64 protein-coding genes and 2 pseudogenes (2 of these 66 cut by a window edge) are annotated in these 57530 nt (G+C 41.3%); 16 read left to right on the top strand and 50 right to left on the bottom strand.

The features are described from left to right. From M2353_RS04350 to fabL, 10 genes and pseudogenes are all read right to left on the bottom strand, one after another. A protein-coding gene (locus tag M2353_RS04350; protein ID WP_008341942.1) for an ABC transporter permease crosses the window boundary here: on the bottom strand, positions 1–343 show its 5' end (the start). It extends 554 nt beyond the left edge of the window; only the first 343 of its 897 coding nucleotides appear in the window; its start codon is at positions 341–343; its stop codon lies off the left edge, out of view. 18 nt (positions 344–361) lie between these two features. After that, positions 362–1363 carry an ABC transporter permease gene (locus M2353_RS04345; protein WP_017358852.1) on the bottom strand — a complete coding sequence of 334 codons (1002 nt, stop codon included), beginning with the start codon at positions 1361–1363 and terminating at the stop codon, positions 362–364. A gap of 61 nt (positions 1364–1424) precedes the next feature. Further along, positions 1425–3011: an ABC transporter substrate-binding protein gene (locus M2353_RS04340; RefSeq protein ID WP_268390969.1), complete on the bottom strand. Its 1587-nt coding sequence runs from the start codon at positions 3009–3011 to the stop codon at positions 1425–1427. Next, a complete protein-coding gene (locus tag M2353_RS04335; RefSeq protein ID WP_284725022.1) occupies positions 2986–3963 on the bottom strand; it encodes an ABC transporter ATP-binding protein in 978 nt (325 codons plus the stop codon). Before M2353_RS04335 ends, M2353_RS04340 begins: the two co-directional genes overlap by 26 nt. Continuing rightward, a complete protein-coding gene (locus M2353_RS04330; protein ID WP_284725021.1) occupies positions 3932–4954 on the bottom strand; it encodes an ABC transporter ATP-binding protein in 1023 nt (340 codons plus the stop codon). The genes M2353_RS04335 and M2353_RS04330 overlap by 32 nt, the downstream gene beginning before the upstream one ends. Before the next feature lie 112 nt (positions 4955–5066). After that, positions 5067–6809: an ABC transporter ATP-binding protein gene (locus tag M2353_RS04325; RefSeq protein ID WP_008341950.1), complete on the bottom strand. Its 1743-nt coding sequence runs from the start codon at positions 6807–6809 to the stop codon at positions 5067–5069. A 95-nt stretch (positions 6810–6904) separates the two neighbouring features. Beyond that, positions 6905–7435 carry a nucleoside tri-diphosphate phosphatase gene (gene ntdP, locus M2353_RS04320; RefSeq protein WP_008341956.1) on the bottom strand — a complete coding sequence of 177 codons (531 nt, stop codon included), beginning with the start codon at positions 7433–7435 and terminating at the stop codon, positions 6905–6907. A gap of 147 nt (positions 7436–7582) precedes the next feature. Further along, on the bottom strand, positions 7583–7843 hold the full coding sequence (locus M2353_RS04315) for a YgaB family protein (RefSeq protein ID WP_073415697.1): 261 nt from the start codon (positions 7841–7843) through the stop codon (positions 7583–7585). A gap of 174 nt (positions 7844–8017) precedes the next feature. Further along, positions 8018–8167 (bottom strand): annotated as a pseudogene (locus tag M2353_RS04310) (gamma-type small acid-soluble spore protein); the annotation flags it as partial. Between the two features lie 75 nt (positions 8168–8242). After that, positions 8243–8995, bottom strand: coding sequence for an enoyl-[acyl-carrier-protein] reductase FabL (fabL, locus tag M2353_RS04305; RefSeq protein WP_007496726.1), 753 nt, complete (start codon positions 8993–8995; stop codon positions 8243–8245). Between the two features lie 81 nt (positions 8996–9076). On the opposite strand from fabL, the gene M2353_RS04300 reads away from it, so the two are divergent. Beyond that, positions 9077–9301, top strand: a complete 225-nt coding sequence (locus M2353_RS04300; RefSeq protein WP_008341962.1) for a hypothetical protein — start codon at positions 9077–9079, stop codon at positions 9299–9301. On the opposite strand, the gene mutY is transcribed toward M2353_RS04300, so the two are convergent. Further along, positions 9288–10388 carry an A/G-specific adenine glycosylase gene (gene mutY / locus M2353_RS04295; protein ID WP_284725020.1) on the bottom strand — a complete coding sequence of 367 codons (1101 nt, stop codon included), beginning with the start codon at positions 10386–10388 and terminating at the stop codon, positions 9288–9290. The two genes, M2353_RS04300 and mutY, sit on opposite strands and share 14 nt — an antisense overlap. Before the next feature lie 191 nt (positions 10389–10579). On the opposite strand from mutY, the gene M2353_RS04290 reads away from it, so the two are divergent. Then, a complete protein-coding gene (locus tag M2353_RS04290; RefSeq protein WP_008341965.1) occupies positions 10580–11560 on the top strand; it encodes a metal-dependent hydrolase in 981 nt (326 codons plus the stop codon). Positions 11561–12506: 946 nt separating this feature from the next. On the opposite strand, the gene cmr6 is transcribed toward M2353_RS04290, so the two are convergent. The 9 genes and pseudogenes from cmr6 to M2353_RS04245 form a co-directional block, all read right to left on the bottom strand. Next, entirely contained in the window at positions 12507–13283 is a 777-nt protein-coding gene (gene cmr6 / locus M2353_RS04285; protein WP_284725019.1) for a type III-B CRISPR module RAMP protein Cmr6, read from the bottom strand. After that, positions 13280–13648, bottom strand: coding sequence for a type III-B CRISPR module-associated protein Cmr5 (gene cmr5, locus M2353_RS04280; protein WP_041090765.1), 369 nt, complete (start codon positions 13646–13648; stop codon positions 13280–13282). The genes cmr6 and cmr5 overlap by 4 nt, the downstream gene beginning before the upstream one ends. Further along, positions 13645–14514 carry a type III-B CRISPR module RAMP protein Cmr4 gene (gene cmr4 / locus M2353_RS04275; RefSeq protein WP_284725018.1) on the bottom strand — a complete coding sequence of 290 codons (870 nt, stop codon included), beginning with the start codon at positions 14512–14514 and terminating at the stop codon, positions 13645–13647. Before cmr4 ends, cmr5 begins: the two co-directional genes overlap by 4 nt. A gap of 13 nt (positions 14515–14527) precedes the next feature. Then, entirely contained in the window at positions 14528–15760 is a 1233-nt protein-coding gene (gene cmr3, locus M2353_RS04270) for a type III-B CRISPR module-associated protein Cmr3 (RefSeq protein ID WP_284725017.1), read from the bottom strand. Then, entirely contained in the window at positions 15753–17564 is a 1812-nt protein-coding gene (gene cas10 / locus M2353_RS04265; RefSeq protein WP_284725016.1) for a type III-B CRISPR-associated protein Cas10/Cmr2, read from the bottom strand. The genes cmr3 and cas10 overlap by 8 nt, the downstream gene beginning before the upstream one ends. Beyond that, positions 17534–18841: a type III-B CRISPR module RAMP protein Cmr1 gene (cmr1, locus tag M2353_RS04260; protein WP_284725015.1), complete on the bottom strand. Its 1308-nt coding sequence runs from the start codon at positions 18839–18841 to the stop codon at positions 17534–17536. Before cmr1 ends, cas10 begins: the two co-directional genes overlap by 31 nt. Before the next feature lie 15 nt (positions 18842–18856). Then, on the bottom strand, positions 18857–19738 hold the full coding sequence (locus M2353_RS04255; RefSeq protein WP_284725014.1) for a DUF6602 domain-containing protein: 882 nt from the start codon (positions 19736–19738) through the stop codon (positions 18857–18859). Positions 19739–20260: 522 nt separating this feature from the next. Further along, positions 20261–20482 (bottom strand): sigma-O factor regulator RsoA, encoded by a 222-nt coding sequence (gene rsoA / locus M2353_RS04250; protein ID WP_268356833.1) that lies wholly within the window; start codon positions 20480–20482, stop codon positions 20261–20263. Further along, positions 20430–21031, bottom strand: a pseudogene (locus M2353_RS04245) (sigma-70 family RNA polymerase sigma factor). Before M2353_RS04245 ends, rsoA begins: the two are co-directional and overlap by 53 nt. 166 nt (positions 21032–21197) lie before the next feature. Between M2353_RS04245 and M2353_RS04240 the strand changes: the two are divergent. From M2353_RS04240 to M2353_RS04230, 3 genes are all read left to right on the top strand, one after another. Next, a complete protein-coding gene (locus M2353_RS04240) occupies positions 21198–21362 on the top strand; it encodes a YvrJ family protein (RefSeq protein ID WP_073415715.1) in 165 nt (54 codons plus the stop codon). 94 nt (positions 21363–21456) lie between these two features. Further along, positions 21457–22620: an oxalate decarboxylase family bicupin gene (locus tag M2353_RS04235; protein WP_008341972.1), complete on the top strand. Its 1164-nt coding sequence runs from the start codon at positions 21457–21459 to the stop codon at positions 22618–22620. A gap of 66 nt (positions 22621–22686) precedes the next feature. Beyond that, positions 22687–23109: a regulatory YrvL family protein gene (locus M2353_RS04230; RefSeq protein ID WP_284725013.1), complete on the top strand. Its 423-nt coding sequence runs from the start codon at positions 22687–22689 to the stop codon at positions 23107–23109. 2 nt (positions 23110–23111) lie between these two features. Here M2353_RS04230 and M2353_RS04225 read toward each other — a convergent pair whose 3' ends face one another. The 4 genes from M2353_RS04225 to M2353_RS04210 form a co-directional block, all read right to left on the bottom strand. After that, positions 23112–23585 (bottom strand): DinB family protein, encoded by a 474-nt coding sequence (locus tag M2353_RS04225; protein WP_039167943.1) that lies wholly within the window; start codon positions 23583–23585, stop codon positions 23112–23114. A gap of 61 nt (positions 23586–23646) precedes the next feature. After that, positions 23647–26241, bottom strand: a complete 2595-nt coding sequence (locus M2353_RS04220; RefSeq protein WP_284725012.1) for a YfhO family protein — start codon at positions 26239–26241, stop codon at positions 23647–23649. An 87-nt stretch (positions 26242–26328) separates the two neighbouring features. Further along, a complete protein-coding gene (locus tag M2353_RS04215) occupies positions 26329–27312 on the bottom strand; it encodes a glycosyltransferase family 2 protein (protein WP_008341983.1) in 984 nt (327 codons plus the stop codon). 301 nt (positions 27313–27613) lie between these two features. Next, positions 27614–27886, bottom strand: a complete 273-nt coding sequence (locus M2353_RS04210; protein WP_017366871.1) for a YfhJ family protein — start codon at positions 27884–27886, stop codon at positions 27614–27616. A gap of 116 nt (positions 27887–28002) precedes the next feature. Between M2353_RS04210 and M2353_RS04205 the strand changes: the two genes are divergently transcribed. Both M2353_RS04205 and M2353_RS04200 read left to right on the top strand, forming a co-directional pair. Then, positions 28003–28152: a small, acid-soluble spore protein K gene (locus tag M2353_RS04205; RefSeq protein ID WP_003217849.1), complete on the top strand. Its 150-nt coding sequence runs from the start codon at positions 28003–28005 to the stop codon at positions 28150–28152. Between the two features lie 25 nt (positions 28153–28177). Then, a complete protein-coding gene (locus M2353_RS04200; protein ID WP_003217811.1) occupies positions 28178–28351 on the top strand; it encodes a YpzG family protein in 174 nt (57 codons plus the stop codon). A 23-nt stretch (positions 28352–28374) separates the two neighbouring features. Here M2353_RS04200 and M2353_RS04195 read toward each other — a convergent pair whose 3' ends face one another. Then, entirely contained in the window at positions 28375–28689 is a 315-nt protein-coding gene (locus M2353_RS04195) for a YfhH family protein (RefSeq protein WP_008341991.1), read from the bottom strand. Positions 28690–28692: 3 nt separating this feature from the next. Continuing rightward, a complete protein-coding gene (gene recX / locus M2353_RS04190; RefSeq protein WP_017358838.1) occupies positions 28693–29484 on the bottom strand; it encodes a recombination regulator RecX in 792 nt (263 codons plus the stop codon). 95 nt (positions 29485–29579) lie between these two features. Here recX and M2353_RS04185 point away from each other — a divergent pair, with 95 nt between their 5' ends. From M2353_RS04185 to M2353_RS04175, 3 genes are all read left to right on the top strand, one after another. Next, positions 29580–30476, top strand: coding sequence for a TIGR01777 family oxidoreductase (locus tag M2353_RS04185; RefSeq protein WP_047947011.1), 897 nt, complete (start codon positions 29580–29582; stop codon positions 30474–30476). A 52-nt stretch (positions 30477–30528) separates the two neighbouring features. Next, complete coding sequence (locus M2353_RS04180) at positions 30529–30639, top strand: YfhE family protein (RefSeq protein WP_017358836.1); 111 nt, start codon at positions 30529–30531, stop codon at positions 30637–30639. A gap of 61 nt (positions 30640–30700) precedes the next feature. Further along, on the top strand, positions 30701–30856 hold the full coding sequence (locus tag M2353_RS04175; protein ID WP_008341997.1) for a YfhD family protein: 156 nt from the start codon (positions 30701–30703) through the stop codon (positions 30854–30856). 34 nt (positions 30857–30890) lie between these two features. Here the strand turns inward: M2353_RS04175 and M2353_RS04170 are convergent, their stop codons facing one another. Next, complete coding sequence (locus M2353_RS04170) at positions 30891–31478, bottom strand: nitroreductase family protein (RefSeq protein WP_024720283.1); 588 nt, start codon at positions 31476–31478, stop codon at positions 30891–30893. Between the two features lie 270 nt (positions 31479–31748). Between M2353_RS04170 and M2353_RS04165 the strand changes: the two genes are divergently transcribed. Further along, on the top strand, positions 31749–33005 hold the full coding sequence (locus M2353_RS04165; RefSeq protein ID WP_284725011.1) for a helix-turn-helix domain-containing protein: 1257 nt from the start codon (positions 31749–31751) through the stop codon (positions 33003–33005). A gap of 35 nt (positions 33006–33040) precedes the next feature. Here the strand turns inward: M2353_RS04165 and M2353_RS04160 are convergent, their stop codons facing one another. The 3 genes from M2353_RS04160 to mprF all read right to left on the bottom strand — a co-directional run bounded on the left by M2353_RS04160 (position 33041) and on the right by mprF (position 37059). Further along, positions 33041–33508: a thiol-disulfide oxidoreductase DCC family protein gene (locus M2353_RS04160; RefSeq protein WP_024720282.1), complete on the bottom strand. Its 468-nt coding sequence runs from the start codon at positions 33506–33508 to the stop codon at positions 33041–33043. A 338-nt stretch (positions 33509–33846) separates the two neighbouring features. Further along, positions 33847–34395, bottom strand: a complete 549-nt coding sequence (locus M2353_RS04155; protein ID WP_008341670.1) for a thioredoxin family protein — start codon at positions 34393–34395, stop codon at positions 33847–33849. A 93-nt stretch (positions 34396–34488) separates the two neighbouring features. After that, positions 34489–37059: a bifunctional lysylphosphatidylglycerol flippase/synthetase MprF gene (gene mprF / locus M2353_RS04150; protein WP_144680196.1), complete on the bottom strand. Its 2571-nt coding sequence runs from the start codon at positions 37057–37059 to the stop codon at positions 34489–34491. Positions 37060–37227: 168 nt separating this feature from the next. Here mprF and M2353_RS04145 point away from each other — a divergent pair, with 168 nt between their 5' ends. Beyond that, complete coding sequence (locus M2353_RS04145) at positions 37228–37707, top strand: MarR family transcriptional regulator (RefSeq protein ID WP_008341672.1); 480 nt, start codon at positions 37228–37230, stop codon at positions 37705–37707. A 17-nt stretch (positions 37708–37724) separates the two neighbouring features. On the opposite strand, the gene M2353_RS04140 is transcribed toward M2353_RS04145, so the two are convergent. The 6 genes from M2353_RS04140 to M2353_RS04115 form a co-directional block, all read right to left on the bottom strand. Beyond that, positions 37725–38009, bottom strand: a complete 285-nt coding sequence (locus M2353_RS04140) for a hypothetical protein (RefSeq protein WP_041506577.1) — start codon at positions 38007–38009, stop codon at positions 37725–37727. A 12-nt stretch (positions 38010–38021) separates the two neighbouring features. Beyond that, positions 38022–38549, bottom strand: coding sequence for a YfiT family bacillithiol transferase (locus M2353_RS04135; RefSeq protein WP_041506578.1), 528 nt, complete (start codon positions 38547–38549; stop codon positions 38022–38024). A gap of 13 nt (positions 38550–38562) precedes the next feature. Further along, positions 38563–39570 (bottom strand): zinc-binding alcohol dehydrogenase family protein, encoded by a 1008-nt coding sequence (locus M2353_RS04130; protein WP_024720279.1) that lies wholly within the window; start codon positions 39568–39570, stop codon positions 38563–38565. 89 nt (positions 39571–39659) lie between these two features. After that, on the bottom strand, positions 39660–40157 hold the full coding sequence (locus M2353_RS04125; protein ID WP_284725010.1) for a hypothetical protein: 498 nt from the start codon (positions 40155–40157) through the stop codon (positions 39660–39662). Between the two features lie 99 nt (positions 40158–40256). After that, on the bottom strand, positions 40257–41015 hold the full coding sequence (locus tag M2353_RS04120; RefSeq protein ID WP_284725009.1) for an anti-sigma factor: 759 nt from the start codon (positions 41013–41015) through the stop codon (positions 40257–40259). Then, entirely contained in the window at positions 41012–41578 is a 567-nt protein-coding gene (locus M2353_RS04115; RefSeq protein WP_284725008.1) for an RNA polymerase sigma factor, read from the bottom strand. Before M2353_RS04115 ends, M2353_RS04120 begins: the two co-directional genes overlap by 4 nt. Positions 41579–41932: 354 nt before the next feature. On the opposite strand from M2353_RS04115, the gene M2353_RS04110 reads away from it, so the two are divergent. Then, entirely contained in the window at positions 41933–42259 is a 327-nt protein-coding gene (locus M2353_RS04110) for a YnfA family protein (RefSeq protein ID WP_017358827.1), read from the top strand. 236 nt (positions 42260–42495) lie between these two features. Here the strand turns inward: M2353_RS04110 and M2353_RS04105 are convergent, their stop codons facing one another. The 7 genes from M2353_RS04105 to M2353_RS04075 all read right to left on the bottom strand — a co-directional run bounded on the left by M2353_RS04105 (position 42496) and on the right by M2353_RS04075 (position 50088). Then, a complete protein-coding gene (locus M2353_RS04105; RefSeq protein ID WP_282746746.1) occupies positions 42496–44211 on the bottom strand; it encodes an ABC transporter ATP-binding protein in 1716 nt (571 codons plus the stop codon). 12 nt (positions 44212–44223) lie between these two features. Then, positions 44224–45150: an ABC transporter substrate-binding protein gene (locus tag M2353_RS04100; RefSeq protein WP_024720274.1), complete on the bottom strand. Its 927-nt coding sequence runs from the start codon at positions 45148–45150 to the stop codon at positions 44224–44226. Positions 45151–45320: 170 nt separating this feature from the next. Continuing rightward, a complete protein-coding gene (locus tag M2353_RS04095) occupies positions 45321–46865 on the bottom strand; it encodes a helix-turn-helix domain-containing protein (RefSeq protein ID WP_284725007.1) in 1545 nt (514 codons plus the stop codon). A gap of 76 nt (positions 46866–46941) precedes the next feature. Further along, positions 46942–47982 (bottom strand): NAD(P)/FAD-dependent oxidoreductase, encoded by a 1041-nt coding sequence (locus M2353_RS04090; protein WP_024720272.1) that lies wholly within the window; start codon positions 47980–47982, stop codon positions 46942–46944. A gap of 316 nt (positions 47983–48298) precedes the next feature. Beyond that, positions 48299–48928 carry a rhamnogalacturonan acetylesterase gene (locus M2353_RS04085; RefSeq protein ID WP_008341695.1) on the bottom strand — a complete coding sequence of 210 codons (630 nt, stop codon included), beginning with the start codon at positions 48926–48928 and terminating at the stop codon, positions 48299–48301. 129 nt (positions 48929–49057) lie between these two features. Continuing rightward, positions 49058–49543 (bottom strand): DUF6884 domain-containing protein, encoded by a 486-nt coding sequence (locus M2353_RS04080; protein ID WP_008341697.1) that lies wholly within the window; start codon positions 49541–49543, stop codon positions 49058–49060. Continuing rightward, the gene (locus tag M2353_RS04075) at positions 49540–50088 is read right to left on the bottom strand and encodes a VanZ family protein (protein ID WP_065460038.1); all 549 of its coding nucleotides are present in this window, start codon (positions 50086–50088) and stop codon (positions 49540–49542) included. The genes M2353_RS04080 and M2353_RS04075 overlap by 4 nt, the downstream gene beginning before the upstream one ends. Before the next feature lie 164 nt (positions 50089–50252). Between M2353_RS04075 and M2353_RS04070 the strand changes: the two genes are divergently transcribed. The 3 genes from M2353_RS04070 to M2353_RS04060 all read left to right on the top strand — a co-directional run bounded on the left by M2353_RS04070 (position 50253) and on the right by M2353_RS04060 (position 51571). After that, positions 50253–50831: a TetR/AcrR family transcriptional regulator gene (locus M2353_RS04070; protein ID WP_008341700.1), complete on the top strand. Its 579-nt coding sequence runs from the start codon at positions 50253–50255 to the stop codon at positions 50829–50831. 80 nt (positions 50832–50911) lie between these two features. Then, a complete protein-coding gene (locus M2353_RS04065; protein ID WP_017358819.1) occupies positions 50912–51256 on the top strand; it encodes a DMT family transporter in 345 nt (114 codons plus the stop codon). Beyond that, a complete protein-coding gene (locus M2353_RS04060; protein ID WP_050827065.1) occupies positions 51257–51571 on the top strand; it encodes a DMT family transporter in 315 nt (104 codons plus the stop codon). It abuts the gene before it with no gap. A gap of 54 nt (positions 51572–51625) precedes the next feature. Here the strand turns inward: M2353_RS04060 and M2353_RS04055 are convergent, their stop codons facing one another. The 7 genes from M2353_RS04055 to M2353_RS04025 form a co-directional block, all read right to left on the bottom strand. Beyond that, positions 51626–51913, bottom strand: a complete 288-nt coding sequence (locus M2353_RS04055; RefSeq protein ID WP_284725006.1) for a hypothetical protein — start codon at positions 51911–51913, stop codon at positions 51626–51628. A gap of 118 nt (positions 51914–52031) precedes the next feature. Next, positions 52032–52589 carry a class A sortase gene (locus tag M2353_RS04050; RefSeq protein ID WP_284725005.1) on the bottom strand — a complete coding sequence of 186 codons (558 nt, stop codon included), beginning with the start codon at positions 52587–52589 and terminating at the stop codon, positions 52032–52034. A gap of 129 nt (positions 52590–52718) precedes the next feature. Further along, positions 52719–53777 (bottom strand): WxLIP family cell surface protein, encoded by a 1059-nt coding sequence (locus M2353_RS04045; RefSeq protein WP_284725004.1) that lies wholly within the window; start codon positions 53775–53777, stop codon positions 52719–52721. Between the two features lie 50 nt (positions 53778–53827). Next, the gene (locus M2353_RS04040) at positions 53828–54577 is read right to left on the bottom strand and encodes a WxL domain-containing protein (protein ID WP_284725003.1); all 750 of its coding nucleotides are present in this window, start codon (positions 54575–54577) and stop codon (positions 53828–53830) included. A gap of 18 nt (positions 54578–54595) precedes the next feature. Next, positions 54596–55357 carry a WxL domain-containing protein gene (locus tag M2353_RS04035; RefSeq protein ID WP_284725002.1) on the bottom strand — a complete coding sequence of 254 codons (762 nt, stop codon included), beginning with the start codon at positions 55355–55357 and terminating at the stop codon, positions 54596–54598. Then, positions 55338–55739: an EF2685/EF0750 family sortase-dependent surface protein gene (locus M2353_RS04030; RefSeq protein WP_284725001.1), complete on the bottom strand. Its 402-nt coding sequence runs from the start codon at positions 55737–55739 to the stop codon at positions 55338–55340. Before M2353_RS04030 ends, M2353_RS04035 begins: the two co-directional genes overlap by 20 nt. Then, positions 55732–57530, bottom strand: the 3' portion of a protein-coding gene (locus M2353_RS04025) for an isopeptide-forming domain-containing fimbrial protein (RefSeq protein WP_284725000.1). The gene runs 1180 nt beyond the window's last position; 1799 of the gene's 2979 nt are visible here — the last part of the coding sequence; its start codon lies off the right edge, out of view; its stop codon occupies positions 55732–55734. Before M2353_RS04025 ends, M2353_RS04030 begins: the two co-directional genes overlap by 8 nt.

Here is a 57530-nt window from a genome sequence, read left to right as displayed (position 1 = left end):
GCAATGTCCCTAAAATAACCGACCCGAGAACGGAGAAGAAACCCACCCATAATGAAATCCGAGCTCCATGCACGACTCTAGAAAATATGTCTCTCCCGAAATCATCCGTACCAAACCAATGTGCAGCCGAAGGGGCACTAAATCGTTCGCCTAGTGACTGCTCGTTGATTCCATAAGGAGCAATGAGCGGTGCAAAGATTGCTAGAATCAGAAATAAAAAGACAATCACAGTGCCAATGACCGCTAGCTTGTGCTGAAAGAACAGTTTCATCGATTCAAGAATCAGTGATTGAGAGCGTTCTTCCTTTTGTTCAGGTGCTTGAAGCTCTTTTTGCGCTTCCATGTCGTCACTCTCCCTTCTCTAGTATTTAATCCTCGGATCAATGACTGCATACAAGATATCCACAATGAAATTGATCAGCACAAATATGAGCGCAACAACAAGAATGCCAGTTTGAATGACAGGATAATCACGATAGCTAATGGCATCGTAAATATACCGCCCAATTCCCGGCCAAGCAAAGATCGTTTCTGTTAAAATAGCTCCGCCTAGCAAGAGACCTGTTTGAAGACCAATAATCGTTAAAATCGGAATGAGCGCATTTTTTAGCCCATGCTGATAAATGATGAAAAATGAACGTACCCCTTTTGCTTTTGCTGTTCGAATAAAATCTGAATGAAGAACTTCTAGCATACTTGCCCTCGTAATCCTTGCAATAATCGCAGCAGGAATCGTTGCGAGAGCGGTACTTGGTAAAATTAAATGCTTGATGCTGTCAAAGAATTGATCAAATCGTCCTTGCAAAATCGTGTCCAGCGTATGGATATAGGTGATCGACTCTACCGGATTTCTTACGTTTTCTCGTCCTGTAGTCGGCAAAATACCTAATTCAATCGAGAATAGCCACTGTCCCATTAAGCCTAACCAGAAAATCGGCATGGACACCCCAATGAGAGCAATAAACATGGCCACATAATCAAAGAAAGAATGTTTAAACCAAGCACTAATGATTCCGGCATTCACACCGACAATAATCGCCAGCAACATAGCGAAGAAAGTCAATTCTAATGTAGCGAATAAGTAAGGCTTCATTTCCTGGGCAATAGCCGCTCCTGTTCGTATGGAAGTCCCTAGATCGCCTTTTAAAAGCCCCAGCATGTAGTGACCATATTGTACGTACCACGGCTGGTCTAAACCAAGCTGAATCGTCAATTGCTCTACTGCTTCTTTCGTTGCCCGCTGTCCTAAGATGACCTGCGCCGGATTTCCAGGGATAAACCGAATAATAGAAAATACAACTAAGGTCATTCCGATCAGTACTGGAATGAGCATTCCTGCTCGCTTCATACAATAAGCAAACAAACAGCTTTCACCGCCTTTTCATTGTTTGGATAAGGGAGATCGAACGATCTCCCTTATTTGCTTATTCGAAATATACGTCAGTCAATGCTTCGGAACCAGTCGGATGCGGCTGGTAGCCTTTTAAATCTTTAGATGCGGCGAGCATTGGAATTGAATGGACTAATGGAATCCAAGGTGCTTCATCATGAATGATTTCTTGAGCTTCTTGATATAATTCATTTCGCTTCTTTTGATCCGTATCGGTCTGCGCTTCAATGAGGATGTCATGCATTTTATCGTTTTGGAAGAATGTATAGTTGTTACCGCCAATACTGTCTTTATCCAATAGTGTGTAGATGAAATTATCAGGATCGCCATTGTCCCCTGTCCATCCTAATAAGAACACATCTGCTTCGCCTTTACTTGCTTTATCTAAATAAGTCGCCCAATCATATGTGACGATTTCGGCTTTGACACCAACTTTTTCAAAGTTTGACTGAATGACTTCAGCTACCTTCATCCCGTCTGGCATATATGGACGCGGCACAGGCATTGCCCAAAGCTTGATGCGAAAACCGTCAGGGAAGCCTGCCTCTTTCAATAGTTCTTTTGCTTTTTCCGGATCATATGGATATGGCTCAATCTCGTCATTGTAGCCTTCTAATGACGGAGGAAGTGGATTTTTTGCTGGTTCAGCAAGACCTCCATAAAACGACTCGATGATTGATTCTTTATCAACTGCATAATTGAGCGCCTGACGAACCAACTTGTTATCAAGCGGCTTTCTAGTCACTGTCAGCCCGATATAACCTACGTTCATGGATGGTCTTTCAATCAGCTGGAGCGCTTTGTCTGTTTTAATGCCATCTAAATCGGACGGATTGACGCCATCCATTAAGTCGATTTCGCCTGTTTTAAGCGCATTTAAACGAGCAGAGTTTTCAGGAATAGAGCGGAAGATGATTTGTTTCAGTTTTGGTTTATCTTTTTGCCAGTAATCTTCGTTCTTTTCTAAAACAATACGGTCGTTCTGCTTCCATTCTTTAAACTTAAATGGTCCTGTGCCAACTGGGTTTTCTCTAAATGAATCACCGCTTTTTTCAACTGCAGCAGGACTAGCGATACCAAATGGTGACATGGCAATGTTTTTCAGAAATGTTGCTTGCGGGCGTTTGAGTTGAAATTCAATTTCATGCTCTCCTTTGACGATGATGTCTTTAATGACATGCCCTTTATCTTTTTTATAGCCGCCAAACATGCCGTAGTAAGGAAATTTTTCGGCATCTCCATTCATCCAGCGGTCAAAGTTGAATTTCACTGCTTCTGCATTAAAGTCTGTGCCATCGTGAAATTTCACACCTTCTCTTAAGTAGAACGTGTACGATTTTCCGTCCTTCGCAACATCCCATTCTGTTGCGAGGCCCGGATGGATGGTCGTGTCTTTTTCACCGTAATTCAAAAGCTTTTCAAACATATTCTCTGTGACCTTGAAGGTTTCGCCTTCTGTTGTTGTAATCGGATCAAGTGACGTAGAGTCTCCTCCTCTACCGAATACGAGAGTGTCTTTTGTGGCTTTTTCTTCTGATGTTGATGAAGATGCACAGCCACCTAAAAATAACGCAAGTGCCAGCACAAAAATGAAACTACTGAATAACCATGTCTTCTTCATTGTGTTCCTCCTTTTGATATAAATAGCACGCAGCTGCATGACCTGTTTCCTCCTCATACAAAGGCGGAACAGCTTGCAAGCATTGCGCCCACCTTTTTGGACATCTTTTATAGAAAGGACAGCCATCTTCTGACACCAGGGTGGATTCTTCCGCTGACACATCCTGCGTTTCCAGCACGTGATCCATATGTGGAATGGATTTCAGAAGAAGCGATGTATAAGGATGAAGCGGCTTGTGAAATACGTCCTCCGCAGGACCCATTTCTACAATACGGCCAGCGTACATCACTGCAATTCGGTCGCTCATATACTTGACAACGCCTAGATCGTGAGAAATAAACAAGTACGTCAGAGAAAGCGTCTTTTGCAATTCGAGCATTAAATTCAATATTTGCGCTTGAACCGATACATCTAAAGCGGAAACTGGCTCATCGGCAATCACAAGACTTGGATGAGTAATCAGCGCCCTAGCAATTCCAATACGCTGCCTCTGACCGCCGCTGAATTGGTGCGCATAACGGTCTCCATAGGATGGGTCAAACCCAACAATGTGCAGCATCTCCTTTACCCGCTTTTGTCTTTCTGCTTTTGTTCCATGTTTATGAACAATGAGCGGTTCTTCTAAAATGTCTTTGATTTTCATTCGTGGATTTAAGGAAGCGTATGGATCTTGGAAAATCATTTGAATGTCTTTTCTGAAGGAACGCATGTCTCGTTCTTTCAGAAGCGTCACTTCTTTTCCTTTCATTTGGATTGAGCCAGAAGTCGGTTCGATTAATCTCATTAAACTTTTGCCAAGGGTTGATTTCCCGCAGCCAGATTCGCCCACAATGCCGAGCGTCTCCCCTTCTTTCACGTGAAAGGACACTTGATTTAAAGCCAAAGTCGTCTGTTTGTGTTTAGAAAAAAATGCCGATGTGTCATAACGCTTCTTCAGTTGATTCACTTGCAACAGTGGGTGATTCAGTGTCTTCTCCTCCTTCCATTAGAAAACATGCGACGCGGTGATTGTGTGAAATGGATTGTAAAGATGGGTCTTTTTCAAGACATTGCGTCATTTGATATGGACAGCGTGGTGCAAATTGACAGCCGGACCGAATAGCTCCTGGCTTAGGTACATGACCCGCAATAGACATGAGTTTTTCTTTTTTCTCTTTAAATGATGGAACAGAGGCGAAAAGACCTTTCGTGTAGGGATGGAGAGGTTTTTGGAAAATACGGTCAACGGTTCCTTCTTCTACGATTCGACCGGCATACATAATCATGACACGCTGGCATATTTGCCGCACGACGCCTAAATCATGAGTAATAAATAAAATAGCGGTGTCCATCTCTTCATTTAACTTTTTGAGCAAACGAAGAATTTGTGCTTGGATGGTGACATCAAGTGCAGTCGTTGGTTCATCTGCAATCATGAGCTTTGGGTGACACAGCATCGCCATCGCAATCATCACACGCTGACGCATGCCGCCCGATAGTTCATGTGGATATTTTTTGAGTAATGACGCTGCTTGTTTCAGGCCTACCGTTTGAAGCAAATCTACTGCCTTCACTTTTGCTTCTTTTTGGCTGATAGCCTGATGTGTGAAAAGGGCTTCTGTCATTTGCTTGCCGATGGTCATGAGTGGATTGAGAGAAGTCATGGGTTCCTGGAAAATCATTGAGATGTCATTCCCTCTGACCTCTCGCCATTGTTTCTCCGAAAGTGACAGCAGGTTTTGACCTTCAAATTGTATGTGACCTGTTGTTTCTGTTTGGTGATTCAGCCCCATTAAAGACATCGATGTGATGCTTTTCCCGCAGCCAGATTCGCCCACAATACCTAAGGTTTCTCCTTTTTGAATAGAGAATGAGATGTCATGGACGATCGGCACTCTCTGCTTTTTTTGCTGAAAAGCAATAGACAGCTGTTTGACATCTAGCAATACTTCTTGTTCTTTCACATCTTCACCACCCCGTCATACTTTTTAAAATTGTATTGAGACAAGCTGGGAAATATGTCATGTTTTTGACAAGCATAAAAAAGCCTATCCGCTAGAATCGGATAGGCTTCTACTAATTTAATGTTTGAATGGTAAATAGATGGCGATAGTGGCTGTCTCGGTTCATTAATTCTTCATGTGTTCCTTTTTCCACAATCTCGCCTTGTTCCATGACCACAATGAGGTCCGCATGTGTAATCGTTGATAAACGGTGCGCAACAATAAAAGTTGTGCGATCTTTTGCCAGCTTTTGCATCGCTTCTTGGATGTAATGTTCACTTTCTAAATCAAGTGCAGACGTTGCTTCGTCTAAAATAAGCAGCGGTGGATTTTTAAGAAATACCCTCGCAATTGAAATTCTTTGTTTTTGACCGCCTGACAGCTTTACGCCACGTTCTCCTACCTTTGTGTCATATCCTTCAGGAAGAGACATGATGAACTCATGGGCATTAGCCGCTTTGGCCGCCGACACAATTTTCTCAAAGGATGCTTCTGGGTCTCCCACAGCGATATTTTCTTTAATGGTGTCACTGAATAAGAATGTATCTTGGAGGACCATCCCGACTTGATTCCGGAGGCTTCTTGCCTTGTACTCTTTAATATCAATGCCGTCAATTTCGAGTGATCCGCTTGTGACATCATAAAATCTTGGAATTAAGCTGACGAGTGTCGACTTCCCTCCGCCGCTCATTCCTACAAGCGCAACGGTTTGACCTTTTTCTACTTTCAAGGAGATATTGTGTAAAATCTCTTCCTGTGTATGTTCGTAACGGAACGACACATCTTTAAATTCTACCTCTCCTTTTAAGTGATTGGCTTCTTTTGCATTCGGCTTGTCTGTTACTTCATACGGTTCATCAATAAACTCAAAAATACGATCCATTGATGCTACTGACTGAGTTAAAGTCGTCGATGAGTTAATGAGACGGCGAATCGGGTTGTACATCCGGTCAATGTAGCCAACAAAGGCAATCATTGTCCCAATTGAAAGCGACCCGTTAATGACGGTATAGCCAGCAAAAGCAATGATGAGCAGCGGCGCAATGTCTGTGATCGTATTGACGACAGCGAATGTTTTGGCATTCCAATTCGTATGATTGATCGCTTTGTTTAAGAAATTTTTATTTTCATCGTGAAAATTCTCTTGTTCGTATTCTTCAATCGCAAAGCTGCGAATGACAGGCATTCCTTGTACTCGCTCATGCAGGTGCCCTTGCACCTCAGCCAGTGCCTGCGACCGCTCTTTTGTCAGCTTGCGAAGCCGTCCGTAAAAATACTTCACTGCTAACGCATACAGCGGAAAAATAATGACAGACACAATGGTGAGTTTAAGATCCAGTGTACACATAATGGCTATCACAATCAGGACGGTCATCAAATCAAGCCAAATGTTCATAAGCCCTGTGATGACAAATTCCTTTGTTTGCTCCACATCGTTGATGACCCTTGAAATAATTTCCCCTGTTCTCGTGTTGGCGTAATAACGAAGGCTTAACTTTTGAATGTGCGAGAAAAGCTTTTCCCGAATATCAAATAATACTTTACTGCCTGTCCACTGCGCATAGTATTGTCTGTAGTACTCAACAGGCGGTCTCATCACTAAAAATAATACAAGCATGATTCCCATAATAATAAAGAGAGTGGATGTTTTTTCTTCAGCCGATCCAGAGCCTTGAATCACATCATCAATGACATACTTTAAAAGCAGAGGCAATGTTAAGGGGATCGAGAACTTAATCATTCCGATCACCATTGTCAATGCAATCTGTTTTTTATACGGTGTTACAAAAGCCATGTAACGTTTTATGACCCCCATGTAAATCTCCTTCCCAATCTATCAGTGCCTCTTATCCGTACGCAATCAAAAACCTGTTGGCTTTGAAAAGCCAAACAGGTTTTAGCTGCTGTTACTTATTTTGTATAACGCAAAAAACGTTCATACCACATATCCACAAATTCTGGAGCAAACGGTCCCTTCCGCTGGTGAATCCAATGCAGTAATGTATTTAGATGCTCTCGTAAGATACTATCGATTTCTTTTGGATAATTCATCTGCCTCTTATGATCTGCATATTCATCCTCATCCAAAATATTATACGTCATGTCTGGAAAGACTTTGACATCTAAGTCGTAATCAATATACTTAATCGCCTCTTCATCTGTCGCAAAAGGAGAGCTGATGTTGCAGTAATAATACACCCCATCATCTCGAAGCATCCCAATGACATTAAACCATTGTTTTGCATGAAAATAGCAAATAGCCGGTTCTCTTGTCATCCATGTACGGCCATCGGATTCAGTCACCATTGTTCGATCGTTTGCACCAATGATACACAATTCCGTTGCTTTCAGAATGGTGGTTTCATTCCAAATCCTGTGGATCAAGCCATTATGTTTATAGCTTTGAATTTGGATGGTTTCTCCTTCCTTGGGATAGCCCATATTTTCTCCCCTACTTTCTATAACAAACAAACCTAACAGTCCAAAGACCTAATTTCCCAACTAAACATGTCTCTATTATATTATACCGTTACATCATTAAAAAATGAAATGAAAAAGCCATTCAACCCAATTGAACGGCACACTCTTTTACATGACGGTTGAGCTCTTCTCCATTTGTTTATACGAATTGATAACTTGTTCAGTCTGTTTTGTAAATAGTGTTTGGACTTTTTGCAGTTCCTCTCGTTTCTGTTTGATTTGATCACGAAGCTTATGCCGCTCTTCCTTTTTTTCACCTTGCAGCAATCGTTTTTCTGTCTCTAAGTACAGATCGAGTTCTCCTTGTACATCGAGCAGCTGATCCATAAGCTGCATTTGTTCTCTGACTAGCTGGTCGAAATCAGACATCTAACTCCTCCCTTTCATTCGTATCGACTTTTTGTATCTATACCATTTCTTGAAAGAAGGAAGAAGTCCTTTGACTGTTTATGTAGAGGTTTTACAGGTTTTGTCGGATAGTGATGACAGGCAAAAAGAAAAGCACTTCATTCGTAGATGAAGTGCTTCCCTTTGTTTCAGTGATTAGCTGTTTTGTTGTTTGTTTTGCTCAGCTTTTTGGTTGTATTTTTTTACGTGCTGTGCGTCAGTCTCGCTAGCAAATTCAGTGCCATATTGACCGCCTTGTGCAGCAGCTTGGTTTTGTTTTTTCACTTGTTGTGCGTTTGTTTTGTTTTGTTGTTTATCCATCATTATCACCTCCACGCACATTAATTTGTGCAGAAGGTGTACATCTTATTCATGATTTTTTTAAACAAGCAAAGAACGTCCGCCATCGACGATAATCGTCTGTCCTCTAATCATATCTGCTTTGCCTGATACAAGGAATTCTACACTGTCGACCATGTCTTTAATTTCCACCATACGGCCTGCTGGTGTATTTTTCTTAGCGTCTTCTAATAGCTCTTCACGATTTGGGAAGTGCTTGAGTGCATCTGTATCAATGGCGCCGCCTGATACGGCATTCACGACGATATTTTTTTGTGACAGCTCAACGGACAGGTAGCGTGTCAAAGCTTCTAGTGCTGCTTTAGATACACCGACCACCGTGTAGTTTTCAAGGTAGCGGATAGAGCCTAGTGAGCTAATGCTGACGATATGTCCGCCGCCGTTTTTCTCCATTAATTTGGCTGCTTCTTGTCCGCAGAATAACAAGGCTTTCGCATTGATATTCATGGTCCAGTCCCAATGATTTTCTTCAAGATCCATGATTGGGCGCTGAACGCCAGATGCCGCATTGTTCACAAATACGTCTAAACGGCCAAACGTTTCGTCAATTTGCTGGAACATGTCTTTGATTTTCTCTGGCTGACCAACGTTGGCTTTGACAACTAATGTTTTAACACCCATCGCTTCAATTTCTTCAGCTGTTTCAAGTGCTGCTTTTTTGCTTCTTGCATAGTTAATGACAATGTCATATCCTTTTTCAGCCAGGCGAAGGGCTACTTCTTTCCCGACACCTCTACTGCTGCCTGTAATTAGTGCACATTTACGCTTGTTCATTATGGTTCATCTCCTGATTTGTATAGTTTTCGTCCATTCGCTTCACACTAATAGGAAAGTTCCTATTAGGAGGTTACATTCATGTATGTCGGACGCGATTTAAGCCAGCTTGGCATGATGTCAAAGGATCAATGGAAAGATACTGAGCTTGCTTTTTTTCATCATGCTTTCCAACAAATTTTACCTTATTTAAACGAAGAAGGGCAATCTAAGTATCGAGAAATCATTTCTGAAATTGAAAACCGCGGGGGTCTGCACCGAAATGAAGCCGATTATACCCATGGTACAACGGTTAAGTATGACTAGGCTGTTCAAGTGCCATCTTCCATATTTTTTGATGTGAGACTGGCAAAGCATATGCCTCAAATTCTTCTGTTGTGACTTTTTTCAGCATCGTGTCATCAGATACAGAGGTCACACGTCCAAAGAAAACAGAAATATTCCAGATGAGGTGGGTAAATACATGTTGAATGGTGCCTTCTAAATCACCAAGTTCTGCTTGTACACCCGCTTCCTCTTTTAAGAAATCAATCAGCTGCTCTTTTTCCGTTTTTCTTCCCTTCATTGTTTCCATGTTTGGGAACTCCCATAAATTCGCAAGCAGACCTGTACTTGGACGCTTATGAATATAGAGGTGGCCTGCATCATCAAATAACACCACGGCTGCCATTGATTTCGCAGTCGGCTTTTTCTTTTTACTTTTCACCGGCAGCTCATGCTGAACGCCTTCCTCCAGTGCTGAGCAATGCATGTTTACAGGACAAATGAGGCATGCAGGAGAGGTTGGGGTGCAAATAAGTGCACCTAGCTCCATTAGCCCTTGATTGAATTCTGACGGCTTTTCCCGGGAAATGAGCTGATCAACCGCAAATTCGAAAATGTTTCTCGTTTTTGGTTTTGCAATATCATCCCATATGGACAAGATACGGGAAATGACCCTCATCACGTTGCCGTCTACCGCAGGGTATGGCTTGTTATAAGCGATACTCAGCACTGCGCCGCTCGTATACGGACCTACACCTTTCAGCTTTGAAAATTGTTCTTTCGTATCAGGGACAACGCCCTCGTAGGATTCATATACTTCTTTCACAGCAGCCTGTAAATTACGCACTCTTGAGTAGTAGCCCAGACCTTCCCATGCTTTCATGACTTTTTCTTCATCAGCTAAAGCAAGATCCTTCACCGTCGGGAATTGCTCCATAAACCGATTGAAGTACGGAATGACCGTATCCACTCTCGTTTGCTGAAGCATCACTTCTGATACCCAGACGCGGTATGGATCTTGATTTTCACGCCATGGAAGTGTTCGTTGTTCTTTTTCATACCAATCGATTAAATCATGCTGAAAACCCGCAATATCTTTGCGGTCCAGCTTTTCTTGAATGTCTTTCATCTCTATACTCCTTCTTATCGAACCGAGAGCTAACGTTCTGAAAAGAACCTTATTTGTTGTATACTGTTTGTAGATACGTTAACATGTTACATTAAATCGGGATAAAGCAAAAGTGATTTTGCACATAGTCTTGATGAGAAACGTATACTTTGTATGATTGTTCCTAAGCATGACAACTAGGAGGTAATCAATTGGACACTGGTACTCATGTAGTAATGGGCATTTCTCTTGGGGGACTTGCGCTTTTAGATCCAGCCGTCAGCGCAGATCCACACATGGCACACGCCGTGATGATCGCGACCATCGCCGGCTCCCAAGCACCAGACATTGATACTGTGCTAAAACTAAAAAATAATGCAGTTTATATAAGAAATCACCGGGGATTTACTCATTCCATTCCGGCTGTACTGTTTTGGTCATTGCTAATTCCTGCTGTGATTTTCCCATTTGTGCCGGGGGCGAATTTACTTCACCTTTGGTTATGGACACTATTAGCCGTCGTGCTTCATGTGTTTGTCGATATATTCAATGCATACGGCACACAGGCCATTCGTCCATTTTCAAAGAAATGGGTAGCGCTTGGGATCATTAACACGTTTGATCCGTTTATCTTTTTTACCCATCTTGTCGCCATTGTCGTTTGGGCGATTGGCGGGCATCCCGGCTATACGTTTATTACGCTGTATGCCGTGATTTTCTGTTATTATATCGTCAGGGTCATCATGCAGCTTCAGATTAAACGTCAGCTGCGTGCACGATTCGATGAAATTGAAGACATTATTATTTCGCCTACAATGAAGTTCAGACAATGGCGCATTGCCGTGAAATGTAAATCCTCTTTCCATGTTGGACGCAGTATGAATGGTGAGATCATCATTTTAGACACCTTTAACCGTGTGCCGGTCCCTGATACAGAGATTATGAAAATTGCCAAGCAAGACGAAAACATTTCAGCCTTTCTCTCCTTCTCCCCTGTCTACCGGTGGGAAGTGGATAAATACAAGGACCATTATGAGGTACGGTTCATTGATTTGCGCTACCGCAGCAAAGGTCACTATCCTTTCGTCGCGATCTGCCATATCGACATGGACCACCAAATCAAAAATTCCTATACCGGCTGGATTTTCAGTGAAGAAAAACTGCAAAAAAAATTAAGACTCGGCTCTGTGTGAGCGAGTCTTTTTTTGTTGTGTAGGGCTTGAATTATTCATATGTGTAGATTTTGAACTGGATAGTACTTGAATTTGTATAAAACGCAGAAACTGTGATCTATGCACTCATGGAGAGTGCGACAAAATACAATGTGTTTGCGAGCCTTGTCATCGCTATTTCAATCCACGCACTCATGTAGAGTGCGACTGCGATTTTCGCCCTAATTATAACATTTTTTAGGAAATGATCGTCAAAACCCTTAAGTTTCTATATAGAACTTTGTTTTCACTCCTAAAAAATATACATTTTTTCTCATTTTTGTCGAATGAAACGGTGCGAATGTTCCAGGGATTTTATGTTCACCTCACATTCGCACCGACTTTTTCTAGTCTGAAATCTATTTGAATCTTGATAATCATATTTATTATTTCAGCAACAACTTTGAATTTAATTAAATACATGACTACTGAGAGGCAGAGTTATGTTTTTCACAATTATTAATCTACACACTCATGTAGAGTGCGACGCATGAAAAGAAAAAGCACCCTGTTGCCATTTGAATTTCAATCCACGCACTCATAAAGAGTGCGACCTTCCCATCCAGATGCTAAGTATCTGTTTGAAGAATTTCAATCCACACACTCATGGAGAGTGCGACGTTGAAGGGGAGGGACAAGCTGTGAAGATCATGATTTCAATCCACGCACTCATGTAGAGTGCGACCCGGCTGGTCAGGCGTTAGTAAGCCGGAAACCGAAATTTCAATCCACGCACTCATGGAGAGTGCGACTGCAATTTCCGCCCTAATTATAACATTTTTTAGGGAATGATCGTCAAAACCCTTAAGTTTCTATATAGGAATTAAGTTTTCACCCCTGAAAAATATACATTTTTTCTCATTTTTGTCGAATGAAACGGTGCGAATGTTCCAGGGATTTTATGTTCACCTCACATTCGCACCAAGTTTCATGAAATGTCGTCGTCCATTTTAAGTCTTCCATAACCTGCATTTGTTTTAGCACCGATTCCTTCGTGTTCTAAAGCGCCTAGTAAGATGGTTTTGGCGAGTTCGAGCCATTCCGCTTCTTCTGGTAGATTCTTTTTTGTTTTCAATAGAAGTTGAAAGCGGCCGTTGACCACCGTTAAGAAATGGATCGGTGTTGGTGAGTCATCGTCTCGAGGGGCTGGAACACTTCCCCCTTTTTTCATCTTATCTAGCTTGACGCTGTTGTAGTCTGAATGATGTGGTGTCATCACATCCACTTTGAATGCTTCTCCTACCGTCTCAGGCATCATGAGCGCATCATGAAATTCAATCATGCCAGCACGGTCGTTTGTTCCAAACAATGTGTTGTAATCACTACCACCTTGTTTTAGTTCTGGAAACTTTTCACCTAATACAGAGTGGGCATAATGAGAGGCTACGCCTTTTAAAGCTGTTCCTGGTAAATAAGGAACGCCGTATATCGGGTGTAATAACAATCCCGTTTCAAGTACACCCTCTCCTCCATGTCCAATGACTAACGGCGATATGGATTTGACTAAGCATGTGGGGTTCGTATCGGTATAATATCGTTCCACAAATATTTCATACAATAAGCGATTTTTCCCCCATTGTTTTCGATGTAGACTCAATACGTTTTCATAAAAGGATTGCTTCTTCGAGCTGTCATTTATAACGTTCGACAATGTAGAACCATTAATCTCCCATTTGCTTTTGTTTAAGGTTAATGACAGATTCATTGGATGTCCTCCACATTTTCCGCCCCTTGTTCCACCTTTAAAATAGATTCCGCATATCTTTTTAACCAAACAGATGCACTTAAAGCTTGTCTTGATTTGATTAAGTAATCTCGATTGGAAGCTGACCAATCTCCTTGTATATCTAGTGTTTCTTTTATATCCTGAACGAATTGTTGATAAGCATTTCCTTTTTTTGATTTTGCTTCAAAAAATGTAATAGTGAGCCTTAATCCATTTGTTAAGATCATTGAGGCGAATCTGTGACAGAGTTGTCCATATTGATTTGAGAAATTCTCCTCATTCGTTTTGGCATTCATCACATGTTGATACGCTTTCTCAGCATAATGATGTTGAATGAGTTTCATGAGCCCTCCCCTCCTGTCATGCGCCAGGATACTCTTCCTTTACCTACGTTTGTGTTTCCACCTAATTGAAGATGCATCTGTTTTTCTAGTTGATTTAAAAGTTGATGTCTAACAGATAAATCATTGCTTCCATCGACACGATCACACCACATGAGCCCATAAAATATGGCTTCTGCTGGTACATACTCTTCATACCAGAGAGCTCCTTTACTAACTGTTTGGGTTTCATGATCAATTCTAATACGAGGTGTCACTTCAGAATTCATGGTGACAATGTATTGAAAAACGTCATCACTTACAATCACAAATCGTTCTATCCAAAGAGTTTGTGATTGTTTATCGTCGAATAAAAGTTTGGCCATCTGTTCAGCAAAATCGGTTAGTTGTTGAGATTTTTTTGCAGCCCCTTGAAATTCACCTAGATATAATTCGTCATTCTCTACTAATTTAGAATTCATGGTGACTAGCGTGCTTGATTCTTCTATGAGATCAGGGATATCCAGCGATACGCCTAATGCTTTTGCATCGCGGGCTAATCTTTTCAATATGAGTGGACTTGCCACATATCCAAATGTACCGTATCTACTCGCCACCGGGAATGAAAATAACCGGCCATCTGTCATGACGACTGCTCCTGCACTTCCATCTTGATCTCCTTGTGTACCAAATACTTTTTGTACGAATGTGTCTTGTCCTTTCGCGCGATAATGTTCACGCTGCACGCCTTTGATACTGCTTCCAGGTATAATTGGCCATTCTGTGACTTTTTCTCGTTGAATGGGCATATCAATCACGCCAACTCCTTCACCCGCTCCAATATGGAGGGGGGATAAACAATGTATCCAAAACCAACGGCTTGCTTCCATCGTCTCACTCCTCTTATTCATTCGGTTTCCATGTTCCCCAAAGTGCTAACCCGCAGCCATCTTCACGATCAAACGCTTCTTTGCGCCGGTTACGATCGGACACTGATTGAAGCCACATTTTTTCGGCTAGTTCTGCTGGATCTCCTTCTTCTACTGTAAAGAAGTAAACGCTACCTGCGGGGACTAAGCGGCGTATTGCTTTTTCACGCCCTTTGTCTTTATTTGCTAAGCTCCATCCAGAGATTGGCTGCCAATGTGGAACAGAGGCCCAAACCAATTTGAGTCGTACATTTGTATCAAATAGTGGTTTTGACATGAGCTGTTCATCCAGCCATCCGGGCTGCCATCCTTTACTGAAATAAGCGGGTGTCGCCAATATCATGCGAACATACGGCTTGTTTTTGAGCGATTCTTTAATAGCATCCGGACATGTCCAATCTTGTTGGTATACATGTGGCCGGTCTTCTATATGAGCCAGCCGCCGTTCACCACCGATTGGGTGAATCCCTGAGAAAGGCTTTAATGCTTCTGACTCTTCAGTAGATAAATCTATTCCTGCCTCCAGTTTAAAGTCATCTGGGAATAAGAGCGATTCTGTTGAAAATAGATGCTGATCTTTTGCCTTTTTACTGCCAGTTTCCACCTCAATTTGTGTTCGTTCCTGACGCTGTAATGCTGGAATAAATGCAGGTGGTGTTTCCTTTTTGAAAGAATGATTTTCCTTCTGCATGTGTTGGTATTCAGTCAAGGCTTCCTTCACCTGACTCTCATCCACTGCGTCTGTCAGCCAGTTCACCATCCACTTTAGTGATACAAAAGCAGGCGGCGATTTCATTTTTTTACGAGCACCAGCTCCAATTGGCGGCCATAATGCCTCACTAAAACGGCCTGTTTTTCCTGTACCAAAAAAGCCCTGGCCTTTCGACATCATTCGCTTCGGTCTCACTTGATACATGCCATACTCATCATCGAATAACTCAAGGTCATGAGGCATTGGCACATATAAATGATCATGCCAGCGATATAAAGGACCTCGAACAAGAGATTTTGAATAATAAGAAAGTGGCGTCGTGTGTTTGATTGATTGTCGTTTCTTCGCTAGAGCTGTACGAAGTGTTCCTGCGACCACACTAGGGGGAACATCGTTTAATGAACGCGCCCGTATACCCGGTACACTTTGAAATGGGCGTGCATCACGAATAAGCAGCGGATCAAGCGGTTGAATGTAAAACCATCTTTCAGGCATGTCCACTTACCTCCTCCAGTTGAAGAGTAATGATCATACATTCAGCGATTGTATGTAATTCTTCTAATGTATTCTTCTTCGGTATATACTTCGTAATCAATTGATCGATCCACTCTTTCGTTTCTTGCTCTGTTTTTGCTTCCGTTTTCTTTTTGAATGCAAGACGTCTTATCTCTAGTGGAATGAGTTCATCTAAAATTTCCGGCTGTTTTCTAAAAGAAGACTGTTCGTATGTTTGATACAACTCTCGTAAGCCATATGCAAAGCCATTCGTGAAATAAGACTGTTTTAACCACGCCGTCATCTCTTGGATAGAGGCCACTGGATCTATTTGAAATGAGACTGAGATATTCATTGTGTCTCCTCCGCCTCGCTTTTGGAAATGAATCGCTAATGAATTTCGCTCTTGTTTTGCATATTGTTCAGCCTGACGTGCCATGCTCCTTACTTCTTCGAGAGGCTCAAGCATATGAACGATGGCGATTCCAATTGAAATCGAAGGAGGTGTCTCACTATGTTGATGAGCATTCATCGTTGAAACAAATTCACTTTGTAATTTCCCAGCTGCTTCTAAGCATTTGTGAACCGGTACATAAGCCATGACATCATCTCCACCGCCGTAGATCAATGTACCTTCACATTTGGAAATAATCCCACGAGCCTTTGAAGCAAAAGTTGAGAGCGTTTTAGAAAATGCAATATGGCTTTCTACATGCTGTATATTTCGTAGTTGGCTGCCCATCTTATCTCCATCCGCCATGAGAAAGGCATAGTAAGGTGAAGGTGCTGGTGGTTTAACCGGCTGGCCATGATGCTTGCTGTATTCACCTTTGAAATATTTTTCAAGCAGCTGTGTGATATCATTTTTCGCTTCTGTTCGTGTGGTCCCGATAAGTCCACATTGTTCAAGATAATCTTCTATTCTTCTTTCATAAAAAAGCGATGCCTCACTCCAATCAATAGGAGCTACTTTTAGATTCATATTCTCAAGATATGTTTCTACATCTTTCACATATTGTATGGCTGCTTGCTTCATCTGTTCATTTTGGTCCAACATATTTTGATAGGGAGCAAAAGCTTTATCACATACAGATGGAAATGTCATACTCGGATGCTTATGTAAGGACAATCGTTTGATCACTGAAATCGCATCTAATGATTCATGTTCACCAATTCCCCATTTCGCTAGTTGCGCCACTTGCTGTGGTGTTTTTTTCTTTTGGAAAACAGACTCTCGTCCACCGTCAAGTGATGATTTTGGTTCACCGAATAACGCCCCTGGCTCATTTTGTTTAAAATCTCTTAAAGTCTTCCTTGCCGCCATTAAACCTTCGATTTCTTGAAGAGCCATATGATATGGACTTGCCGACGCATTTGCCGCTTCCTCTTGAGTTTGCATCTCAGTCCACACAGCATAAAATTCTATTAAATCATCTACTTGTCGATTCCATGTGCCTATTTGAATATAAGGATCAACTATTTCTCTAACAAAGTCTGCGTATTCCTTCCATTTGTCATATATTGCTTTTTTCACTTGTCTTGCAACGGATGAAGACTGTTCGTTTGAGATTTCCCCCAATATTTTATTTGGTGCGTTGTTTGGTTCTTCAGAGGATTCGTTGAACACAGGGAAAATAAGCGTTCCACCCAGTTCCTGAAATTTCTTCGCACCTGCTTTACTTAATTCAGATAGAAGAAAAGAGCCAAACCATAAATCACGCGTCCGCCTTGCTTGCGCAATAAATTCTTGAACAGGCCCTATCGAAAATAGCATTAATGTTTGTTTTTGTAATTCTTCTGACAAAATGTTTGCACCTCCTTGCTATGTAAAAAGGCTTGAATCGCCGATGAGTGCGTACGGCCACTCTCGTCTTGTAATGGGTTGTTTGAGTAGGTGGCTGTTGGGTAGATACTTTGTTCATCTGTCACATTGGGCAAAGGCTTTCCGTACCCTAAAAGCGATAACGCTTCGATCTTTGGTTGCTGCAACACCATCACCATGCCCACCGATTCCTTTTGATTAATAGCTAACGGTTTTAAGATGAGTGGTGAAGCCAAACGATCCTTTCCTTTAGGTTGGAGCGTTACAGGATCTGGATCTTTCCCACTATCTTTAGGAGCAAATCGGAACTGAATAGGCAAACCAAATTGAGCTCTAGGAAATGCTTGATATTGAAATGGTTTCTCTTTTGGATAAGGGATGTGATGACCTGATTTAGCCTTACCTGTTAACAGACGAATAGTATCTGCTTCCGGCCAGCAACTTCTTCCCCTTTTTTTGTACGGGTTTGATCTTCTTCGAAATGTTTCATATGTCTGAATGACGGATTGCCAGCATGAGATCATAGATGATGGAAATGCCTGTACTTTGAATTCACGACTAAGCGTCGGCCATTCTCGACTTGATGCTGGCAATTGAATGTCATATTCTAAAAGCTTTTGCTCAAACCATTTTTCCAATTGGCTTTTTGTCCTCTTGTTGTATGGTGAAAATTGCTTGCAATATAAACTGCCACACCCACGTCTCGTTCTTGACCCAATTCCACCGAAGTTGATCCAAGCCCATAATGCTGCTTCAACTTCTTTTTTGATTAATTCAAAATCGGTTGTTTTTTTAGATAACCGGATATTTAAAGAAAATTGCGCCTTCATGAGGTATGGTGTTTTATCTTTCATATTTGAAAGAACATACCGTGGAAAAGGATGATTTTTCTTTTTAAAAAATACTTTTGAATTTCTTTTCACTTCGTCTTTTTCATAATGCGTTACCACTTGAATCTGGCTCGCTTGTTCTGTATGACCAAATATCTCTGCTTCTCTTTTAGATAATTCATTCGCATTTTTGCAGGCAGCTCCTCGAGTTGCACGCCACCAGAAACGAAGATGTCCACGAATCGCACTTTCTCGAATGGGTCTGTCTTGATCAATTGAGTTTGATTTGGGCCCTCCCCCAAACATTGGCGTAACCAAATGAATAGTGAGCGGCTCTTTAAAAAGTCTTTGGTCTTCATGAATTTTTGTGTCAATCGCATGTTTCACATCATGCCAATTCGTTTTGGGTTTACTAGATTCACTTGTCATGTCGCTCTCCTTTCTTCACTTTGGTATCTGTTTCTGAAACAGCTTGGCATATGCATAGTGAGGGAAAAACATGGGATTATTGATGAGCATCAGCAATTGATTTAATTGGAAGTTTAGCGTTAACAGCTCATTGTGATCAATACGTAATTCACTGAGTTTGTTCAAAATCACTTTGTCTTCACTATCATCTTCATTATTTTCTTTCTTTTCTTCATCCTCTTGTTCCCTAGACCTTTCTGGATCATAACAATTTAATTCATTAGCCCACCATCCTAGGTGTTTATCTTCATTAGGAGCTCTTAAATGAAATACACTCTTTTGTTTCATAAGTATAAAGTCAAATGCTTTGTCTAATTTTTCAAACATCCCTGAAGATGAGTTTGCTGTTTGCCTTTTTAAATTACTTGCTAAAATTAAAATAGGACGTGTTCGTTTCTGTGTATCATTTTCAACCATGACAACCCCTTGGGCGGCCATCCTAGCTATTCCTTTTGTTTTCGGTACTAATTTTTTTATATTGTCAGACCAAACTTTTAAATTATCAACATCGAAATTTGAACTTTTACATTCTATAGCAACCGCAACCGCCTCAATCGGTATAAACTTCAACGAATTGTGTTGGAACACATACGGCGTATACTGCTCATCAAAAACGGCAATATCGACTTCGTTAGAATGATTTCCTTCTGAGTCAATAATGATGACACCTTGTGCTAATGAATATTTTTTAGGAATGATTTTCCGAAAAAACTCCAACCACATCACTTCTCTAGAATCTCCTGTCAGCCCGCCATGATTAGAAGCAAAGTCGACTTCTTCGGATATCATGCTGTTTAATCTTTGATAATTCTCTAAGATCAGCTGCTCAACTTTACCGGTTCGCTCCGTTTCACCCAAACCAATTCCTCCTTCACCACATTACGAATGGATAAAATTTGAATCTAAATGACTACTTTTCATTTCGACTTATTTTGAGATTTTTTAAGGTTTATTTAGGAAAAAGAAGAAGAAAAAAACATGACTGCAAGGAGTCATGTTTTCACTGTACAAATGAACAGTATATTTGATGGCTATTTGAAAGAGGATGTTGTAAGAAGATGATCTTTAAGGTAGTCATAACCGTTTAAGACACAATCATTGAAAACCATGCGCACCTCATATATGGGTGCGACAAGAAAAGTAGTAACAAAAGGAGCGTGACCAAGTATTTCAATCCACGCACTCATGTAGAGTGCGACTGCGATTTCTGCCCTAATTGTAACATTTTTTAGGAAATGATAGGTAAAATCCTCAACTTTCAATAAAGAATTTTGTTTTCTTCTTCATGAAATATACATTTTTACCCAGTTTTGTCGAATAAAAAGGTGCGAATGTCCCAGGGATTTGATGTTCACCTGACATTCGCACCATCAGTTCCTCTTACAACTTCGTCATATATTCCACAATAAACTCCCAAAAGCCAGGTCCTTCTTGGTAAATCAGCCGGTCTATTTTTTCGATGAGTTTGATATAGAGTTCTTGTTCGAGGTCTTCTCTTTCTTGATATGCCGTGTTTTGTAGTTTCTTTTTGATCATGGGTGTGAAGGTTTCAATGAGTTCTTCCATTTCTCCATTGGTCATTTTGTCTTCGTTCACGGACATTTCTCCCTGTTTCTTCTTTTAGTTTGTTGAGCGCTTTTTTGTGGATGTTTGAGATGTTTTGTCTTGATTCGCCCAGCCGGTCGGCTATTTCCTTCATCGTTTGGCCTTCGACATAAATATGGGTTAGAACCATTTTTTGTTTTTCTGTGAGCTGCTGATAGGCCTTGTACAATCTTGGGTCTTGCAGGTGCTCCCCTAAGTCTTGTTGGTTAAAGAGCACAGCTTCATACGTATCTGTTTGAACAGGGTCTTTCACTTCTTGCGTATCAGGATGATCGAGTATGAGCGGAAAACGATGCTGCTTTTTTTCACTCGTTTGTCAAAGTCGACTGAAAAGATGCGGATCATTGTGGAAATATACTTGATGATGCGGATTTTTTGATAAAACTGCTTGAACTCGGAATCTAGTTTTTTCGCATTTTCCTCGTTTGGCTCTTCCATGACTTGCCGGAGCAGCTGCTGGTTTTTAGGATTGCTTAAAAATTGCTGAATGAGCGGGTGATCAATTATTTCCTTCCATTTTGCTTTCAATAACAGCCGATAATCCATGTGCATCCTCCCCTTTGTTCTCTCTACTTGCATTAAGTGGACAAAAGTTAAAAAAAGTAAACTTTGTGAAACGGGTCTAATGGTTCATTTTCTCCCCTTTTGATTTCCTATTTCTTCTTTCATACCACTTATAGAGAAGACGAGCATCCGCTGGGAGGTGAGACAAATGGAGACCTTTTTTTCGGAGGAATGGCTGAAGCAGCTCGGTCAGGCTGGATTTCCTGCTATTTTAACGATTTATTTGCTGACACGTTTTGAACGAAAGTTTGATGAATTAAGCAAGCTAATCCAACGATTGGTCGCTGTTCAAAAAAATGATGAATCAGATTGACATCTTCTTGATTCGTTTCACCTTATGAAAACGAGGGCGAAATGAAAGGCCTTTTGTCACCTCACACAATACGATGTTGAAAGGGGATTTTATCATGAGTGAAAAGCAAAATGGTGTACCGCAGCCGATTCGAGGAGAAAAAGGAGCAACGGTCAAAATTCCACGTAATCTCGAGCGAGACAGACAAAACCCAGATATGCTCACGCCACCAGAAACCGATCATGGAACGGTTCCCAACATGAAATATTCTTTTTCTGATACGCACAACCGTTTAGAAAAAGGCGGTTACGCAAGAGAAGTCACGGTACGTGAACTACCAATCTCTAAAAGTCTTGCCTCTGTGAACATGCGGCTAAAACCTGGTGCGATTCGCGAGCTGCACTGGCATAAGGAAGCGGAGTGGGCGTACATGATTTATGGAGAAGCCCGAATTACATCGGTTGATGCAGAGGGGCGCAATTTTACAGAGGATGTGACTGAGGGTGATTTGTGGTACTTCCCTTCTGGCCTGCCGCACTCTATTCAAGCACTTGAACCGGGAGCTGAATTCTTGCTTGTGTTTGATGATGGTTCCTTCTCTGAAAATAGTACGTTCCAAGTGACTGATTGGCTTGCCCATACGCCAGAGGAAGTTGTGCTCCAAAACTTTGGAATGACAAAGGAGCAATTTGAAAAACTGCCAGAGAAAGAGAAGTATATTTTCCAAAAAGGAATTCCTGGTTCCCTTGAGTGTGACAAGGTGAAAACAGAGCAAGGAGAAGTCCCGAACTCCTTTAAATATGAGCTGTTAAAGCAAGAGCCGATTACGTCAAGCGGCGGACAAGTGTGGATTGCGGATTCTACCAATTTCAAAGCGTCTAAAACGATTGCCTCTGCTCTTGTGAAAGTTGATCCAGGTGCCATCCGTGAGCTGCACTGGCATCCGAATACGGATGAATGGCAATATTTCATTTCTGGAAAAGCTCGAATGACGGTCTTTGCTTCTGATGGACATGCGAGAACCTTCAACTATCAGGCGGGAGACGTTGGCTATGTGCCATTTGCGATGGGGCATTATGTAGAAAATACAGGCGACGAACCGCTCTATTTCTTAGAAATCTTTAAGAGCGATCATTATGCAGATATCTCGCTCAATCAGTGGCTTGCGGTCACACCGAAACAGCTTGTTTTGGATCATTTAGATCAAGGCGAAGAATTCTTGAAATTGCTTGATACTGAAAAACATCCTGTCATCGCTGCACCTAAAAAAGAGGATTAATTCCACCTTCCTGCAAAAGGGCTGTCCTTTTTGCAGGTATCTTCATGTAAAGGAGTGTTGTTTACCATGCAGCAACCTGTTCACGCTTTATGGCAAGGGCTGAAATGGCTCATGGCGCTATCAGCTGTCTGTTACATATTTTTGTTGTTTTGTGTGCTGTTCTTTCATTTGACCGGTGCTTTTTACCAATCGATTTTATCATTGGTACTGTTTATGGGCATCTATGTTGTACTTGGGATCTCTTTTGAACATCTGGAACACGTGCTCATGCGGTTTGTTCGTAAGTGTCGGTCCAAAAAACGATCCATCATTTTTTATGCCGTTTTATTTCACCTTTTGTTTATTTGGGGTGCTGTCTATGTATCAGACGAATTAGTTGACGGCATTTTGCTGACTACTTCTGAAGAAATTCTCTTTGCGCTAAGTCTTTGGCTATTTCATTTTTTGTTTGATTATGCGACGTTTTCGTTTGAGAAAGAAGCTTCATGACTCTACTCTCTTTCTGACGAGAGTGCTTCTTTGATTTGCTTCATATGATGGGTATCGTGTTCGATCAGTCCTTGGAAATAACTTAATAACGTCAGCTTGGTTTGACCAATAAAAAAAGGTTCATTCCAGCGAGATGGTTCAATTTTCTTCATTTCTTGAAGTAATTCTGTTCTGACAGCAATAAATCGAACGATCGTCTCGCTTTTCTTTTCCTTTCTCGCTCTTTCAGCTGACTGCTGATTCATTTTGTGCACATCAGGAGCTTGAGGTAATGGCCGATCGTTCCAAAATTCCTTTAGTCGAGCCTTTAAAATAAATTCATCCCATGGAACGAAATGGGCGATGATTTCAGCGGTGCTCCATTTTCCATCAGCGATCGCTCTGCGCCATTCTTTGTCTGTTAATTCCGTTAGTGACTGTACCCATTCAATGGAGTGTTCAAAATGAGCAATAGTGGACTCTTTGTTTAACGTCAAATGGTTTCCCCCATTCACATGCTTTTATGTAGATTGTATCAATGATGAGAAAAAACACCACTTATGCTGAAAAGTGGTGTTTCTTGTGTTTTCTTCGTGCATAGAGGATCGCACCGATCAAACTGATCAATGAAATCAATGCGAGAATTCTGATATAAGGTGGATAGTAGGTTAGCACGATCTCGTTTTTGCCTTTTTCTATTGGAAAACCGATAAACGCATAATTGGCTTGTTCAATCTCGGTTTGATGGCCGTTCACCGTGAGCTCCCAGCCTTTTTCATATGGAACAGGCAGAATCATATAATCATCGCCGCGCTTGTTCTCATAAGAAATCGTAAAGCGGTTATTTTTAAGTTCCACCTGCTGGCTGCCATCATCCTGTTTTTCTTTTTCATATGCCCGCGCAAGGGTGCGGTAAGGCTCATGATACAGCTTTAATTGACTCAGCTCATACGTCCCTTTTGGCACTCGTATGGAAAAAATTTTTTCCGCAGGGACGCGAATCGTCACGTCATTAACGCCTGTTTTGTAGATAGACGTATTGCTTTTGCGTGATGTGACGTAGTCATCCACAGATAACTGAAACCCTTCGTTACGGTCGGTCCGCTTCACATAAAAGCTCACATACACATCCCCCACGCGAGCGATATCATCTGGAAGGGTGATATTCAGCCCGCCCGTTTTCCCGTATACATCAAGCACGCCATTTTCGTATACCGCTTGTTCAGTATGAATGTTTGTATCCTTTATTCGATCAGGCGATTGGTCGATTTCAGCATTTCCTTTTTTGTTTAAGATCACACCTTGCAACATCGCATGTTCTTTATCAAGTGCTGACGCATGCTCTAGTGACTTTTCTGAATAGACGGTACTCGTTGTTCTTGCAAATGGGAGCGGGCGTGTATTTTCATACACTTCATAATGTTCGCTTTCCAATATGGGCTTAAAATAAACCGGCGGTGAGAAAGACATCGATTTGTCTCTCATATAATACTTCCCGTAGGTCAGACTGTATAAATTCGCCCTGTCCCCCATTGTTGCATACCGGCTGACACTTTCCCGTCCCATATCAATTTGCAGGTCATTCCAGTAGAAATGGAGCAGATGCTGATTCAATATACTTGAATACGCACTCATGCCTTGAAAGCCTTCAAATAACGGGGTGTTGTTGCGCACGCCGTTCATCCAATCAATCCGGGCAAGCGGATCTTCTTTTGAGCGGCTTTGAATCTGCTGAATGAGCTTCATTTGCTCATGTCCAGCATACGCCTCACTATTCAGATACGTATCTGATACGCTCTTAATATTGCTTCTTTCAAATAAGTAGCCCTGCTGATACACGCCTGCTGTCAGTAAGCTCACAACGATGAGCACAGCTGAAAAGAGACGAAGGTGCAGACGTTTCCCCGCATGTATCGAGAGGAAGAACAAGCTGATCACAAGCAGTCCTATTCCGGTAAATACAACAACATCCATATTTCCCTTTGCTCGTTCTGAAAGGGCGACTGCGAGAAGGAATACAATCCAAGCGCCTAAAACCGCACGTGTTTTCCACTTCCACTCCATTTGCGAGAAATGCTTGATGGTGATGGCTACGACTGCTCCGACTGTAAAAGCAAGAATGTATTCAAATCTGTACTGCGGTGCAGAAAAACCATTAAACACGCTCGCCATCTTTGGACTGTAGTGAAAAATGATCAGCAGAACACTGATCGATGTGAACATGAAAAACCATCTGTTCCGGTATAGCGGAACGAGAAACAGACAAATCAGAAAGATGACCGGCAATAAATACACCCTGCTTGTAAACAGCAGATGATCATGCAGCTCAAACCAAGGAATTGCCTGTTCATACGGCGGTCTTACATTATTGAGAAAGCCGTAAACAGACGGGATAAAAAAGGCAGCACTGATCCCAAACGATAACAACGTAGAGATCGCAAGGGTCCAGAACACCTTCCAGCCTCGCTCCTCGCTTTGAAGCTTAATCATATATCTGAAGACGAGATAAATGGCTAAAAAGATAAAGTGAATGTAAGCAAAGTAAAAATTATTGATCAGCATGAGACTGCAAGCCGCAATAAACCAAGCCGGCTTGCCTGTTTTAAAAATCCGTTCAACCCCGAGCACAAGCAGCGGAAGCCACATCATGCTGTCGGTGAAAAACTCCCAAAACGTTTGATGCCGAAAGTACACAATAGACAGTCCGTAAATACCGGCTCCTGTTAGCGCCCCCAGCCTATGCTGCACAATCGAAAGGAGCACACGATATGCGATGAACAGAATGACTGTCAGCTTGATCACACTCAGCCAAATAACAGCATTTGCCCAAAAGTGAATGTCTGTTGACTGTACAAGGTGAAGCGCATTTAACAGCCAGACAACAGCGACTGTGACCATAAAGACCATCGACGTTGTAAAATAATAACCTAATTGCGTATATGTACCGCCGCCTAGACCAAATTGATAGGAATAAAAGAAGTTTCCTTTGACGTATTCGTCATACAGCAGCTTTTTAAACGGGAGCATTTGTGAAATGCCATCCCCATCTCCCGTCATATATTGGCCTTGCGTATATTCATATAAGAAAAAGGAGTGTCCTAATAAAGCAAGAATGAGGCACATTCCAATGAGTATCCATCTACGTTTCATCATCTAAATCCTTTCTCCAAAAGATCCACTGTTCATTGAAACAAAACAACCCAGCAAGCGATTCGTGCTTGCCGGTTATTTGACTCCACGTTATTTAAATAACTGCGTTAACACTCGGTCTTGTTCTTTTGAGCTTGTCTCTTGTTCCATGACATTTGATTCTTGAATTAAGTAATGCGGCCTCTTTTTCGTTTCATAGTAAATCCGGCCAATGTATTCTCCGATCACACCTAGACTCAAGAGCTGGACACCACCGAGGAAAAGCACAGCTGAGATTAAAGTGAAATAACCCGGTACCATGATGCCCGTTCTGACGATTTGAATAAAGGTCGCCACGATGTAAATCAAAGAGAGAAATAAGATCAAAATACCCGTATAAAAACAAATACGCAGCGGGCGGTTGTTAAAGGAAATGACACCATCAATCCCGTAGTTAAATAATTTCTTCAGTGACCATTTTGTATCACCGTGCTGTCTTTCCACATTTTCATAATAGATGACCTTTTCTTCAAAGCCAATCCAGCAAAAAAGGCCTTTTGAAAAACGATTTCCCTCTTTTAGCTGAAGCAATGCGTCGATCGCTTGACGGGAAATTAAGCGGAAATCTCCTACACCATCACGCAAGTCCACTTCGACCACCTTGTTCATCACTTTATAATACATCGATGATAGGTAAGAACGAAGCTTGCTGTCCCCTTTACGGTTTCGTTTGGCAATGACTTGATGATAACCTTCTTCGTAGCCTCTAACAAAATCTTGAATCAAATACGTTGGGTGCTGCAAGTCGGCGTCCATAATGATCGCAGCTTCCCCTTTTGCATGCTCAAGACCTGCTAAAATTGCAGCTTCTTTCCCAAAGTTACGAGAAAAGGAAATGTATTTGACTTTTGCACTTTTGTGAGAGAGCTCTCTCATGTATTGAAGTGTATTGTCTTTGCTTCCATCATTCACAAAGATGATTTCAAAGTCATAATGAAAATCGCGAAACTCTTCCTCGAGTGCCTCAAAGATTCGTCTGATGTTTTCACCTTCATTGTAAGAAGGAATTATAACAGAGAGCAGTTCCCGTTCCATATCGCACCTTCTCTTCACTTTTTTCACATAGTCTGTTATGTTCATTATTCCTTTTTTGTCAGAAAACGAAACCCTTTTTTATTATCCATAAATTTCATGTATCCTTAATCGTTACATTATATCAGAGTTTTATTTCCAGTGATTTTCACCAACATGAATTTAATGTAATTTTAAGTTTATCCATTGTAAAAAGCCTGTAATTTTGATCACAGACTGGGTATTGTTTCATAAAATTGTTTGGTCAATTATATATTTTCCTGTTTATTGAAAAAGATGAGTGGAAGTGAAAAGGGCAACCCTTTTAATGCAGCAGCCCTTTGTCGTTTTGTTGCAGATGCTCATTTGCCTTCGATTGTTTATTTTGAAATAAATGCAGCTGAGCGCCGTAGCTTTCGATCCATTCTCGGACAATCCGTTCAGTCGTTTCTTGTCCTTTATACTTGCGGCCAGCCTTTGCATAGGTTGTTTCAAAATCACTCCAAAGGAGCTCTACCCATGTACGTGCTTCTTCATATGTGAGCATATTGTTTTTTTCCATTAGTTGTTCGGTTAATCGCTCAAAATATTGTTCCATACTGGTTCCTCCTTCATCTAGCAGAAAGTGCCTTTTTAAAAAAATCTCTTTTTTCATATACTACCCTTACGTCTTCAAAAGACGCAAATGATTTGTATTGTTTGGAGGGAATCAGTATGCGTAATAAAGCAAAGGGCTTTCCAAATCAAGTCAATCACAAGTTTGAAGGCGAACCAGGGGCCACAGATGCTTATGCGTCTAAAAGGCCGAACGGTGAGACGAATACACGTCCACAGGAACGTATGAGGGCATCAGGGAAACGCTAATTTTTCCAAAGGGAGTGCTTGAGATATGAGTTCAAATGGGAAATCGTATATGGAAGACTTTGTTCAATTAAGAACAACCGCTTACCCTCAACCATGGGCGAATGCTAAACATTCTGCCTCTCAGGTCAACGGAGAAACGCAGCAAACGCAGCACGACATCGTACTTCAGAACAACGTCCGTAAACAACGTTCGAAGTAAAGAAAAGGACTGATCTCTAGGGATCAGTCCTTTTGCGTAAGCATTGAAATCGGCAGAGCATCTTCTTTATTTGGCGCTGATACTCTGTAGCCCCAAGCAAAAACCCCGTTTAAATACTCCACATAAAACTGCTCGTCTGTATCTTTGATGTGATAAGTCGTTTTGGTCTGAATAGCAGCTGGATCTAATAAATAGGCTTTCGCCATGTCAATTTTCCGCTCCAACACGGCATATTCATTCACAATGCCTAGCTGCTCAGCTTTTCTTGCTTTTTCAGAAAGAGCGGCAATCTCCTGCTTTAATTCGTATTCTGTCATTTCACTATAGCGTTTTTCCATCTGTCATTCCCCTTTGTCTAAAACGTGATCAATTGTATCAAGATCAAATCCTTTTCGGTAAAGGAATTGCTTCACTTTCATTTTTTTCTCAAATGATCCGTCATAACCTACCTTGCGTTTTGCCTTCTCAAGCATATAGTGAAGGGCTTCTTCTTCCTTTTCCTCTTCTTGTCCATCATAGGCTTCTTGAAGGGCTTTATCAATGATATCAAATGAAAATCCTTTTCGCTGAAGCTGCAATTTGATACGCTGTTCAATTTCTTTTGCGGACCGGTTTTTCTCTTTCTTAACCAGCTTTAGCACTTGTTTCACTGCTTCCTCTAGCTGCAAATCATTCGGATATTGCGATAGTGCTTGTTCGATGGTGTCATCGTCTATGCCTTTCAGCTTTAACTCTTTTTTTAGCACTGACGGGCCTTTGCTATTCGTTTTTCGGTGGGTGCTTACATACGCTTCTGCAAATTCAAGATCATTTACATACTTATAATGTTTTAATTTGTGTATAATTTCACTAATAGCAGGTGCTGGTATGTCTTTTTTCGTCAAATAATCGGTGACTTCTTTCACTGATCTCATCCGATACGATAAATAATCGACGGCCTGCTGAAATCCTTTTTTTACTGCATCACCGAATTGAATCTCTATGATATCGGCTTCGTCCAGCTCTTTTCCCTTTTTCAAATCATGCTGGACGAGCACATCTAGATCAACGCTAAAAGCGTACTTTTCATCAAGAAAGATGTTCACGCGTTCTGTATTGTTTTTCTGAGCAGAGATTTTCGTAATATAGGGCATCCTGTGATCACTCCTTTTTTCAAACAGTCAGGATGTTTCTTCTGATTCAAAATCGTGAAAGATATAGGTATGTATATGAGAGGAGAAGATGTCAATTGAATATCGCCATTACCGGAGGAACCGGGTTTATCGGCCAGCATGTCACAAAGGTGCTCGCAGCTGAAGGACATCATCTATATATTTTAACAAGAAATCCAAAGGAATCCGAACAAAATCATTTACATTACGTGCAGTGGCTGACAGATGGTGCTAAACCTGAACATGAATTGCCTGCGATTGATGTATGGATTAACCTTGCTGGAAAATCCATTTTCACACGCTGGACGGACAAAGCAAAAAAAGGCATTCTCTCCAGCCGTATTCAATCCACACAAGAAGTGAGACGCATTATAGAAGCGCAGGAATCGAAACCATCTGTGCTCATTCAAGCAAGTGCTGTCGGTATCTACGGCACTTCCAAGACAGAAGACTTTACGGAGGAGGCCCCTCCAGCCGATACAGACTTTTTAAGTCATACATCTAAACTTTGGGAAGCTGAAGGGCAAAAAATTGAGGCGCTCGGTATTCGCACGGTTTATACACGCTTTGGGGTAGTGCTAGGAGAAAAAGGCACACTTCCTCTTATGACCTTGCCATACAAGCTGTTTGCCGGTGGAACGATTGGCTCTGGCTCGCAATGGGTATCTTGGGTTCACGTGGAGGATGTAGCACATCTCATTGCGTATGCCATTGAGCATGAACACATATCAGGTCCACTCAATGTCACATCTCCAAATCCTGTTCAAATGAAGCAGCTGGGGCAAACTATTGCATCTACCCTTCATCGCCCTCACTGGCTGAAGGTGCCGTCCTTTGTCATCAAAACCGCACTTGGCGACATGTCATTGCTTGTATTAGAAGGCCAACGTGCTCTGCCGAAAAAGGCACTGCTGTCTTCTTATGAATTTTTACACCCTGAGCTAAAAGAAGCGATTTTGCATTCAGAGGAATAAATTTTGTCAAAAACACCCATCCTATTAAAAATGAGATGAGGGGGCGATTTTGATGAAGAAAAAAGAACACCAGCCGACTTCAAAACTGAAGAAAACCCAGGAAGTTCTGTATCAGCAGGAATTCAAAAAAGCGGAAAGAGCAGCAGAAAAAAGAAACAAATAAAACGGATATTCCTCTTTTACAAGCACATAACTAAAGTGATCTTGTAAAGGAGGGAAAAGCTTTGAAAAAAGACCAACACAAAAAATCCAACCACCAGCTTGCGGCACAAGAGACGGATGGCGAATATGTTGAATTTTCCAAAGAACTTGCAGATCCGAATGACGTAAAAGCGATGGCACGTATGAAAGCAGCCGATCAGCGTGCCAAAAAACAATAAGTAAAAAAAACAGACCCAATCAAAAGGTCTGTTTTTATTTGATTTCAGTTAGCAGGCTTGATGCCTTCTGACGTGACTTTTCCTCAGGCACCTCTTCTGGATAACCGATGTGAAGAATCGCGGCAAAGCGTTCGTTTTCCTTTAATCCCATATCCTGTTGAAACCCTTTGTCGTATAAGATACGGCCGCTCTTCCATACCATACCGATTCCTTGATCCCAAGCCAGCAGCTGGAAGTTTTGAATGAGCGCACTCACAGCGGCAAAATCATCATTTCTCACAACTGGATTTTCGTCTTCTTTTAGAACAACAAGTAAAAGTGCTGGTACTTTAGAAAAATAATCTCTGTACTGATTGATCTTTTCTTCTTTTGCGTCTGGATTGTTGCGTTTAAAGAAAGCAATAAACCGCTCAACAAATACCTCTTTTGCTTCATCCGTCACTGCATATAAAAAACGCCAAGGTTCCGTGATTTTATGATTGGGTGCATAGACTGCGTCCTCTAATAATGGCTGAAGCTGCTCAATGCTCACCGGCGTTTCTTTGAATTTTCGAATCGATCGTCTATATCTGACAGCGTCTCGAACCGTTAACGCTTCTGTTTGTTGTTTTGTTTCTGGCATATATGTCATCCTTTCAATCAACCTTAATTGAAATTGATTCTCATTCACATTATAAACATGATCATGTGTTGTTTGCAAATAAGACCTCACCTCTCTGCTAAAAAGTTGTTTGACTTTTTCAAGTAATGTTACAATCATATTACGTTTTAAACAAATTTTGAGAAAAAAGCCAAGATGATGAAATGGTTTCAGGTATTTCCACTTTGTCAAATGCGGCTATTTTTTCAAAAAGCTTTCAACCCATGATTGGAAGGGAGGCTTCTGAATGGAATGAAAATCAATATTGGGCAAATCATCAAGCTCTATCGTTATAAACAAAATATGACCCAATCGGAGTTGGCAGAAGGAATTTGTTCTGTCTCTCATTTAAGTAAAATTGAAAATGGCTCAAAAGAGGCCAATCAAGATACGATCAATCTTTTGCTTGAACGGCTTGGAATTAGTCAAGAAACGCTGTCGCAAAAGGCGCGTCATCTGTTGTCATTGCTCGATGAGTTTCAGATGAACATGTATTTCTATGCGCTCGATCAAGCAGAGCAAAATGCAGAAATGATCATTCATCACGAGGAACAGTTCTTTTCGCTAGATTTAGGGATTCAGTATCATTTGTCCTTATTTCAATTTTATTTATTAACAGAAAAACAGCAGCTTGCCTTAAAAACGCACCGCGTGCTTAAGAAGTTTGAAAAAACCTTTATTGACACAGAAAAAGAAACGTTTGAATATCTAGATGGCATCCACCAGATTAAAATCGGTCAACTCGAAGAAGGATTGAAAAGACTTGAAAGCTGCTTTTCTTACGCTTCTGTTGAACAGAGCGACCTGTATTATCACTATGCAAAAGCACTTGGAGCCATGGGGCATCTCGGTGATGCGCTTGAGGCCACACATCAAGCAATGGATTTGTATAGACAAAAAAATAATTTCAAGCGGGTCATTCATTGTACACTCATTCATGGGGTCATCTCACTGGAATTAAAGGCCTTTCAAACAGCTAAAAGATATTTAAAAGAAGTGATTTTACACACATCGCTTCACCCTGATGCTTATATTAAGATGACAGCTTATTTTTATTACGGGGTTCTCTTAAAACGCCAAGGCGATTTCTCATCCGCTGTGCCTTATTTACTAGATTCACTCAATTATTTTAATCAAGAACAGATAGAAGATCGTTACTGTGAAACGCTTTATGAAATCGCGACATTGTATGCGGAATATGATCGCAAAAAGGCGCTTCCATATATACACGAGCTGCTCAAACAGCCTCGTATTCAACCAAACTGTTTATATATGATTAAAATCTATAAATTGATGATTGAAGAGAATCCTCATGATATGAAAACTTATTTAGTAGAAGCAGCGATTCCTTACTTTGAACACAATCAGCTCCACAATGAGTACTTGTTTGCTCTTAGAACCTTGCTTTCCTATGCGGCTTCTGAGCTTGATAAGCGTGCATATATGTCTTACACAACGAAGCTGCTTGATCACTTAGCATCATATATCCCGTATTACAAAAAAGCATGACCTTCTGCCGATCGAAGGTCATGCTTTTTCTATGATTAGATGGTCTTTTGTTGATCTGTATCGGGACGGGTGACTTGTTCGACAGAATGAATGTACCGTTTTCTCGCAAAATAATCGTAAGCATGCTGCCCAAAGCCAAGCCAAATGCTGAGTACAATGAATGGGACCGTTCCCCATAATGCAGGGATGTGACAAGCCATTCTCAGCCACGTATAAATCCCTGAGTTTTTTTGATTTTTCGCTAAAGAAATAGACACGATTCGTTTCTCTGCCTTCTCTTCACTAATTTTATTCAGTCTCAGCAGCTGTGAGTTTCTAAATGATTCAAAGTGAATTCGGTTTTTCCAATCGAGTGATTTCAACAGGTCAATTGCTTTTGCACATGAAGGACTTTGTCCGTCATAAAACACAAGCAGTCTGAGTGATTTGATGGAACGCTGTTCTCTTTTCTTTGATTCAGCGAGCTTCTTTTTTTCTTGATCGAGATAGATGATTTTTTTCATAAATTGATCGCCAGCCCTTTTCCTTCATTTATTTTTTTTAGTTCGTTCAAAGGAGATTACAACTAGATTACTATAGTTGCTGGGCCTCTTGTATTGGGAAAAAGCCATCCGACGTGCGTTATATGAGCCTTTAGATAAGGGCAAAATAGCTGATTTCATGTCATATATGAGGTTTTTCAACTAAAAGTGGTTGGGAAAATCGTGATGCTTTGCGGTTTTCTGCGGTATTTGATAGAATTCTGCGGTTTTTCTACATCTTTATGCGGTGCTTTGTAGGTAAAACGCAAAAACAAGATAAAAAAAGACTACTTCCCATTGCGGCGAAGTAGTCTTTTGGTTTATATTTTTGCCAAAACTTCTACTATTTCTTTCTCAATATCTTTCCATAAGTAACGATCTGTCGTATAGTGATGTGCGGCTTCTTTCGCAAACACTTTAAATGCTTCCTCAAAATCGGGTGCATCTTTATCCGGCTTTTTCTCGTCGACAAAGCGCTGAGCTTCTGCTGAGCGAGGTCCCCATTTCCCCACTTCTTTCCCGTCCTGATCAATGATGACGATAATCGGAATCGATCTTGCGGTCCCGTTCGTTAAATACTGATCCATCAGGTCTAGGTGCTCGTCCCGAATGAAATAGCGCGCATCAATCAGTGCTTCATTTGCAATACGCATGAAAATAGGTACATTGACCATCGCATCACCGCACCAATCTGCCGTGATCACAAGCGCTCTGAGCTTTTTCTTTTGAAGTTTTTGAAGCAGCTCTTTTTCCTTTTGATGAATTGCGTACTGGTTGTACACCGTGAGTAAGTTTTCACGGTTTTTCTCCATGTTGTGTACATATGTACGTTCAGCTAATCCCTTTGTAAACCATTCATTTAGTGTCATGTGAACATCCCCCTTACCCTTCAACTTTACCACTTTTGCTATTCTTTTGTCTAAAAAAACCTTCACCTAGTGAAAGGTAAAGGTTCTTTGAACTTATGGACGCCGTTTTCGATTTGGGTCCATTCCTATCAGCTTAGTGACGAGCACCATTGTGACAGGCAGTGATGTATTCTTTTTATACGCTAAATATTTTCCGCGCCATTCTGGTTTATATTTCTGTTTAAACGACCGTAAGCCGCTGAAACTATACATATATCTGACGTTATTGAAGATGACACTCGCCAAACGTTCTGTCAAAAAGGACTGGTGGAACGTGCCAACATTCGATAATGGCGCCATTCCCATGTTAAAGGATGTGTAGCCTTTTTCTTTCGCCCATTGAAAAAGGTGGATAAAGAGTGCATCCATCATCCCGTTCGGTGCATCATGCATATGACGCATGAGGTCGATGGATATCTCTCCTTTTTGATACATCGGCATTAAGGACACAAAAGATATGATCTGTCCTTGTTCATCTTTTAAAATCGCAATCGGTGCTTTTTGAAGGTAGTCTTCATGGAAATAGCCTAATGAAAATCCTTTTTCTTTTTTCTTGCCCAGCCAGCTGTCAGAGATTTGTTTTAAGGTTGAAATCAATTCCTCTGAAAAGGGCGGCTCCAGCATTTCAAACGTATAGCCTTCTCGTTCAAATTTATTTGCGACAGCCCGTAAGTTTGATTTTTTCTTTCCTGACAAAGAGAACGTTTCTAAATCGACCATGGCTTCTTCCCCAAGCTTAAAGAAGTGAAAACCTAGGTCATGATAAAGCGCCATTCCTTCACGTTCTACTTGATAAAAAGCGACACGATAGCCTGCTTTTTCTGTCTGCTCCAAAAATTCTTCCAGTACAAGCGGATAAGAGGCTCTACGCCCAGAAGGATCTCCAAGCACAATTACGCAACGGCCAATCCGGCCAAACTGAAGCATCGCCTCCCCATCACTTGAGAAAAACAGTTTTTTGTCTCCCAAAAAACCTAGATGACTAAGAGCATTTCCTCCCTTTTCTTCGAGAAAAGTTTTTAATTTTTCTTCATCGGCTTCTTCGCCGATTGGAACTGCTTTTTTATTAAAAATCAATTTGCTAATGAAAAAGAAAAGAGGGACGCCAATTAAAGCAATCATACTGGTCATCGTGATATGTCGTTCATTATGAACCAAATAGTCCTTGCTTAGGAAATGACCAATTTTCATCCAAATGAAGTTCCCAATGACATTATAGTTAAACAACACGAGTAAATATCCGGCGGCGGCGGCCACAAACTGATTCAAAGAATAAGGGGCCTGCTGCTTCACAAATTGATTTCGAAGCGAGAAAAATACCACCATGATGACCGGCAATATAAAGATCAAACTCAGGTTAAACCCTTTTAGTAAAGTAAACACAAAGCCGCCTGCTAGGGCAATCATTGTCAATAGATAAGACCGTTTCGTTCTTTTATACACTTCAATGGACAAAATCATTAAAATGATCCCGAACATTAAAGAAAGACCATTAAATCCTGATAACAAAAAGCGTGGAATGGTGGTGATCACACCTAAACGATCAACAGGAAGCACAACGGAAGCCATAATGAGCAAACCGCTTCCAAACGTTAAAATGGACAAAGATCCGTACAATAAACGGATGAGCAGAGCTCGGTGCAAAACAATTAAGACGTTTGTTGTTTCAATAGCAGGCGCCATTCTCGGATTGCCCTCAAGACGCCTGAGTGTTGTTCCAGTTAAATCGTATGCCGCTAGACAAAGTCCAAGAATAAACGGGAAAATGGAGTAAACGAAGCGGTACAATACAAGCGCTGTCAGTACCATCTCTTTATCAAACCCAATGTATTGCATACTGAGTAAAAAGATCAGATCAAACGAACCAAATCCGCCCGGAACCATACTGATTAAACCGCCGATTGACGCAATCGCAAAGACGCCTAATACAATACGGACATCAACGTTCATCCCCATAGAGACAACAGCCATGTACATGACAAGACCAGCTGCCAGCCACTCTAAAAACGATGCACCAATATAAGCATAGATCGGGTGCTTCAGTCCGTTTTCACCGCTCTCAATCGAGCTTTTTCGAATGGACGCCATGATGATGTAAATGGGCACAATACAAGCAAAAATAATGACAAATGCCCATAACCACGGCTCCTGACTAATAATACTTTCAACTGGCAGGACCCTAACTAAAATCAAATCACTGAAAATAGATAAGCCCAGCAGAACAGAGGATGTTAAAAGGGCAATGCCTTTCAGCAGTTTTTTCGTATCTGTTATGTATTCCTTGTATAGAAGCGTTCTAAGCCCTGCTCCTGATAAACCACCGAAACCAAGCACACTATTAAAGGAGTTGGCGATCCAAGAAATTCGGATCGTTTTCCAGCCGCTGATAGGCATATTAAGGCTTTTTCTTAAAATAAAATCATATAAGGACATGGATAAAACAGCGACAAGTCCAAGAAAGACAAGAATAAACAAGTCCATTCGATTCAAGCTGTCAATAATATAAAACGTCTTTTTAATGGAAAGGCCGCTCAGCTCCTGCTTGGCGACAAAAATTAAGACAAGGATGATCACGATCGGAAAGAGCATTTTTAAGATCGTCATACCCGTTTTTTTGTTCCACATGTTTTTCCCAACTTTCTAAGTTGCTTCATTAATTTCAACTGACCATTATTATACAACAAATACCACTTAATTCATGCAGTTTAACATTCAAAAGCTTCATGATACTTTCAATTAGAAGTAAAAATCAGTAATATAAAGAAAAGAGCCGCTTAAAGGAAGTGAACAAGCGTGGAATATAATATTCATGACACCACCGTACTAAAAGAGGAAATCCTATCTCCTGAGGAAAAAAAGACATGGGTGCTGTATATGAAAGTACTCACTGCTGCAGGACTTGGAGATGTTTCTGAATGGATGAAGCTGGATATGAGTATGCCTCAAATGAAGGTGCTCATGCTGCTCAATAACCATGGCTCTCTTAAGGTGTCCGAAATTGCTGAAAAAATGGGGGCTTCTTTGTCCAATATGACAGGGCTGCTTGATCGGTTAGAACAATCGAACTTTGTGGAACGAAAGCATTCTGAGCGTGACCGTCGAATCATTGTCGTAGAATTGACAGAGGAAGCGAAAAATATTTTCAGAAGTATTTATCAAAAAGGGCATGAAAAAATTAAAAATTCCCTGCAACGGCTCAATGACGAAGAAAAAGAAAAAGTCAATGAAGGTCTAGCTATTTTAGAAAAAGCACTTCGTCCCGAACGTGGATAAAAAAGAAAAAAAGACGGTCACTTGAGGTCCGTCTTTTTTAATTCTTCTTTTCCTTGTTTATCTGGGGTGAAAAGATATTGACGAATGACTTCCCGGTCATCCCACAGGAGATAACCTAAACCGATAATGAGAAAAATGATGCTGATCCACGTACCGCCTGGGAGTATATCTTCCAGTTCCTCGATCGTTCTTTCTCCGCCTACATTTCCACCATAACGAATCTCAAACAAAACGAATTTTGCTATATAAAACAATGCCGCCGTGCAGATAAACATAGCGCCGACAATTCTTCTACTAGACATGTGTTGACTCCTTTACTTCCACTGATTTCTTTTGATTAATTCCGTGATATGGGCGAGATGATGCTGTGAATGCCAGACGTACATTCCTGTTGCATCATATAAGGACACCGTTTGTTGATCGGCTGGATGGTAATATGCAGCGTTGAAATCTTCCTCTGTCATCTCGCGAAGTAATGTGACCCACCTGCGATGCAGACTGCTGATTAACGGCAGTGATAGACTGATAGGCGCCTTGCTGTCAGGAAGTGAAGCAAATGCCTCCTGATCATATGGACGTATGTGCGGTGTTTCTTCTGTCAGCGCAAGTTTAAATCGCAAGTAGGCGTTCAGATGGCTGTCCGCTACGTGGTGAATGAGCTGACGAACGGTCCATCCTCCTGGCCGATATGGGGTATCCAGCTGATCATTTGTCAATGGGACAACTGCCTCTTCATACTTTTGAGGAATGAGTGCCAGCTCATCAATCCATGCCTCCAGCTGCTTTTTCGTTTGTTGGTCCACCGGTTCATATAAGCCAATCGGATATTGTAATGATGTCATCTGCTGCCCCTCCTTAAAATCCTTCTAGAACAAATTTACCTATCATCTTCCCTTGCTCAAGTGTTTGATGTGCCTGCTTCAAATTGGCGGCATTGATGGGGCTGAGCACCTTTGTTAATGTGTGTTTTAACTTCTTCTCTTCAAATAATGTACTCGCTTCTTTTAAAAGCTCGTGCTGCTTCATCATATCCGAGGTTTTGTACATCGGCCGTGTGAACATGAATTCCCATACAAATGCAGCACTTTTATTTTTGAGTAATTGAATGTCTAAATGGTGCTGATTTTCAACAATGGTACAGATCGTCCCTTGAGGTTTAATCGCTTCTGCCATCCCTTTGAAATGGCCATCTGTATCATTTAAGCATAAAATGTAATCCACTTCGCCAATCCCTTTTTCCTGAAGCTGCGCTAAGAGCGGCTGGTGATGGTCAATGATATGATCAGCCCCTAATGAGAGACACCATTCATTTGTTTCAGGTCTTGATGCAGTGGCGATTACAGTCGCCTTTGCTAATTTGGCGAGTTGAATGGCGATGGAGCCCACTCCGCCTGCACCACCGATGATCAGCAAGGTCGAGCCTTCTGCATTCCGCTTCATATGCATTCGGTCAAATAGCGCTTCATATGCCGTAATTGTTGTAAGAGGCATGGCAGCTGCTTCGGCAAAAGAGAGATTTGCAGGCTTTTTCGCCACAATTCTCTCATCCACAAGCTGGTATTCACTATTTGAGCCTTGTCGCGTGATATCTCCTGCGTAATAGACGTGGTCACCCGGCTGAAACAACGTACACGCTTCGCCTACTTCCACCACCGTACCGCTTGCATCGTAGCCAAGAATTTTCAGTTCTTCTTCCTTCTGATTCTTCGGTGACCTCACCTTTGTATCCACTGGATTCACCGACACAGCCTCTACCTTCACCAAAATATCCCTGCCAGCTGCTTTGGGCTTTGCCACCTCCTGATCGATCAAGCTTTGTTCATGCTCAATTGGCAAATACTCAAATAATCCAACTGCTTTCACTCGCTCGCACTCCCTTTCTCCATGCTTCTTTTCCACATTTTATCATACATTTCTGATGCTGATGGATCAGTCAGCAAGCGATTGCACATTTAGGATTTCTTCAAAGCCCTTCGTTCCCTCACGATGTAAGAAGGACGTGCATTTTGTAAAGAGAGGACATAGGTGAACCAGCCGCTCGATTTAAAAAAGTACTGAACATAATAAAACTGAATGTGCTGTAAGAAAACGACGATGAACAGAAAAATTGTGAATAATAGCGTCACAATGTCTCCCTGCATCCATCCACTGATCAATACCATCACAAAACCGAGCATCATAAGCTGTTCGAGCCTCTGCATGATCTGGACAACGAGATGTCCCTGTTTGGTTAGGTCACCTGATTGACGCTTTCGAATGTTTCTTGATTTATAAAACCATACGATACTTGTCACTAGATGATGAATGATAAAAAGAGCGATCATGACCATAAGTAAAGGAGTTGATTTAAAAAGGTCTTTTATAATGAATGGGATCACCAAAAAATAAAATGCGGTAAATGCGTGCCTAGCTGATAAGAGAAATAGTTGTTTTTCTATGTATCGCTGCATGTGTCTCACCTCTATATGTAGTACGTCTCATTTGTCATAAGGTTCCTTCTGCCTATCAAAAAAGGATGCCCTGAAAAAGGCATCCTTCATGAATCAAGCTTAAAATGCAGCACTCAGTACGACAGGGCCTTGCGGAAGCTTGTTATCCTTTTTTGGTTCAAGGGTGACAGCCACAGTATCCCATGATTCGTTTGCTTCTTTTTCAGATAACGCATAGGTGACGGTGCCCTCCCCTTTGCTATCTGTTTTAAAGGCACCGGCCGGAACGGGCTGATCTCCTTTAATGAGCCATACTTGATAAACAGCTGATGAATCAAGCTGGCCTTTTAATCCGCCCGCACTCACTACAAGCTCTTTTTTGCCGTGATGCTCAATCACTGAAAAAGCACCCGTTGTTTTTGCCGATTCAGCAGATGCCAGTGATTTTGTCGCAACAACTTTGACAGGTTGTTCTGCTTGATCTGTTCCATTTGTTAAGAAATACACGTTCCCAGCTGCAGAAATGAGAAGTAGTGCGGCAACGAGAGGCAAAAGCCATTGATTTTTCTTCTTCATTGGCGGTTTCATCTCATTTGCATCACGAACTATTTTGAGATCTCGAGGCGGGTTCGATTTTGCAGCGATTGTTGTCTCTCGTATCTCTTCTTCAAATACTCTTGATAAAATGCGGTCTTTCATCCCTGCCGGAGGCGTTTCGTCCTCTGCTAGAAACGGAATATCAGACATGAGCGATGTCAGTTCTTCAAGCTCTTCTTTGCAAGCCGAGCAATGTTTGATGTGTTCTTCAAATTGCGTCTTTTCTTCTCCTTGTAAATGCCCGTTAAAGTAATCAATGACTTGATGTTTACACTGAGTCATGCCTCTTCCTCCTTTCCTCCGCGAGACAGTTTCGTTCGTAAATGCTTCAATGACAATCGAACTCTTCCCTTCACCGTTCCAATAGGGATGCCTAGTTTTTCCGCAATGCTCTTTTGTGTCATTCCTTTAAAATAGACATCTTCGATGATGGTTTGCTGTTCTTTCGACAATGTTGATACTGCTTCACGTATGATTTGTTTTTCTTCGTTCCATTCTACTTCTTTTGACACATCTTCTTGATGATCTGCCAAGTATTCAATATGCTCATCTTCAAGAGCTGTTTCATTTCGGTGTTTCCTTAATAGATCGATTGCCGTGTTTCGTGACATCATAAATAACCATGAGGAAAATTTCCCTTTATCTGTATTGTATTCTCCTATGCCGCGCCAAAGCTTGATAAAGACTTCTTGAAGCACTTCCTCCGCCAGCTCACGGTTTCCAGTCATTTTATAAATAAACGAATATAACACACGTTCATAGCGATCGTACAATAATTCAAGCGAGGGCTTATGTCGATCATGTCTGATCTTGTGATACAGCTCAAAATCCTTCAGTGTGTCCATGGTCATCTCCTTCCTTTTTCATGAGAAAGAGCATTATGCATTCATCATGAAATCTTCACGTATGGCTCATCTCTCAAATTGCTGAGATAAGCCTCCTTTGTACTTTACTCTTTTTTCAAGGAGAAAAAAAGAGCGCTGAAAAAGGAAATGTGTTCCTCATGAGAATGTACTGACTAAACGGATGGATTGACCATTTGGATCACCCGCCTCATTGAAAGTCAAGAATCCATGTGTTTCATTCACTGTTCAGTTGATTTTAGCAAACTCTCGTCAGGCTCTCAATTTACATAAGGTAGAACGCATCCTTTCATCATGTCATAATAGAACGAAACAGGAGAACTGGAGTGTCCGAAAATGATTGTAACGATTGTTCTTTTTTTATTAGCTGGTCTGGCTGAAATAGGTGGCGGTTATCTTGTCTGGCTGTGGCTGCGTGAAGCAAAACCCGTCAGCTATGGAATCGCAGGTAGCCTCATCTTGGTCGCTTACGGCGTCATCCCTACATTCCAGCAGTTCCCGACCTTTGGGCGGGTTTATGCGGCCTATGGCGGTGTTTTTGTCGTTCTCGCTGTGTTTTGGGGCTGGTGGGTCGATCGCAAAACCCCTGATTTCTATGACTGGATGGGTGCTTTGATCTGTTTAGCTGGTGTCAGTGTGATGTTATTTGCCCCCCGCAGTTAATGGTCGGATGATGATCACACGATAAAAAGCCGGCAATATGCCGGCTTCAGATTGTTGACAAAAGGCTAAAATGAACTTTATTTTAGCCCTTTGTCTTCTTTTCAGCGTGATAGAAAACCTTTGCAGCCCTAGGAAGGACGAGCATCGGCGCGGAGCGAATTTGACATTCGTGAGCACTGAAGCGAAGGACTGACACCGAATGCGAGGGTTTGTCTACACGCCGAGCTTTTCCTCTTTTACATTCTAAACTGTGTTTCATACAAACGCCGGTACATCCCATCCATTTCCAGCAGGTCTTCATGCCTGCCTTGCTCCTTGATGCCCTCTTTTGTTAAAACCACAATCCGGTCAGCATGCTGGATAGTTGCTAGGCGATGCGCAATAATAAACGTGGTTCGTCCTTCGGATAGTTCTTCAAGTGAGCCCTGAATAAAGGATTCTGTCTCCGTATCCAGAGAAGATGTGGCTTCATCTAAAATAAAAATTGGCGGATTTTTAAGGAAAATACGTGCAATGGAGATACGCTGTTTTTGTCCGCCAGATAACATCATTCCGCGTTCACCGATGATCGTATCAAGCCCATTTGCCAAGCTATTTACAAGATCCTTCAGTTGGGCTTTCTCCACTGCCTGCCACACTTCTTCATCAGATGCATCGAGTTTTCCGTATAAAATGTTTTCTCGGATGGTCCCATGGAATAAATAAATATCTTGCTGGACGACACCAATTTGTCTCCGCAGCGAAGGCAGTGTCATCTTTCTTGTCTCTATGCCATCAATTGTAATGGTACCCTCCTGCCATTCGTAAAAACGTGGCAGCAAACTGCAAAGCGTCGATTTCCCAGCACCAGAGGGACCTACGACCGCAATGGTCTCTCCTTGTTTCACCTCAAGATTGATGTCATGAAGAACCGGTTTGTCTGATTCATATTGAAAAGACACATGCTCAAAAACGATATCCCCATTTAACTGATCAACTTCAATGGCATCATCCGCATCCTTTTCATCTGGTGATTGATCGATGAGTGATGCAAATCGTTTAAAGCCCGCTGCACCTTTTGGATACATTTCAATGACTGCATTGATTTGTTGAATGGGTCCTAAGAAGATGCCTGTTAATAGCACAAATGACACAAATTCCCCATACGTCATATTTTTTTGCAGCACAAACCATGCGCCGCATACAAGGCCAAACACTGTCACACTCTTAATAAGAAAATGACTGACAGCGGTATGCACAGCCATCATTTGATATGTGGTTAGCTTTGTCTTTCTAAATTGCTCGTTATGTTCAATAAATCGGTCCATTTCATGTGATTCATTTCCGAATGCTTTCACAACCCGTATGCCACTAATATTGTTTTCCACACGTGAATGGAATTGACCAATACTCGAGAACATTTTATCAAAAGCAGCAGACATTTTTTTCGTAAAGTAGACGGATAACCCGATCAAGAATGGAACGACAATAAATGTGAGAACTGCCAGCTGCCAATTAATCGACAGCATCAAGCCAAAGGCACCCGTGAGTGTCATGATCGCGATAAATAAATCCTCCGGGCCATGATGCGCAATTTCACCAATATCCATTAAATCATTTGTCATACGGGACACGAGTTTTCCCGTTTTCTTTTTGTCAAAGAAGCGAAAGGACATTCTTTGTACATGAGAAAATAGCTGATTCCTCATATCCGTTTCTATATTAATGCCTAATTTGTGCCCAAAATAGGTCACGACATAATGCATCGTAGAACTGATCACGTATAAAACGAGGAGCAGAATGCCCCAAAACCAAATGGCATCCCAATCACCATTTGGCAGCAAATCGTCCATCACTTTACTGATGGCAAGGGGAAAGGATAATTCGAGTAAGGCTGCCAGTACCGCACAGGAAAAATCTAATATAAACAGCCCCATATATGGTTTGTAGTATGAGAAGAAACGCTTTAACAATTGACAGACCTCCTACCGATCAGACATTTCTGTCAATATGTCAGCAAACTCTTCCGCTTGATTGGCTACTGCAATCGGATCGTAAGGCCAGAAGAACTCTGTATCCATTTGATAGGTCTGCTCTTTTTTGACAGATTCTAGACTCTTCCAAATAGAATTGTTTTTATCAAATGTTCCGCCGTTGCTTTCATCAATGAAAATGTAATCTCCTGCATATTCAGGAAGGGTTTCATAAGAAATGACTTCATACCCTGTCTTACTTTTTAAAATCGTATCTCTGACCTGTTTTGGCGGGTTTACTTGTAATTGCTGATATAATGCCTGCCCGCCTCGATAAATTCCGTTACCATATACATAGACATCATTTTTAAAAGCGCCCATGATCGAGACCGTTTCATTCTCTTTTAAAGCAGACTTCACTTTTTTCCTAGCAGCCTCGATTCGTTGATCGAAGGCGGTGAGGAATGCTTTTCCTTCCTCTTCTTTATTTAAAATTTTTGCCAGCGTCGTTAATTCTTCATGTGCATCTTTGAAAGAACCGTAAGGATACACGATGGTAGGCGCTATTTTTTTGTACACATCATAGACTTTTTCATCCTGTACTGCTGTGATAATCAGATCAGGCTTTAAGCTAAGTGCTTTTTCAGCTGAACGCTCGTCACTGATGTCCTCTATTCCTTTTATCTTGTCCTTTAAGTGTACGTTCTTTAAATCCTGCGTGGTCGATCCCACAGGCTGAACGTCAAGTGCAATCACACTCCCTAAATATCCATCTACGAGAATTCGTTTAGGTTCAGCTGGAATCTCTATCTTTCCTTTCACTGTTTCAACCGTTTTCGTTTCTTGCTTTGATTCTGCTGTTTTGGCTTGTTCTTTATTGCCACAAGCCGTCAATATCATTAGAAGAATGACAGCACATATCCAATACGTCTTTTTCATCTCCATATTCCTCCTTCATTTTCGCCACTGCAAATGAGAATAGTTATCAATTACTAGTCTCATGTATTCTATCAACCTCACCCGTAGTGGTCTATGGAGGATTCTCGCAACTTACATATGGACAATTGTTGGATAGGCTGACTGTGTCAATTGAGAGACAAACCGGTCCATCAAAAGAAGTGCACGCTCTCCTTCTCAAATCGAAACTCCTCCAGTTTTACTGGATAAAAGGTACCATTTTTCACAGCCGATAATTGACGAAGAACATCACTTTCTTCCATTCGCTTGTCCATTTGCTTATACCACCCATATTGGTCAGAGACAATAAAAAACATATGATCCGTCTCGTATTCTCCAAGTCTCTCTAAAGGAATGACTGTATGTTGATTAGGAAGAAGAACTTCTTCTAAAATGGCTTTTGGAGGTTTTAAGCCAAGCGTTTCGTAAAGATAGAAGGCCCCTCTTGCCTCATAGGACCACATATACACTTTGTCATGTCCTCTCATTTCATAGATCGCAACGGTCTCGCCTTTTTCTCTAAAGGAAGACAGGGTGTTTCTTGCCTGTTGACTAAGCTGTTCAAATCGCTTCACCCAATCGTTTGCCTCATTTTCTCTTCCTAAAAGGCGTCCTATAGACAGTACCTCTTTTACAGCATGATGACCGGCGTATGGCAGAACAAGAACTGGTGCGATTTGCTCCAACCGCTTGATCAATGCAGGTTTTGAATAATAATAGTTAGGGACGATGATGACATCTAATTGAAGTGATTTAAAGACGTCATCAGGCGTATGTTCATTTATGACGAGCGAACCGGCCAGTTGTTCTTTCAGTATATCTGAATGGAGATAGGTTTCTTCGTCAATACAAACAGGCTCAATGCCTATTGCAACCAATGACCCGACAAATTGAAAAGCAGCAATACGCTCTGGTCTTCGGTTCATTCGAAACTGACTGGGCGTTCTCCCTGTTTTTTGACGGAACTTCCTGCTGAAATATAAACTGTCTGCATACCCGACTTGCCGTGCTATGATTTGAATTTGATCGTCTGTTTGCAGAAGACGTTTTTTGGCTTCGTCTATTCGAATTTGTGCAATGTATTCTGTCACACTCATCCCCATACTTTGTTTGAAAAAGGTAGAAAAGTAACTCTCATGAAACCCCATCTTATGAGCTAAGTCTTTTCTTGTTAGTTTTTGATCATAATGCTCAGCCATATACTGCAAGATCATGTTAATCGAATAATGCACTTTTTCGTTGAATGGCTTGGATTGTTTGCGGAAAATGAACATGATTTCTTCCAACCATTTCGCCTGTTCTTGTATGATTTGGCTCGTCTGTATTTGTTTGATATAAGAAAAAAGGACGGCAGAGCCTTTCACCACTTCCCCGTTATCAGGGAGATTATCGTGATTCACCTTATAGACCAATTCATTTTGTGCATCTTGTGCCAGAGTGAATTGGTCAAATGTGACAGTATAGATCACCACTTGCTCGCTGGATAAAGATTGAACCATGACATCTATTCCTGAGCGGATCAACACACTGTCTTTGGCGTTTAGCTCATATCGAATTCCTTCCATGTCAAGTCTCACCGCACCGTCCGTAGTCAAGAACATCAGTGAAGATGTTTGCCATGAGTCCGTTTGTTTCACAGAAAGAGATCGTTTACTGCTTTCTTTCATGCGAAGAATTGTATGAGTATAGGCGGTCATTTCCTCTTTCTCCTTCCATATAAAAAAAGTGCTAAAATAAACCATTTTAGCACTTCAATGTCTGACTGAATGGTGATTATCGCGCTCCAGCCGTTTGTAATTCTTTGTTTTTCTCTTTAAAGCGTTCATTATGTGAAGACACGTACGCTACTTTTTCTGCTTCTGGTTCGATGTATAGCTTTGCGCTATTGAGTGCATTGACTCCATCAACAAACGTACCGGCAATTAAACGCACTTTACTTTTATGTGTGCATAAGTCGCCAACTGCATAGACACCAGGTAAATTGGTTTCCATCTTTTCATTGACCTCGATGAGTCCCCACTCACCTTGCTTGAGTCCCCATTCTGATAGAACACTTAAATCACCTTTCATGCCATGGTTGACGATGACAGCATCGGTTTCGATTCGTTCGATGTCGCCTGTTTCTAAGTGCTGAATGGTGACGGCTTCGATTTTGTCACCTTGACCATGAAGCTCTGTGAGTTCATGCGGTGTGAGAATGCGAGCACTGGATGCTTTCATGTTGGCGACGTTTTTTTCATGTCCACCAAACATATCACGACGATGCACAACGGTCACACTTTCAGCAATTGGAACGAGGGCATTTGCCCAATCAACAGCTGAATCTCCGCCTCCAGAGATGACCACCCGCTTCCCTGCAAACGTCTTTAGCTCCTGCACGGTGTAATAAAGGTTTGTTACCTCATAACGGTCTGCATGCTCGATTTCAAGTTTTCGCTGAACTGGTATTCCATGACCCATCGCTAAGATGAGGGTCTTTGTCAAATGACGATCGCCATTTTCAGCCGTCAGCAGGATATGACCATTCTCATCCCGCTCGAATTGCGTGATTTTTTGATTCAACGCAATCTCTGGTTCAAATGTTTTCGCCTGTGTTTCTAGCTGCTGAATCAGCTGTTCACCTCTTGTTGGCGGCAAACCGCCCACATCCCAAATGACCTTTTCAGGATACAGTAGGATTTTCCCGCCAAGGCTTTCGTTATACTCCAGTACCTTCGTCTTTAAATCCCGCATCCCACTATAAAAGGCGGTGTACATTCCTGCTGGACCGCCACCAATAATGGTGACGTCAAACAATTCAAGCTGATCTGTCATTTGAGTCCCTCCGTTTTTCATTGAATGATCTATTTATCATTGATATTGATTCTCATTATCATATGTATCTATTGTAGTCTACTGTAGCGAAGGGAATCAATAGCTTTCTATAAAAAAAGAACAGGACGAGCATTTACTCGTCCTGTCAGCGTGTAGACAAACCCTCGCATTCTTTGTCAGTCCTGCGTTCCGGTGCTCACGAATGTCAAATTCGCTCCGCTCCAGTACTCGTCCTTCCTAGATTGCAAAGGTTTTCTATCACGCTGAAACGAAGACAAAGGGCTAAAATAAAGTTCATTTTAGCCCTTTGTCTTCGTTACACAATCGTTAAACCGAGGTCCTTTAATTCAAGAGAGACAAGCCTTGCAATCGCATCTGCCCCTTCTTTCGTAAAATGTGTGCGATCCTCAATGCCTGTCGACAGCATGAAGAAAGACGTCGTTTTCTCTATGCCGGAAATTTGATAAAACTGGAGACTAACTGTATTTAAATCAACGAGAAGAACTTCTTCTTCATCGGCTAGTTCTTTCATCGCAGCACAGTAATCAGGAAAATCGTTGATATATTCTCCGTCTTTCTCATGAAAACGTCCGACAGGGGTTAACAAAAGCGGTGTTGCCCCTTTTGCCCTTGCTCCATGAATATATTGTGACAAGTAACTTTTATACGTTGTAAAAGGCTCTGTATGACGCTCTGGCTTCTCCTTAGAAGCATCATTGTGTCCCATTTGTGTGAAAAGCCAGTCTCCCGGCTGAATGACGGACAATATCTGATCAAGGCGTCCTTCTTCAATGAATGTCTTTGAACTTCTTCCACCGATCGCCCGATTCTCGACTTTGACATCATGCGCTGTATAACGGTGTAAAAACTCTCCCCATCCTCCTTGAACAGGACGATCTGGATAAGATGAAACGGTTGAATCACCAGCTAAATAGATGGTTGTCATGTTCATACGCCTCCTTTTTCATTGAGCCACCTCTTCAAGAGCGATGCAGACGCTAGTGGCTACTGAAAAGATATGAAACCATTCACATCGCTTATTCAATGATTCTCTTTTTTGTGCTGAAAACCCTGCTTACGAGGAGATATGAGTGTATGAAATATGCGGCGGAAGTTCTATTTTTGTCTCAGTCGCTCTCTTTAATGCCTGAAGCATATAGCCAATGCCTTGATAGGGAGCGAGCGGATAATTCGCCTTTTGGTGAGGCTGTAATAAAGGATCGATCACTTTCCGATATTTCTTTCCGCCTAGTATGACTAACTCATCATATGCGGCGAGATTTTTTTCATCAAATTGATGACTCAGTTCTTCTCGTGTCACCTGTTCTTTATGCGGTTTGCCAAATGCCACATCATAATTTTCATGAATCATGTCCCCCGCCTTTAGGAATCCGTGCTTTGCGGATAAAATCATCCAGTCTGAAAAGAATGTTTGAGCATAGATTTTTGTTCGCTGATGCAGCGGACTCAAGTAGACGAGACCCGCTGGCTGGCTTCCTGCCTCTGAATTCACGTCCCATATTTTCTTGGCGCCGCACGGGATGATACATATTCGCTTCATCTCTTATTCTCCTTTCTTCGCCGGTACGTTACATAGACGATACAGCCTAGTGCCGTTCCAAGTGTATTTAAGATCATATCATCTATATCACTGCTTCTTGTAATCATACCAGATTGTGAGAATATCCATTGAAGGATTTCGATGATCGCTGACAAGATCAACCCAGCCAGCACCGCCTTTTGAAAGCGACATGTCCGAAAGGCTTGATATAGAAAAAAACCAAGCGGCACAAATAAGAGAATGTTCCCTGCCAAATTTAAAAAGACAAGGTTTGGATAGCCATGCTGAAAGGCGTGTAGGTTTTGTTGAATGGAGTGGAAGGGAATCAGATTGACGCTCACTTGATCTTTTGGTGCCGAAAAGCGATTCGGAAAGACCGTTAAATAAAAGAGAACATTCGTATATACAAATAAAAAAGCAAGGACCATTTCTGTTCGTAAATAGATAAAACGTTGCTGCTTTTTTGCCAGTCTATATCTCATATATAGATAGAACGGGACGAGCAGAAGGAAATAAGCCATTGAAAACATAGCACTGGATGTCATACAAATAGCTGCCCCTTTCTTACATCATGCTTGACCATATTACAGGTTATTCAAGCTTTCCTGTATCTATTCATCACTTATTCTCACAATTCATGCGATATTGACAAATCGTCATTTTCTCGGTATACTGACTGACATTCAGTCATTTTAAGGTCGGTGATCCTGTGTCAAAACGAGAAAAAATTATGCTTGCTGCGATTGATGCCTTTAAAGAGAAGGGAATTGAAAAGACGACTATATCGGATATTGTGAAAACAGCAGGAGTAGCGCAAGGAACTTTTTATTTATATTTCCCTTCAAAGCTTTCTGTCATGCCTGCCATCGCTGAACATCTAATCGCACAGATGGTCCCTGCCATTGAAAAGGAACTCACTCAGCATGCGGATGTACTTGATCAAGCAGATGCGCTAGTTGAATTTATTTTCTCTTTTACAAGACAATACCGTGATGTTCTTGCCCTAACGTATTCAGGTTTAGCTGCCACCGAGCATTTAAAGGAATGGGAAGATATTTATGAACCGATTTACAAATGGGTCGCTTCTTTTTTAGAAAAGGCAAAACAGGACAAAAGAGTACGTGCGAACTTGAACTGTCAATATGCTGCGAAATTCATTATCGGTTTACTTGAATCATCAGCTGAGCAAATGTACTTATTTACAGAAACAGATACAGAAGAGGTTCTGATTCAAAAGCGAGAGGTCAAGCAATTCCTTCTTTACGCACTCGGCATAGAGACACCTTAACTTAGTACAGCACTTGCTGTACGCTCTTTTTTGGCTTCAAAATGACGAATCGTCAGTTTTAAGGTTTAGGAGGAAATACGATGAAAAAAAGCTGGATGTATGTCGCACTCACATGTTTATTTGAATTACTTTGGGTGTTTGGTTTAAATAAAGCAGATGCTGTGTGGGAGTGGGCGATCATTATCTGCCTGATCCCGGTTGATTTTTATTTTCTAATGAAAGCCTGCGAGAAGCTGCCGACAGGGACCGTGTATGCCGTGTTTGCCGGAGTTGGAACGATTGGTACGTCTTTGATGGATTATGCGCTGTTCGGCGGTTCGTTTTCATTAGAAAAGCTCTTATTTATGGGTATTTTAATTCTCGGAATTATTGGACTGAAGGTGTCTGATGGAGATGCACATGAGCAGAAAGGAGAAGCGGTATAAATGGGCTGGTTTTTTGTACTGTTGGCCTCTGCCTGCGAAATTGGCGGAACCATTGGCCTCAATATGTTCAGTAAGAAAAAGCAAATCACGACAGGCATGTTATTTGTCGGCGGATTTGCCTTATCCTTTTTGTTTTTGTACGCCTCGTTCTCTTCCGTTCAAGTCTCCGTTGCCTATACGGTTTGGATTGGACTTGGAACAGCGGGTTCTGTCTTGTTTAATATGATTCTATTTAAAGAGCCGAAAAACATGATTCGTATCCTCAGCTTGCTGCTGATTGTGATAGGTGTGGTTGGGCTGAAGTTGTTTGCTTGATGTGTGAAATTAAAGAGGCTGTGGATTCGTCCACAGCCTTTTTCTTCATTCAAATCAATGATACACAACTTCTTCTTGTATCATTTCAATCGCGTAAGGAACACACTCTTGATGATCTAGAAGCAAATAAATCACAATTGGATTTTGTTTATTACTATTTTTTTGGATAAACAACACAAAAACAAATGATTCAATGTCTTTTGGCAATTTATCTTTAATAAAAGAGGGCAACTTTGATGATATTCTTAGTACCTTTTTATCTACCAACCACTCATCATGACGAAGAGCAGGATAATATTCGTTAATAAAATGTTGAAAAAGATCAATATCCTTTGAACACAAACCTCATTCAGCTCCTTTTATACAGGAAATAACTAAGGATTAAAAAGGCAAACATCAGCACAAAGACTAGTCATATTATTTGCTTGTCTGCTAGCGTTTCTTTCATTTGCAATTTGGTTCATTCTTGTTTAAATTCTTTATTCATCACCTTGGAATGCTTCACTAGCTTTGCTGTAACGATTAAACGATGTGTAGTTGCAGTTGGGAGGTCACAGGTTATTAAGGTTAACCGAGCATCTGCAGTCTCTTGTATCACATCTATTCGAGATTCATCTATGGTGGTTATGTCTGTGATTTCATAAGTAAATACTTGTTCCTTATTTGTTATGTTGATCTTGTCCTGTTTCTTTAGTTTTAAAAGAGGACCAAACAAGAGATCATCATCTCTCATATGATGGCCAACTAAAGGATAATTTCCTTTTCCCATTTGCTGATCTTCTCTCATTGTCGCTGCACCTGCGAGCAGGTTAGATGAATTGACTCCTTTAAGGATTGGCAATGCGACTTGGAGGCGCTCAATCTCTATTTGACCGATGACAGCACTCTTTTTCACTTGATTGCCATACTTTATGACATCTAACAGTGATGGCGTTTCGACTGCTTCAAAATGAAAGGAAGCTGTTTTCTGCTCGTTTACTTTTAGCTGATTAGCAGAAAATTGATTGATCTGAAACATCATTACATTCCTGCTGACCAGAAATTTTTTTATGTTTGGTGCACTGATCAAAATGGTGCCTGCTATTACAAGGAAAATTATCATAAGCATAATGAAATGATCTTTCCACTTCATGACTCTCATGTTTCGCTACGCATGAAAGGACGTCTGATTCTCTACATCAGAGTGTTTATTGCGCTTTCTCTTTTTTCGAATAAATAATAGCAGCAGACCGAGTGCAATCATAAGCAGACCGATTCCAAGAACAACATACATCCAGGTGTAATCTGTCTCAATCGTGACATCTTTTTGATTTAGTTCTTTTGCAATATCCGCATCTATTGTAAAGTCCTTTGTCCAATGCCATGTTTTATTCATCGACTGCGCCGTCATATCGAGTGTATATGTCCCAGCCTTCAATTTCTGTCCATTTAATGGAACTGGAAAGCGAAAGTGTGAATTCGGTGCCATTTGCATATCTTTCTTATCTGCTTGATAAAGTACCTCACGACTCCCTTTTTCCATAATCTTTGCCTTCACACTCATTTTGTTCATATACATTGGCATAACATTTTGAATCTCTGCTTGAATGACATTGCGTGCATTCAGCTGGCTTGGCCCAACCTTGTTTAATTGTAGCTTTGGTGCAATCTTTGTTCTGTCCCCGCTTAGTAAAATGGCAACAACATATGAATACTTATTTTCAATTGACAGGCCAGCTTCTTTTTTGTTTTCCTTCGGCTCTTTTTCTTTTTCTTGAAGTGTAACCCCTCCAGCTAACCACCCATCAAAAGGCTTCTGAGGTGCAGTTAAATGTAACGCTAGTATTTTTTTCCCTTTTGCTGGAATGGTTACATCTTGATTCATTTTCACTAAATCTTCCATTTTATATTTCAATGTCGGATCTTTTTTTTCTTCTGTTTTCCCATATTCTACTACACCATTTACATTTGTAGTGGCTGTATGCACCTGTGGTTCTATCACAATCTGTCGATTGGTGTCATTTCTCAATAAAATTTGAAGTGTTTGTTTTTGTGAAGGTTTCACCTTCAAGTCAAAATAAGATTTTGACTGATCTATTTGGTTGCGCGGAATCACTGTTGTAACAGAAAAATTAAGTTCTGACGCATTTACTTGTTTCGTCTGTGAGATATTCATGATGCTGAACATTGCCACCATCATGAATACGATTTTCCATATTGAATTCATCTCAGTGCACTTCTTTCTTTTAGTAGATAAAAAATACACAGGACAACTTATTATTGCCCTGTGTTATCGTTAGCTGGGACATCCATCAATGTCCATGTGAATGAGGTTTTATAAACTTCTGCCAGCTTTGTTGTGGAACCTGGAACTTCTAGCGAAATACTTTCGCTTTTTGATTTGTCTGTTCCAAATGCATAGACATACGTGCCCGCTCCCTCCCCACTTCCAGCACTCACCACTTGCTCAGCAGCACCGATACCATCTGGCGTGAGGCTGAATGTATCTTTCAATTGGGATGGCTTTGGTGAAGTGGATATTGTATTGATTTGGGCTTGTTTAAATGTTATTTTTGCGCCTGTTAGTTCATGTCCCGATGTCGAAACAAATTGTCCATTTTGTTTTACTTGAAGAGACCATCCAGTTTCTGTTCCTCGGTTATCCGTCACTTGAACATAGTTCGGTCCCTCTGATCCTCCAGTAAACGCTTGGGCTTTTGCATCATACACTTCATTTTTAGTTGAAATTTTATTTTCTCCGAAATGAAGAGAAGATGCATAATCGATACTCAAAGGCCCGGCCGTCCCTTGGTTTGATCCACTCAGATTTATCGGGTCAATTGGTGTCACTGGATTCTCTGGATCTGGATTGCTTGGATCTACAGGCGGCGTGACATCTTGATTAGGTACGAAATTGACCACCGCATTAGAATCATAAGTTTGGCCTTCCGCAAAAACAGGGTGGCTATTCAGTAGGATTCCACTGAAAATAGCCACTGTGATCACAACAAATCTATTTTTTTTCATCATTGATTCTTCTCTTTTTTATTCATTTCCTGGAATATCAGATAATGTCCAAGTGAGCTCCGTTTTATATTTCACTGCGTCCTTAGGTGTTTCCCCAGGAACAGTCAATGTGATGGCTTTATTTTTTTGAAAGCTTTCTCCGTCCACATCTACCGTCTCAACCGTTCCAAAACGATCAACCCATGTTCCTGCACCTGCTCCAGTTTTCGCAGTCATGACATTAGATGCTGCTCCACTTGGGTCAAGAGTAATATCTGAAGTAGTTGGTTCTGCCATAGCTTCTGCGTTACTTATTGCTTGCCCCGATACCAGCTTAATTTCAGCACCAGTGAGCTCCTTGTTCTGTGTTGCATCATTCGAGAGCTGCCCTTCCTGCTTAACTGTTAAAGTCCAGCCTGCGTTACTTCCACGCTGATCTGAAATTTGAACATAGTTTGGGACAGTTCTGCCATCTTCTAACTCTTGAGCATTTGCAAAATAAGTTTCATCTTTATTTGTGATTTTATTTTTGCCAAAGTCTAAGCTAGATGCGAAGTCTATACTTAGTGGTCCTGCTGTCCCTTGATTAGGGCCATTAGGATTCGTCGAATCGACCGGCTTTACTGGATTGTTTGGATCTGGATTCATTGGATCAATTGGGGACATAGGCTCTGGGTTTACCACAAACTCTACAACACCGTTTGATTTGTATTCACCACCGTCTGCGGCATGAGCAGTTGTTGTACCCATTGTAAATAATAAAAGTGCTGCTGTGATTGAACTAGCCTTCAAATATTTCATGTTCATTTCTCCTTTTTTGTTTTGATACTTTAAAAATCATCAGAAATATGATCGAGATAAAGATGAATACCCATCCAACGACGAGATAAATCGACTCTGTTTTGTCTCCCGCTTTTGGTAATACTGAGTTGGCCTGATTACCTTGATCGGATCGATTGCTCTGAGGTGCTTTCTTTCCCTCCTGATCCGATTGGTTGTGTTGATCTTTAGACTGATTCTCTCCATTTTCCGGTTCATATGTCCCATAAAAATCAACTTGTCCATTTGATTTATAGTTTTGATCTGCTGCATAAATGGTCTGAGAACTTAAAACAAATGTGAAGCACACGATCAATATCACAATGACGAATCTACCTTTAGACAAGATCCATCTATTACCCATTTCCCGGAACATCCTGTAATGTCCATTCAATGATGCCGCTGTAGTTTGTACTCCGTGCTTCACCGGCTTTAACGTCAAGTAAAAGTCCTTCCTTGACTCCTTCCCATTCAGACGAGATATTCAGTGGTTTATGATCCACACTCTTGTGTCGATAAATGATTACATCACTCGCACCTAACACTTGGTCTTGTCCAGCTTGTCGATAAACTAGTGCACTTGGCAATGTATCTCCATTACTGCTTTGTAACGTTTTAAATATCCGAGCTGTCACTTGCCACTCAGATTTCACTTTTCTTGTGTCCTGTACAATTAAATGATTAACTTGATGAATAAGAGGATATCTTTCATTCTTTGGCGAAATTTTTAATTGTTCACCAAAAGAGAGCATCTTAGGAGCAGATACGAAATCTAGTACCCCCAATATCTCACCCCCTGGATTCTCCACTTCATTTGACTGGACTGTGATTGTTTTCAGTTCTTTCTCTGGATCAATCGGTCCGGGTGTAAATTCAACTTCATTCGGTATTTCTCCTGTAGCTGAAGCTTTATTTTTAATCGTCTGCTCTACTGCGCTTTCGTTCACCTTTGCTTGAAACATCACATTGATTTCTTCTTGTGATGACAGGTTGCCAAGCTCAATCTGAAGCTTTTTCGTTCCCTCATCATAAGAAAACTGAGAGGAATTGATCGCTTCTCCATTTATCTGGATAGAAGATGGAATGAAATCTAATTTCTTACTTAATTCATCTTCTAATATCACTTTTTTCCATTCTGTTTGAACATCTGCTGATTTGTTGTTCTTCACGCTTAATGTGTAGGTAAGGATAGAACCAACCCTTGTCACTTGATTCCCATTATTGACAGATACAGACTTGGTGACAGTGTTTTCATCTGGCAAGACATCCTTCACCTGAAAACTGGCTGCTTTTTTAAAAGTTGTATCATGATATTGCAAGTCTTCTGCTGGATTGGAATTGCCCTGACTGCTGTTAGTAGGCGGCGGGTTTTGGATATTTGCTGCTTCTTCCGCTTCATCTGTTAAAAATACTTGGACAACATCATTCTTCTTTAAATAGGCTGGTAAATCGAACTGCCAATCTCCTTGGTCGTTTACATTCGCGCTGCCTTTAATCAAAGAGTCATTTACCTTGACCGTTACGGTTGCTCCAGGTTCACCATTCGTTCCAAAAATTTGTTTTGTTGCATTCGTTATATTGTCGGCATTCGTTATGACAGCCGGATTTGGAGGTGTTACATCAACGACTGTTGTTTTTGATACCTTCAGGTCATCTGGTTGACTCAGTCTTGCTTGTGGTGAGGAGGAATCTTCATTTCCACGCCATACACTGATCACTTCAACCTGATCACCAGCATGTAACAACTGCTGATCTGGAAGATCAATTTTAAATAAGCCTGCCCGCTCTGTCTCTCCATAAATACTCAGACGATTTTCACTTCCATAGGTTTTGCCAATCAGCTGCTGCTTTGTACCATCAGCTTTCGTCACTTCTGCTCGGACATATGCTTCATTTGTCCAAGCATTACGACTATCTGAATTTCCAACTGGTACAGTGACATGACCATAGATGGAATGATCTGCATTTGTTGGTACCCTTAGCTCATCAACGATCGCCCTAGCATTATTCCCACTCATTCGAGAATATAAAGTTGTCCCATTTACACCGTAAGAACTAGACGAAGTGTTAAATTCACTTGGTATATTGGTCGAGACAATTGTTGAGAAATTCGAACCGCCTAATTGATAATCAAAGTTAGACCAATGCCTGGATG

The sequence above is a fragment of the Bacillus aerius genome (assembly GCF_029894105.1).
Lineage (GTDB): Bacteria > Bacillota > Bacilli > Bacillales > Bacillaceae > Bacillus > Bacillus altitudinis.
The sequence above is the reverse complement of the archived record's forward strand: the minus strand, read 5'-3'. Positions and strand labels throughout refer to the sequence as shown.

Coding starts and splice junctions, on each gene's coding strand:
- M2353_RS04240 (WP_073415715.1), top strand. CDS start 21,198: ATGGAGACCTTTTTTTCGGAGGAATGGCTGAAGCAGCTCGGTCAGGCT.
- cmr4 (WP_284725018.1), bottom strand. CDS start 14,514: ATGGAAGCAAGCCGTTGGTTTTGGATACATTGTTTATCCCCCCTCCAT.
- M2353_RS04035 (WP_284725002.1), bottom strand. CDS start 55,357: ATGAAATATTTGAAGGCTAGTTCAATCACAGCAGCACTTTTATTATTT.
- M2353_RS04180 (WP_017358836.1), top strand. CDS start 30,529: ATGAAGAAAAAAGAACACCAGCCGACTTCAAAACTGAAGAAAACCCAG.
- M2353_RS04095 (WP_284725007.1), bottom strand. CDS start 46,865: ATGACCGCCTATACTCATACAATTCTTCGCATGAAAGAAAGCAGTAAA.
- ntdP (WP_008341956.1), bottom strand. CDS start 7,435: ATGGGCTATCCCAAGGAAGGAGAAACCATCCAAATTCAAAGCTATAAA.
- mprF (WP_144680196.1), bottom strand. CDS start 37,059: ATGTGGAACAAAAAAACGGGTATGACGATCTTAAAAATGCTCTTTCCG.
- mutY (WP_284725020.1), bottom strand. CDS start 10,388: ATGAAAGACATTCAAGAAAAGCTGGACCGCAAAGATATTGCGGGTTTT.
- M2353_RS04120 (WP_284725009.1), bottom strand. CDS start 41,015: ATGACTCAGTGTAAACATCAAGTCATTGATTACTTTAACGGGCATTTA.
- M2353_RS04075 (WP_065460038.1), bottom strand. CDS start 50,088: ATGACATCCAGTGCTATGTTTTCAATGGCTTATTTCCTTCTGCTCGTC.
- cmr5 (WP_041090765.1), bottom strand. CDS start 13,648: ATGAAACTCATTCAACATCATTATGCTGAGAAAGCGTATCAACATGTG.
- M2353_RS04140 (WP_041506577.1), bottom strand. CDS start 38,009: ATGTCTAGTAGAAGAATTGTCGGCGCTATGTTTATCTGCACGGCGGCA.
- M2353_RS04340 (WP_268390969.1), bottom strand. CDS start 3,011: ATGAAGAAGACATGGTTATTCAGTAGTTTCATTTTTGTGCTGGCACTT.
- M2353_RS04040 (WP_284725003.1), bottom strand. CDS start 54,577: ATGAAAAAAAATAGATTTGTTGTGATCACAGTGGCTATTTTCAGTGGA.
- M2353_RS04030 (WP_284725001.1), bottom strand. CDS start 55,739: ATGGGTAATAGATGGATCTTGTCTAAAGGTAGATTCGTCATTGTGATA.
- M2353_RS04200 (WP_003217811.1), top strand. CDS start 28,178: ATGAGTTCAAATGGGAAATCGTATATGGAAGACTTTGTTCAATTAAGA.
- M2353_RS04210 (WP_017366871.1), bottom strand. CDS start 27,886: ATGGAACAATATTTTGAGCGATTAACCGAACAACTAATGGAAAAAAAC.
- cmr6 (WP_284725019.1), bottom strand. CDS start 13,283: ATGAATCTGTCATTAACCTTAAACAAAAGCAAATGGGAGATTAATGGT.
- M2353_RS04155 (WP_008341670.1), bottom strand. CDS start 34,395: ATGACACTAAATGAATGGTTTACAAAGGGATTAGCTGAACGTACATAT.
- rsoA (WP_268356833.1), bottom strand. CDS start 20,482: ATGTCCGTGAACGAAGACAAAATGACCAATGGAGAAATGGAAGAACTC.
- M2353_RS04170 (WP_024720283.1), bottom strand. CDS start 31,478: ATGCCAGAAACAAAACAACAAACAGAAGCGTTAACGGTTCGAGACGCT.
- cmr1 (WP_284725015.1), bottom strand. CDS start 18,841: ATGACAAGTGAATCTAGTAAACCCAAAACGAATTGGCATGATGTGAAA.
- M2353_RS04090 (WP_024720272.1), bottom strand. CDS start 47,982: ATGACAGATCAGCTTGAATTGTTTGACGTCACCATTATTGGTGGCGGT.
- M2353_RS04165 (WP_284725011.1), top strand. CDS start 31,749: ATGAAAATCAATATTGGGCAAATCATCAAGCTCTATCGTTATAAACAA.
- M2353_RS04060 (WP_050827065.1), top strand. CDS start 51,257: ATGGGCTGGTTTTTTGTACTGTTGGCCTCTGCCTGCGAAATTGGCGGA.
- M2353_RS04115 (WP_284725008.1), bottom strand. CDS start 41,578: ATGGACACACTGAAGGATTTTGAGCTGTATCACAAGATCAGACATGAT.
- M2353_RS04205 (WP_003217849.1), top strand. CDS start 28,003: ATGCGTAATAAAGCAAAGGGCTTTCCAAATCAAGTCAATCACAAGTTT.
- cmr3 (WP_284725017.1), bottom strand. CDS start 15,760: ATGCCTGAAAGATGGTTTTACATTCAACCGCTTGATCCGCTGCTTATT.
- M2353_RS04315 (WP_073415697.1), bottom strand. CDS start 7,843: ATGTCTGATTTCGACCAGCTAGTCAGAGAACAAATGCAGCTTATGGAT.
- M2353_RS04100 (WP_024720274.1), bottom strand. CDS start 45,150: ATGAAAAAGACGTATTGGATATGTGCTGTCATTCTTCTAATGATATTG.
- M2353_RS04085 (WP_008341695.1), bottom strand. CDS start 48,928: ATGACAACCATCTATTTAGCTGGTGATTCAACCGTTTCATCTTATCCA.
- M2353_RS04325 (WP_008341950.1), bottom strand. CDS start 6,809: ATGGGGGTCATAAAACGTTACATGGCTTTTGTAACACCGTATAAAAAA.
- fabL (WP_007496726.1), bottom strand. CDS start 8,995: ATGAACAAGCGTAAATGTGCACTAATTACAGGCAGCAGTAGAGGTGTC.
- recX (WP_017358838.1), bottom strand. CDS start 29,484: ATGCCCTATATTACGAAAATCTCTGCTCAGAAAAACAATACAGAACGC.
- M2353_RS04050 (WP_284725005.1), bottom strand. CDS start 52,589: ATGTTTCAGATCAATCAATTTTCTGCTAATCAGCTAAAAGTAAACGAG.
- M2353_RS04135 (WP_041506578.1), bottom strand. CDS start 38,549: ATGACATCATTACAATATCCGATTGGCTTATATGAACCGGTGGACCAA.
- M2353_RS04195 (WP_008341991.1), bottom strand. CDS start 28,689: ATGGAAAAACGCTATAGTGAAATGACAGAATACGAATTAAAGCAGGAG.
- M2353_RS04300 (WP_008341962.1), top strand. CDS start 9,077: ATGTATGTCGGACGCGATTTAAGCCAGCTTGGCATGATGTCAAAGGAT.
- M2353_RS04080 (WP_008341697.1), bottom strand. CDS start 49,543: ATGAAGCGAATATGTATCATCCCGTGCGGCGCCAAGAAAATATGGGAC.
- M2353_RS04065 (WP_017358819.1), top strand. CDS start 50,912: ATGAAAAAAAGCTGGATGTATGTCGCACTCACATGTTTATTTGAATTA.
- M2353_RS04045 (WP_284725004.1), bottom strand. CDS start 53,777: ATGAATTCAATATGGAAAATCGTATTCATGATGGTGGCAATGTTCAGC.
- M2353_RS04230 (WP_284725013.1), top strand. CDS start 22,687: ATGCAGCAACCTGTTCACGCTTTATGGCAAGGGCTGAAATGGCTCATG.
- M2353_RS04215 (WP_008341983.1), bottom strand. CDS start 27,312: ATGGAACGGGAACTGCTCTCTGTTATAATTCCTTCTTACAATGAAGGT.
- M2353_RS04160 (WP_024720282.1), bottom strand. CDS start 33,508: ATGAAAAAAATCATCTATCTCGATCAAGAAAAAAAGAAGCTCGCTGAA.
- M2353_RS04220 (WP_284725012.1), bottom strand. CDS start 26,241: ATGATGAAACGTAGATGGATACTCATTGGAATGTGCCTCATTCTTGCT.
- M2353_RS04110 (WP_017358827.1), top strand. CDS start 41,933: ATGATTGTAACGATTGTTCTTTTTTTATTAGCTGGTCTGGCTGAAATA.
- M2353_RS04125 (WP_284725010.1), bottom strand. CDS start 40,157: ATGCAGCGATACATAGAAAAACAACTATTTCTCTTATCAGCTAGGCAC.
- M2353_RS04235 (WP_008341972.1), top strand. CDS start 21,457: ATGAGTGAAAAGCAAAATGGTGTACCGCAGCCGATTCGAGGAGAAAAA.